41 protein-coding genes and 1 tRNA gene (1 of these 42 running past the window's edge) are annotated in these 57,671 nt (G+C 37.5%); 13 read left to right on the top strand and 29 right to left on the bottom strand.

Annotated features, from left to right (window positions below; translation table 11 throughout):
• Both I6F65_RS13160 and I6F65_RS13155 read right to left on the bottom strand, forming a co-directional pair.
• On the bottom strand, positions 1-1,773 hold the 5' portion of the coding sequence (locus I6F65_RS13160; RefSeq protein ID WP_197113261.1) for an ABC transporter permease. It extends 729 nt beyond the left edge of the window; the window shows 1,773 of its 2,502 coding nt (coding positions 1-1,773); its start codon is at positions 1,771-1,773; its stop codon lies off the left edge, out of view.
• Positions 1,763-2,476: an ABC transporter ATP-binding protein gene (locus I6F65_RS13155; protein ID WP_197113265.1), complete on the bottom strand. Its 714-nt coding sequence runs from the start codon at positions 2,474-2,476 to the stop codon at positions 1,763-1,765. The genes I6F65_RS13160 and I6F65_RS13155 overlap by 11 nt, the downstream gene beginning before the upstream one ends.
• Between I6F65_RS13155 and I6F65_RS13150 the strand changes: the two genes are divergently transcribed.
• The 5 genes from I6F65_RS13150 to I6F65_RS13130 all read left to right on the top strand — a co-directional run bounded on the left by I6F65_RS13150 (position 2,477) and on the right by I6F65_RS13130 (position 8,263).
• A complete protein-coding gene (locus I6F65_RS13150; protein WP_024612921.1) occupies positions 2,477-3,100 on the top strand; it encodes an arylesterase in 624 nt (207 codons plus the stop codon).
• A gap of 111 nt (positions 3,101-3,211) precedes the next feature.
• A tRNA-Pro gene (locus tag I6F65_RS13145) sits at positions 3,212-3,288 on the top strand.
• A gap of 432 nt (positions 3,289-3,720) precedes the next feature.
• Entirely contained in the window at positions 3,721-5,379 is a 1,659-nt protein-coding gene (locus I6F65_RS13140) for an Hsp70 family protein (RefSeq protein ID WP_197113259.1), read from the top strand.
• Between the two features lie 60 nt (positions 5,380-5,439).
• Positions 5,440-7,536: a J domain-containing protein gene (locus tag I6F65_RS13135; RefSeq protein ID WP_197113257.1), complete on the top strand. Its 2,097-nt coding sequence runs from the start codon at positions 5,440-5,442 to the stop codon at positions 7,534-7,536.
• Entirely contained in the window at positions 7,526-8,263 is a 738-nt protein-coding gene (locus I6F65_RS13130; protein WP_197113255.1) for a DUF1266 domain-containing protein, read from the top strand. Before I6F65_RS13135 ends, I6F65_RS13130 begins: the two co-directional genes overlap by 11 nt.
• A gap of 86 nt (positions 8,264-8,349) precedes the next feature.
• On the opposite strand, the gene I6F65_RS13125 is transcribed toward I6F65_RS13130, so the two are convergent.
• The 5 genes from I6F65_RS13125 to manD all read right to left on the bottom strand — a co-directional run bounded on the left by I6F65_RS13125 (position 8,350) and on the right by manD (position 14,129).
• Entirely contained in the window at positions 8,350-8,598 is a 249-nt protein-coding gene (locus I6F65_RS13125) for a hypothetical protein (protein ID WP_024612933.1), read from the bottom strand.
• Positions 8,599-8,914: 316 nt separating this feature from the next.
• Positions 8,915-9,766 carry a hypothetical protein gene (locus I6F65_RS13120; RefSeq protein ID WP_231613179.1) on the bottom strand — a complete coding sequence of 284 codons (852 nt, stop codon included), beginning with the start codon at positions 9,764-9,766 and terminating at the stop codon, positions 8,915-8,917.
• 162 nt (positions 9,767-9,928) lie between these two features.
• Entirely contained in the window at positions 9,929-11,689 is a 1,761-nt protein-coding gene (locus tag I6F65_RS13115) for a transporter (protein WP_024611046.1), read from the bottom strand.
• A gap of 15 nt (positions 11,690-11,704) precedes the next feature.
• Positions 11,705-12,856 (bottom strand): Gfo/Idh/MocA family protein, encoded by a 1,152-nt coding sequence (locus I6F65_RS13110; protein ID WP_197113250.1) that lies wholly within the window; start codon positions 12,854-12,856, stop codon positions 11,705-11,707.
• Positions 12,857-12,911: 55 nt separating this feature from the next.
• A complete protein-coding gene (gene manD, locus I6F65_RS13105; RefSeq protein WP_024611048.1) occupies positions 12,912-14,129 on the bottom strand; it encodes a D-mannonate dehydratase ManD in 1,218 nt (405 codons plus the stop codon).
• Positions 14,130-14,579: 450 nt separating this feature from the next.
• Between manD and I6F65_RS13100 the strand changes: the two genes are divergently transcribed.
• A complete protein-coding gene (locus tag I6F65_RS13100) occupies positions 14,580-17,504 on the top strand; it encodes a TonB-dependent receptor (RefSeq protein ID WP_231613178.1) in 2,925 nt (974 codons plus the stop codon).
• 135 nt (positions 17,505-17,639) lie between these two features.
• Here I6F65_RS13100 and I6F65_RS13095 read toward each other — a convergent pair whose 3' ends face one another.
• From I6F65_RS13095 to I6F65_RS13080, 4 genes are all read right to left on the bottom strand, one after another.
• Entirely contained in the window at positions 17,640-18,971 is a 1,332-nt protein-coding gene (locus I6F65_RS13095) for an MATE family efflux transporter (protein WP_197113247.1), read from the bottom strand.
• A gap of 397 nt (positions 18,972-19,368) precedes the next feature.
• Positions 19,369-20,133: a 2,5-didehydro-3-deoxy-L-galactonate 5-reductase gene (locus I6F65_RS13090; protein WP_197113244.1), complete on the bottom strand. Its 765-nt coding sequence runs from the start codon at positions 20,131-20,133 to the stop codon at positions 19,369-19,371.
• Positions 20,134-20,208: 75 nt separating this feature from the next.
• Positions 20,209-22,275 (bottom strand): DUF4962 domain-containing protein, encoded by a 2,067-nt coding sequence (locus I6F65_RS13085; protein WP_197113241.1) that lies wholly within the window; start codon positions 22,273-22,275, stop codon positions 20,209-20,211.
• 57 nt (positions 22,276-22,332) lie between these two features.
• Positions 22,333-24,123, bottom strand: a complete 1,791-nt coding sequence (locus tag I6F65_RS13080) for a hypothetical protein (protein WP_197113238.1) — start codon at positions 24,121-24,123, stop codon at positions 22,333-22,335.
• 139 nt (positions 24,124-24,262) lie between these two features.
• Here I6F65_RS13080 and I6F65_RS13075 point away from each other — a divergent pair, with 139 nt between their 5' ends.
• Positions 24,263-25,279 (top strand): LacI family DNA-binding transcriptional regulator, encoded by a 1,017-nt coding sequence (locus tag I6F65_RS13075; protein WP_197113235.1) that lies wholly within the window; start codon positions 24,263-24,265, stop codon positions 25,277-25,279.
• A gap of 344 nt (positions 25,280-25,623) precedes the next feature.
• On the opposite strand, the gene I6F65_RS13070 is transcribed toward I6F65_RS13075, so the two are convergent.
• Positions 25,624-27,372 (bottom strand): cyanophycinase, encoded by a 1,749-nt coding sequence (locus I6F65_RS13070; protein WP_197113232.1) that lies wholly within the window; start codon positions 27,370-27,372, stop codon positions 25,624-25,626.
• A gap of 184 nt (positions 27,373-27,556) precedes the next feature.
• Here I6F65_RS13070 and I6F65_RS13065 point away from each other — a divergent pair, with 184 nt between their 5' ends.
• Both I6F65_RS13065 and I6F65_RS13060 read left to right on the top strand, forming a co-directional pair.
• Positions 27,557-28,282 (top strand): ABC transporter substrate-binding protein, encoded by a 726-nt coding sequence (locus I6F65_RS13065; protein WP_197113228.1) that lies wholly within the window; start codon positions 27,557-27,559, stop codon positions 28,280-28,282.
• Positions 28,283-28,483: 201 nt separating this feature from the next.
• Positions 28,484-29,071 (top strand): hypothetical protein, encoded by a 588-nt coding sequence (locus I6F65_RS13060; RefSeq protein ID WP_024609824.1) that lies wholly within the window; start codon positions 28,484-28,486, stop codon positions 29,069-29,071.
• A 15-nt stretch (positions 29,072-29,086) separates the two neighbouring features.
• Here I6F65_RS13060 and I6F65_RS13055 read toward each other — a convergent pair whose 3' ends face one another.
• Together I6F65_RS13055 and I6F65_RS13050 are read right to left on the bottom strand one after the other, a co-directional pair.
• Positions 29,087-31,351 (bottom strand): GGDEF domain-containing phosphodiesterase, encoded by a 2,265-nt coding sequence (locus I6F65_RS13055; RefSeq protein WP_197113263.1) that lies wholly within the window; start codon positions 31,349-31,351, stop codon positions 29,087-29,089.
• A 125-nt stretch (positions 31,352-31,476) separates the two neighbouring features.
• Entirely contained in the window at positions 31,477-34,341 is a 2,865-nt protein-coding gene (locus tag I6F65_RS13050; RefSeq protein WP_197113225.1) for a UvrD-helicase domain-containing protein, read from the bottom strand.
• 211 nt (positions 34,342-34,552) lie between these two features.
• On the opposite strand from I6F65_RS13050, the gene I6F65_RS13045 reads away from it, so the two are divergent.
• The 3 genes from I6F65_RS13045 (at position 34,553) to I6F65_RS13035 (ending at position 36,898) form a co-directional block, all read left to right on the top strand.
• The gene (locus I6F65_RS13045) at positions 34,553-35,290 is read left to right on the top strand and encodes a hypothetical protein (RefSeq protein WP_197113223.1); all 738 of its coding nucleotides are present in this window, start codon (positions 34,553-34,555) and stop codon (positions 35,288-35,290) included.
• Between the two features lie 115 nt (positions 35,291-35,405).
• Positions 35,406-36,323: a M14 family metallocarboxypeptidase gene (locus I6F65_RS13040; protein WP_197113219.1), complete on the top strand. Its 918-nt coding sequence runs from the start codon at positions 35,406-35,408 to the stop codon at positions 36,321-36,323.
• A gap of 161 nt (positions 36,324-36,484) precedes the next feature.
• Positions 36,485-36,898, top strand: coding sequence for a hypothetical protein (locus I6F65_RS13035; RefSeq protein WP_197113216.1), 414 nt, complete (start codon positions 36,485-36,487; stop codon positions 36,896-36,898).
• 31 nt (positions 36,899-36,929) lie between these two features.
• Here the strand turns inward: I6F65_RS13035 and ccoG are convergent, their stop codons facing one another.
• From ccoG to I6F65_RS12985, 10 genes are all read right to left on the bottom strand, one after another.
• The gene (gene ccoG / locus I6F65_RS13030) at positions 36,930-38,312 is read right to left on the bottom strand and encodes a cytochrome c oxidase accessory protein CcoG (protein ID WP_166112328.1); all 1,383 of its coding nucleotides are present in this window, start codon (positions 38,310-38,312) and stop codon (positions 36,930-36,932) included.
• Positions 38,313-38,457: 145 nt separating this feature from the next.
• Positions 38,458-39,876, bottom strand: a complete 1,419-nt coding sequence (locus I6F65_RS13025) for a sigma-54-dependent Fis family transcriptional regulator (RefSeq protein WP_166112325.1) — start codon at positions 39,874-39,876, stop codon at positions 38,458-38,460.
• 93 nt (positions 39,877-39,969) lie between these two features.
• Positions 39,970-41,274 carry an AarF/ABC1/UbiB kinase family protein gene (locus I6F65_RS13020; RefSeq protein WP_197113213.1) on the bottom strand — a complete coding sequence of 435 codons (1,305 nt, stop codon included), beginning with the start codon at positions 41,272-41,274 and terminating at the stop codon, positions 39,970-39,972.
• A 68-nt stretch (positions 41,275-41,342) separates the two neighbouring features.
• On the bottom strand, positions 41,343-41,897 hold the full coding sequence (locus tag I6F65_RS13015; RefSeq protein ID WP_002960677.1) for a DUF1439 domain-containing protein: 555 nt from the start codon (positions 41,895-41,897) through the stop codon (positions 41,343-41,345).
• Positions 41,898-41,997: 100 nt separating this feature from the next.
• Positions 41,998-44,679 carry a DUF349 domain-containing protein gene (locus tag I6F65_RS13010; RefSeq protein WP_197113210.1) on the bottom strand — a complete coding sequence of 894 codons (2,682 nt, stop codon included), beginning with the start codon at positions 44,677-44,679 and terminating at the stop codon, positions 41,998-42,000.
• On the bottom strand, positions 44,669-44,950 hold the full coding sequence (locus I6F65_RS13005) for a YeaC family protein (protein WP_024609814.1): 282 nt from the start codon (positions 44,948-44,950) through the stop codon (positions 44,669-44,671). The genes I6F65_RS13010 and I6F65_RS13005 overlap by 11 nt, the downstream gene beginning before the upstream one ends.
• 1 nt (position 44,951) lies before the next feature.
• Positions 44,952-45,278 carry a hypothetical protein gene (locus I6F65_RS13000; protein ID WP_166112316.1) on the bottom strand — a complete coding sequence of 109 codons (327 nt, stop codon included), beginning with the start codon at positions 45,276-45,278 and terminating at the stop codon, positions 44,952-44,954.
• Positions 45,279-45,336: 58 nt separating this feature from the next.
• Positions 45,337-46,965 carry a sodium:alanine symporter family protein gene (locus I6F65_RS12995; RefSeq protein ID WP_139015420.1) on the bottom strand — a complete coding sequence of 543 codons (1,629 nt, stop codon included), beginning with the start codon at positions 46,963-46,965 and terminating at the stop codon, positions 45,337-45,339.
• A gap of 214 nt (positions 46,966-47,179) precedes the next feature.
• A complete protein-coding gene (locus I6F65_RS12990) occupies positions 47,180-48,307 on the bottom strand; it encodes a M14-type cytosolic carboxypeptidase (protein WP_197113207.1) in 1,128 nt (375 codons plus the stop codon).
• Positions 48,308-48,522: 215 nt separating this feature from the next.
• Positions 48,523-49,965 (bottom strand): glyceraldehyde-3-phosphate dehydrogenase, encoded by a 1,443-nt coding sequence (locus tag I6F65_RS12985; RefSeq protein WP_024609810.1) that lies wholly within the window; start codon positions 49,963-49,965, stop codon positions 48,523-48,525.
• A gap of 142 nt (positions 49,966-50,107) precedes the next feature.
• Between I6F65_RS12985 and I6F65_RS12980 the strand changes: the two genes are divergently transcribed.
• Positions 50,108-50,908: a DUF2989 domain-containing protein gene (locus I6F65_RS12980; RefSeq protein WP_024609809.1), complete on the top strand. Its 801-nt coding sequence runs from the start codon at positions 50,108-50,110 to the stop codon at positions 50,906-50,908.
• An 86-nt stretch (positions 50,909-50,994) separates the two neighbouring features.
• Here the strand turns inward: I6F65_RS12980 and ihfA are convergent, their stop codons facing one another.
• The 5 genes from ihfA to I6F65_RS12955 form a co-directional block, all read right to left on the bottom strand.
• Entirely contained in the window at positions 50,995-51,294 is a 300-nt protein-coding gene (gene ihfA / locus I6F65_RS12975; RefSeq protein ID WP_002960690.1) for an integration host factor subunit alpha, read from the bottom strand.
• 2 nt (positions 51,295-51,296) lie between these two features.
• Positions 51,297-53,684, bottom strand: coding sequence for a phenylalanine--tRNA ligase subunit beta (pheT, locus tag I6F65_RS12970; RefSeq protein WP_024609808.1), 2,388 nt, complete (start codon positions 53,682-53,684; stop codon positions 51,297-51,299).
• Between the two features lie 15 nt (positions 53,685-53,699).
• A complete protein-coding gene (gene pheS / locus I6F65_RS12965; RefSeq protein WP_033024224.1) occupies positions 53,700-54,680 on the bottom strand; it encodes a phenylalanine--tRNA ligase subunit alpha in 981 nt (326 codons plus the stop codon).
• A 346-nt stretch (positions 54,681-55,026) separates the two neighbouring features.
• Positions 55,027-55,737, bottom strand: coding sequence for a DnaA regulatory inactivator Hda (gene hda, locus I6F65_RS12960; RefSeq protein ID WP_024609806.1), 711 nt, complete (start codon positions 55,735-55,737; stop codon positions 55,027-55,029).
• On the bottom strand, positions 55,737-56,792 hold the full coding sequence (locus I6F65_RS12955) for a DUF2066 domain-containing protein (protein ID WP_166112304.1): 1,056 nt from the start codon (positions 56,790-56,792) through the stop codon (positions 55,737-55,739). Before I6F65_RS12955 ends, hda begins: the two co-directional genes overlap by 1 nt.
• Between the last annotated feature and the right edge of the window lie 879 nt (positions 56,793-57,671).

Here is a 57,671-nt window from a genome sequence, read left to right as displayed (position 1 = left end):
CCATTCGCCTTCTATTACTTCGTTTTGAGCGGGTTCGTCTTTTAGCCATGTTAAATTAAGTTCACGGCCTATACCTGAGCGCGCGTCTTCATCTTTTTCTTCATTATCTTGCAGTGATACTTCGCGTGCTACTAGCTCACCATTTACTGCATTTACTCGCCCACGAATGGTTGGGTAAAATTCAGATACTTGAATATTCTTTTGCTCTAAGTAATCATTTATTGGCGCTAAGTCGTTTTGCGTAATATTAACCAAAAATGCATTAGGCGCGTCATCAGGTAATTGCGACTGCCAATCCGATATCATGTCATTTTTAAGCACCACTAAAAACAACAGTAATTTAATAGCCAATGAAAAACTAATTAACTGCACTGCATTTACGTTAGCGCGCTTTTGAATCGACGCAATAGCTAGCGACCAACTATTACCTGGTTTTAAACCCAGTTTACGCCCGCCACCAAATATAAGTTTAGATACAACAAACAACACGCCAATCAGTGCAAGAGTTGATGTAAATAAAATAAGTGTAATTTTTATGTTATTGCTAAATAACCACATTAATAAAAATACGGTTAATGCACTCATAGTTAAATGCACACGGCTTACCGCAAGTTTATCGCCTAAGTTACGACGCAATACGCGAAGTGGTGGAATATCAAATAAATCAAACAAAGGTTTAATAGAAAACATAACAGCACAAATTACACCGGTGCTAATAGCCACTAACCATGGCTTAAAACCACCCATAGGAAGCTCTGTCCCCATACTTTTTGATAAATAACTCGTTGCAACTTCTTGCAAGCCATAGCCAATTAATAGCCCAACACCAACCGCCATTGAGCACACTAAAAGTAAATGTAGCATGTATATTTTGCGGATCATTGAGCGGCTGCCGCCCAGCGTTTTCATCATTGCAACTGGGTCGTATTGGCGTTCACAATAACGCTTTGCCGATACAGCAATTGCCACTGCTGCTAAAATAATACCCAGTAAACCAGCAAGTAATAAAAAGCTTTCTGCACGGTTTAAGCTATTTGATATGGGTGACTGGCGATCTTTTACGCCATACCATTGTTGGTTATCTTGCATTTGTGGTTTTAACCACTCATAAAAGCGAGCTATGTCTGCTTCATCGCCTGCATATAATTGGCGGTAATAAACACGGCTACCAGGTTGCACAACTTCAGTTTTAGGCACATCAGCAATATTAATTAAAACACGACGACTGCTCGAAAATACATTAAATGGAGCATCAGGCTCTTCTACTATAACTTTTTCTACATTAAATAAAGCTGCGCCAAGTTCTACCTGTGAGCCTATATCTATGTTTAAGCTGTAAAATACTGATTCACTTAACCACACGTTACCTAGCGACGGTCCATTGCTAGCAATTTTAGTTTCGCCAACTAAAGTGTCTTTAACCTTAAGTTGCCCTTTTAGCGGGTAAGCGTTAGACGCAGCCTTTACAGAGCTAAACTGCATTTCATCATTGGCAAACAACATAGTGTCAAAGTACACCATTTGTGCCGTTTTTAGATTTTCAGTTTCTGCTTTAGCAATAAACGAAGTATCGAGCACATGGTCGCTTGCAAGTACACGGTCAGCTGCAATAAACGCACTGCTTTTTTGAGCAATACTTTGACCAATTCGCTCAGTCACCATAGACAACGTAAGCACTGTAAGCACAGCGAGTGCAATTGCTGCACTTATAACCGTGAGTTCACCACGTCGAAATTCTCGCGCAAATAATTTTAGCGCTAACTTAGCCCACATCAGCGGTGTCCTCCGTTACACTTTTAACTAATAATCCAGCTTCAATTTGAATGATATGCTCACATTTTTGCGCTAAACCTTCATCGTGAGTAACCAAAATAAGGGTTGTTCCATGCTGGCTATTTAAATCAAATAACAACGTTTCAATCATTTTGCCATTTTTGCTATCTAAATTAGCCGAAGGTTCATCGGCAAATAATATTTTAGGCGTACCAATAAATGCACGCGCTATAGCAACACGTTGTTGCTCACCTCCAGATAGTTGCGACGGGTAGTGATCAACTCGATGGCTCAAGCCCACCTTTTCAAGCAACGCAAGCGCTTGCTCTTTCGCATCACTTTCACCAGCAAGCTCTGCCGGTAGCATAACGTTTTCTAGTGCAGTTAAACTTTGCACCAACATAAACGACTGAAAAACAAATCCAATTTTTGCCGCTCTAAGGGCCGCACGTTCTTCTTCATCTAAATTATGAAGTGGCTCACCATCTAAAAATATTTCACCACCGCTAGCAGTATCAAGCCCTGCTAATAAACTAAGTAACGTAGATTTACCTGAACCAGACGTACCCACTATTGCAACAGATTCACCATGCTTGACATTAAAGCTGATGTCGCTGAGGATGGGCAACTCTCCTTCAAAGGTAGAGACAACTTTAGACAAACCATTTACTTGAATTATATTTAATTGAGAAAGCGCTGACATATGACTCATTCAATCCTACGTTTAGTATTCATTTTATTTTTAGTTATCAAACCACTAACAGCAGCAGCCGACAACACGATTTTAATACTCGGTGACAGTTTAAGTGCAGCCTACGGTCTTCAACAAGAAGAAGGCTGGGTAAAATTGTTACAAGATAAATACGACGCAGAACAAAGCGATATTGTACTTATCAACGCCAGTATTAGTGGCGAAACATCTGGTGGCGCCCTACGTCGTTTAGATGCATTGCTTGAGCAATACGAACCCACTCATGTACTTATTGAGCTAGGTGCCAACGACGGTTTACGTGGTTTTCCAGTTAAAAAAATGCAAACTAACTTAACCGCTCTCGTTAAAAAAAGCCAAGCAGCTAATGCGATGACCGCCTTAATGGAGATTTACATTCCACCTAATTACGGTCCGCGTTACAGTAAGATGTTTACAAGCAGTTTTACACAAATTAGTGAAGATACAAATGCTCACTTAATGAACTTTTTTATGCTCGATATTGCTGGTAAATCTGACTTAATGCAGAACGACAGTTTACACCCTAACAAAAAAGCTCAGCCATTAATACGAGATGAGATGTATGACTCGATCAAAAAGTGGTTAAATAACGACTAGTGAATTAATACAGCGCAAGAGCGCTCTTTTAGGGCTCTTGCGTAATAAATACTCAAACAAACAATCGTTTATTGATTTTTAAAAAAATACACGTAATATTGCAATCAAAGTCGGTATGTGGCGCAGCTTGGTAGCGCACTGTCATGGGGTGGCAGGGGTCGAGAGTTCGAATCTCTCCATACCGACCAATTTATAACACCCTCTCAAGTCTCTAATTATCTATGTTCATCTAAATCTATTTATTAAATCTCTTCTTGTATTATTTATACTTTGCTTCTCAATCATTCCAACATTATTTACGCTCTTAGCTTAAAGTTTTACACATTTAAGGAACCATTTTTATTAAAATGTTTCTTAGCTTAGCTGTAATATAAATTGATGAGCTAATTATCGTTTCTGTGAATTAGTGAATAAAATCATATGCAATTGATATAACGTGATTTATATCAACCACTAAGTTTAAAAACAGATAATTAAGCGTATGATTTTTGCTCAGATATTAATAATAGGTTTGTGTTACCAGTGTACGATACAACTCCACAAAACTAAGTTGAATTTAAGACTACGCATTAAGTAACTTAGAATAACGATGATTTCAGTCATTCTGTAAAGGAAATAAAATGAAAATAGGGATAGATCTCGGCACAACTCATAGTGTGGTCGGCATTTGGCAAAATAACGCCGTTAAATTAATTCCAGATATGGAGGGGAACATTCTTGTCCCTTCAATTGTTGGCTTGTCAGAAGATAACCATATTCTTGTAGGACAAGCCGCTCGGGATCGATTAGCAACCCACCCAAATCATACTATTTGTGAATTTAAACGTTTTATGGGCACTGACAAAACCTTCTCATTAGGCGAGCAAGATTATAGCGCAACTGAACTCTCTGCCATTTTATTAAAAAGTCTCAAAGAACAAGCTGAACATTATTTACAAGAACCTATTACTGAAGCCGTTATTTCGGTACCTGCTTATTTTAATAATAAACAGCGCCAAGCAACGCAACAAGCGGCTTTACTTGCAGGCCTTAAAGTTGAGCGATTACTTAATGAACCCACAGCCGCTGCACTCGCTTATGGGCTTGATAATAAAGACTGTGAACAAACTTACTTAGTACTAGACCTTGGTGGCGGTACATTTGACGTGTCGGTTATTGAGGTGTTTAACGACATATTTGAAATTCACGCCTCAGCAGGTGATAACTATTTAGGCGGTAACGACTTTACTAACGTAATTGAAGAGGACCTTTACAAGAAGAACGATTTATACAAAGGTTTTTTCTCAGATAGTGAAAACCGTAATATTTGGTCTTTGTGTGAGCGCTTAAAGTGCCAATTAACTAACGAGCCAGTAGCGAGTTTTAATTTTGAATATAAAGAAAAAACATACCCATATACTCTTACGCTGGAAGATTATCGTACATTATGCAGCGAGTTAATTGAACGTATTAAGTTTCCTATTAACCGTGCAATGTCGGATGCTGATTTAAAACTTGATGAGATTGATGGGCTAATTTTTGTTGGTGGCGCTACACGTATGCCTATTTTTCAGCAGCAAATTAGTCGTGTATTTTCGCGTATTCCGCAAACCCAATATAACCCTGATCATGCCATTGCGACTGGCGCTGCAATTCAAGCAGGAATGAGCGCACGTGATAAAGAATTGAAAGATGTAATAATGACCGATGTGTGCCCTTATACACTTGGTGTAGAAGTAAATAATAAACATAATCAATCAGAATTTTTACCTATTATAGAACGGAACGCCACTATTCCTGTTAGCGAAACCCGCTCTGTTTACTCCAATCATCCACAGCAAGAAAAAGTACTTATTAAAATTTACCAAGGTGAAAACTACCTTCCCAAAGATAATGTTTTTTTAGGTGATTTAGAAATTGAGCTTGAACCGCTAAATACAGTACAAGAGCTTTACCTAACCTATACCTACGATCTTAATGGTGTGCTAGAAGTTGAAGTGACTAATGTTAAAAGTGGCAAAAAATACCGCACTTATGTAGGAGAAAAAGAAGAAAGCGTGAGCGAAAATGAGCTGCGTGAACGTTTTGCACGTCTTAACGCACTTAAAGTTTTACCTAAAGACAAACTTGTAAACACTGCATTTAAAGCAAAATTAGAGCGTTTATTCCAAGAAAACCTAGGGGATAAAAGGCGTGAAATTGGTGAGGCTATTGGTCAATTTATGGATGTATTAGAAACTCACGATAATCATAAAATTGAACGTATGATCGAGAATATAAAGCATTATTTAAGTTTTTAATATTAACTGATAAATAATTTAATTAATAAATATCACAAGCATTAAATAAAGAGTGAAGTAATGAACCATTGGAAAATACTAGGCATTGAAGCCACTACAGATAAACGGCTAATTAAACTCGCTTATACAGAGCTTCTAAAAAAAACATCGCCAGCTGAGTTTCCCGAAGAGTTTAAAAATTTACGAAAAGCGTACGAGTTAGCAAATAAAGAAGCTAAACGACCTGCTCAAAATGAAAACAAAGCACCCAATCAAGTATTTGAAGATGAGCATGAAAAAAAAGGGGTTGTTGACGAGTCATTTTTTGATGAAGAAGAGCCCTCGCCTGCACTTACACAAGTTGAAGTAGTTAAGCCACAACCTATCGAGTTAAATTCTGTTAGTTCTATTTCACAGCTACAAATAGCGCTCAATGAATTATATTGTAATGTGTCATCTCGCAGCGATGTTGAACAATGGAAGTTATTATTTTCAGCCCCATTATTTTGGGATGTCGATCAAAGTCAGCAAGTCTCATTCACTTTAATTGATTTCTTTTCAGAGCATTACTTTTTATCAGCCATGGTATTTAGGTTTTTAGATGAGAGTATGAAAATCTCTAGTGAACTCGTCACTAGTAAAAACAATCATTATCGCGAACTTGCCATTGCACTGCATCATTACATAGTCAGCTTGCCACAACGAATAGGCTCGATTGAAGATCTAAACAATACTGTTACCTTTGAAAAGTTACATCAGCACTTAAGGCTGCGTAATCATATTGAAGAGCTGTTTATGTTTAGCGCTTTAACAGCAGAGCAACTTATTACGTTAATGCAAAATGTAGATGCTGAATTTAAAAACGATTTATCGCTTTACCTTTGTGTTGGTAACTATTTATGGACCTTGAGCGCATATGAGGAAATACAGCATTTACTGGCTCCATTACAGCTAAAAGCAGATGACTCTAATTTGCGTGAGCTGCAAGCGAATGTCGCATTTAAACTGCAACAGTACGATGTTGCACTGGCGATTTATGTAGAACAAGAAGAAGTTAACAAAGACTTTGTTAGTAAAATGATGTTTAAGAATATCGGGCTTTGCTATTTTTACCTTAAATATTATGAAAAAGCGTATATGTATTTAAATGCCTATAATTCGCTGCCTGAGGAAATGGAACTTTACAGCGCCTTAATTACGGCTCGTCGATGCTACATCCAGTCATTAAAATTAAACGAAGAAGACAATGCTATAAAAATAGCAACTTTAATGTTTGAAAATGGACGCTATCAAGATGCTTTACTCATTACGCAAACCTATAGTCAACTATTTGATAAAGAATGTAATTATTTACAGGCTTTATGCCTTGGCAAGCTTAATAGCTTAGATGACGCATTCTCAGTATTTATGAAATTTGTTGAGCTTTATCAACAAGCGCAACAACGCCTTTGGCCATTGTTAGTTGATTTACTTTTATATTGCCCAAAACTCATTACTTATGAGTTTATGGTAGATACAATCTTAAAGAATATTCCTGACTCAACTGGTGATTTTGACAAAATACCCTACTACCCAGGCTCAATTCATCAAGTAGCGTATTGTGAGTATGAACTAAAACTTTTAGAAATTAAATTTAATTCCTATGAACCTCAAGCAAACACACCAAGCTCATACATTGATAATTGTGATTTTTCTTATACCCAATTTTATGCATGGGCATTAGTACATTTACTGCTAAGTCAGTTAGCTAATTTTGATGATCCAAAAGCACTTAAAGGTATATACAACAACGCGCTATTTGGAATTAAACAAGCAATGCACAAAGTAGCTTATCGACCTAAATGGGCTATAGAGTTTATAGATATTGCTTTTGATGAAAAAGATTATGAAACCTGTATTGTACTTTCTAACTATGTTATTAACGCGTTTTCTAATATTTCAAAAGCATATTATTACAAGGGTAAGTCATTAGCCGCTTTAGGACAGCACAATGAAGCAATTGATTTATTAGCTCAGGCGGCAACTAAATATGGGAACCATTTATTTGCTGTTTACTCACTTGAGTCAGCAATCCAAAGCTGTGAAAGGTTAGTCGAAGATGGTCAATCAGTGCATGCTCAATACAGCAATTTATGCCAGCAGTTGAAAGCAACAAAGGAGATTGTTGATGAACAGTAAGAATGAAATATCACCAATAACGTTAAGTACTGAGCAAAAGTTATGGTTACTTAGCCTTTCTGGGCACCTTTCAATGCAAAATGGTTACTCTTTAGATTGTTTGGTAAATAAAAATAAAAAATATACTCAAGATGCAATAATACGCGGCAATCAAATGGTACTTAAAAACGGTTATGGTATTAATTCTAAAGAAGACTTAATTAATACCTTTGATATTTTTTGTAACACAAGCAAAAGCCAAAATTTTATGGCTTGCATGGCTGAGCATGTTAGATATGACTTACTGGCTAAACGGTATCATATAGGTAGAGATCCAAATGAAAATAGAGGCACAGCGCTCGGCATTATGCTTGGTTGGGCAGAAAAACACAGAACTTACCTTGCACGTTGTGGCATTAGGGCATTTGATATAGGCCGGTATGCCTTTTTATGCCGCTGTGGAGTTACCGTTGGTTTGCTCACTGAAGATGAAGCTTGGTATTACCTTGCTCGTATAGGTAAAATTGCTCAACCCTTATTTACAAATTGGCAAGAATTTGCAACGAGTTATATTGTAGGTAGGTGTGTATGGTTAGAAATAGAAACGAAAGATTATGACTTTGATCGAGATTTAAATTTTAGATATGACGTAGCTGAAAAAGTAAAAGACGCGTCACAAGATTTAAAAATGATTTTATCGGACGATAGTCACCCATGGTGCCAATTAGATTGGAAGATGCACTTTTAATTTCAATCAAAATTATAGTATTTTGATTTTATGGATACTTACTGAATAACGCCTTTTTGCAGTGGCGTTATTCAGTAAAATTAATATTAGTGCTTGCGCCCTACACCATTTCGTACCATGTCTTGCCCTGTTTGGAATACGTCTTCTGTAATCATGCGTGCTAAAAGTAGCTGTTGATTATCGTCAAACACAGCAACAAAACGGCTGCCATCTTTGTTATTAGTAGCCATGCCAACACCGGCAACACCTTTAAGTCCAAAACCACCGTTTTCGACATCTATTAAAAAGCTTTCTAGTTCAGCCAAAGTATCAATTACGTCACTTTCATTATTCATTTTAAACTCTTTTATTAATGCCCCACACTGACTGAAGCTTTTAAATCATTATGGTAACTATTTTATAGAGTGCGGCTAAAAATTTAAACCCTTTGTTTAGTACAGGTTTTAATATTTTGGGTGTAAATAGTGGGATTGCTATAATTTATGCAGTTTTATTTATATTGAGTAAAGTAAAATCGCTTTAGTAATTATTCTAATCAAAATAGTTAATCCCATTTCCTAATACAAACCTCAGCGTTAAAAAGGCAATAAGCGCTGTTACACTTATTGCCTTTAATTAAATTTAACTATTTTTTTGTTCTATATTCATTCTTTAATTCAGCGTTGAGTTTAAGAATGAACAGTCGTTATCTCCGATTTTTTGTAAAACGTCCTTTATTGTCGCTTTAACTTTTTCATACTTTGATGACTCAACAAAACCAATCGAAAATGTTTGTGGCGTACTAAGGTATTTATTTTTATTACTCCGCCCAAAACCAAATACGGTCATGTCTGGCCTGCTTACATAATTATCTGGATGGTTATCATCTTCATGGTGTAAAAGGTAAAGCATACGTGGGCTTTGTTCATCACCAAAGGCTATCCATTCTGGTGATGGTAAATCACTTAAAAATGGCTCATTAATTAAGTTTTTATTGTTATTGAGTGCTGAATACCAAAAGTCGGTATCGTCCATTTTACCAAAGGGCACACCTTCATATTGAACCCAATATTTATAACCTGCACTTACTTTACTCATAGTAAAGTCTAAGCGCTCTGGGTAAAAGTCCCATTGCCCTTCCCACTTTTTATTTGCTGAGGTGAAAGTAATACGAACATGTTGCGCAGTATTAATATCAATTACTGACGTTGATAAATCTGTACCTGCATTTAGAGCATGAAAATAATTTCCATCCTGTTTATGAATTGCATTTGGAAATCCACGATACTCCCCTTTATGCCCAGACCCTTTTGCATTATGAAAACCAATCCAATCAATTCCATCACTATCTAACAAACTTGATAAACCACCGCCTTGTTTTTCTAGGTAATAAGTCGCGTTAGCTGTTTTAATAATATAGCTGGGTACATCACCGGCTGAGCTATCAATACCATGAGTAAGTAAAACCGTTTGTTTTTGTAAAACCTGTTGATTTTCAGTAGTGCAGCCATAAACAAAAAACATTAAACCTGATAATAAAACCAACCATTTTATTTTTATTAATATTGCTAATCTCATATACATCCCTTCAAAACTTATATTGCCAGTGTTTTCAGTGTTATTATTTTTATAAAAGCGCCACATTAGTAATGAATATATGTAGCGCCAATAAAGTTAATAATTACATTAAAGTTGTGCTGTAATTTGTGTTGGCTTTGCGCTTTTTTTCAATAAAAACCCCGTGCTTAAAATAATTAATGCACAACAAACAAAAATTAAGCGCCCCCATAACGGATTAGGTATTAAAGCCATAAAAATAATACCGCACCCCATGTATATCACCATAGATCCCAGTTTATTACGTTGTTGGCGGTCATAATCATCTTGCTCGTTATCAGCAATTACTGGCGTTTCTAAATCTTTAAAGAAGTCATCTGTTTGCTCTTTGTATTTATCGTTTTCTTCTTTATAAAACAATGAAGTTAAACAGAAGAAACCGGCTGTTATTACTAAGTGAGCGCCTATGGTCAATATTAAATTCATGTCTGTTGCTTCTCTTGATGTAAATTCGTCTATACCAATAAAGCGCGAAAAAACATCAGGTGTTAAAACGCTCATTACCAACCAAGATACAAACAAGCCAATTAATACAGTTACCCACGGAGCCCAAGACGGTGTTTTCTTAATGAATAAACCAAATATTAATGGGATAAGAATAGGCACTTGAATCATTACTGAAAAAGACATCATTAAATCAAACAAACTAAGCTCTTTTAATGACTTGAAAAACAATGCCATTACAATAACTAGTAAGCCGCTGATAAAACTTAATATTTTACCCATTTTAAGTAAATGTGCGTCATCAACTATTCTATTGCGTTTGGCTAAAAATGGTTGATAAATACTACGGATAAAAATACCTGAATTTTTATTAAGTGCTGAATCCATTGACGACATAGAGGCCGCAAATAAAGCAGCAAGTAATAAGCCAACGGTACCAATAGGCATCGCGTTTCTTGCAAAAACCAAGTACACAGCATCCGATGCTTTATTACCAAGTTCTGCATAAGCTAATGCCGCATCGGGGTATAAAATGGCTGACGCCCAAGGAGGAATAAACCAAATAATGCTACCAACACCCATTAATACCATGGCAAGTAGTGATGCTTTTCGTGCATTATCAGAATCTTTAGCGTTTAAAAAACGAAATGAATCATTTAAATTCATAATGGTTATGAGTTGCTTAGCAAGAAAAAATACAAAGGTGCCGACTAATAGCAAACCATAGTTCATATCTGGTCCCATAATAAAATCAGACGGGAACTTAGTAACCAACTCAACAGGTCCACCTACCATTACAAGCGCGACAATTGCACACGCAATAGATACCACTGCAACCACTAATGTTTGTACAAAGTCGGAAGCAACGACCCCCCAAGCACCCGACAATACTGAAATAAACAATACAGCTAGGCCAGTAACAATAATCGTAACGTTAATATCTGCTTCAAACACGGCGCTTGTAAATACACCTAAAGCATTTAACCAAATACCCGCGTTTAAAAAGCTAAATACAATTAAGGCGCATGAAAAAAACAATTCATTTTGACTGCCAAAACGGCGCTTAATTCCCTCTGTTGGTGTATCTACACGCATTTGACGAAAGCGGTAAGAAAAATATGCCCAACCGCAAAAGTAGGCAAAGGTATTTGCAAAAAACACAAGGCTTACAGCAAAGCCATCGGTAAAGGCTTTACCTGCTGCACCTGTAAAAGTCCATGCAGAAAATTGTGACATGAAGGCAGTTGAACCCACCATCCACCACAACATTCTACCGCCACCACGAAAGTAGTCACTCGTTGATTTAGCTGCCATTTTTTTGAAGGTAAAACCAATACCTACAACTAAAAGGAAATAACCAACTATTACCGCGTAATCATAGATCATGTTATTACCCTTTGATTAAAGTTTACTTACATCTACCCAGTAATCATTTTTACGAATTAAATCGATGAGTTGCTGATATTGGCTGCCTTCTTTGAAAGTTTGATAAGGCGCTACGTCTTCACCTTTAATATCATTAACTAGCTCGCGAATAAGGTAACGCCAGTTACGCTCTGTATCGCCTTCAACATCAGGTACATCTGCAGCAATATCGGCAGGTAATGCTTGCTCTAGCCATTCTTTATGGTCACCACCATTGTTTTCACCATATAAATAAAGCGGACCCGCACCGTAATGACCTTTAATATAAATAGCGCCTTTACTACCATAAAAAACGATATGATCTTCGTTAAAACGAGGGTGTAAACCACCATGTTTAAACATCACAGAAACCGGTTTTTTAGCAAATTCGCTTTCTAATTGAGCTAGCACGTTATATGACCATTCAACGTTAGATTCGCCCCATTTTAATGATGGATCATTAATATCTTGCGGAATAAAGTCGCGGCGAGTTTTAAAGTTATGAACGCCTTCAACAATCGGTGCTTTGCCTAGGTCGTCACGTACTTCCCCCATAATTGATAATATTTTTTCACCGACAACAGAGGTAACAATCGACATCATATGAGTAAAGTTATTATTTAAACGCCCCCCACCATCTTCTCGACGATGCGACCAACCAAATGGAATATCGCGCTCTAAATTAAAGTGGGATATACATTCAACTTCTAATGGCTCACCAATTGCGCCAGCGGCAACTAAACGTTTAGCATGAAGTATTTCTGGCATGTATCTAAAGCTTGAAGCGAAGGCTGTTTTCACCCCTTTTTCTACCGCTAATGTGTATAATTCTTTTGACGTACTGCCATCTGCAGTCAGTGGTTTATCTGAAAAAACATGACATCCAAAAGCAATCGCTTGTTTTATCGGATCAACATGCGCGCCACCTGGTGTAGCAATAGATACAACATCAGGTTTGCAGTCCTCCAGTGCCTTTTGCCAATCAGTTCCTGAGTAAGAAATTGCCATATCTTTGGCAACTTGTTGCACAACACTTTGTGTTCTTCCTACTATTCCTACTATTTCTGCACCAGCATATCTAAAAGCTTCAGCGTGACCTTGACCTGCGAATCCTGTTCCATGTATTAATACTTTTACTTTGTTACTCATGTCTTAATCCTAATTCTTTTAAATTATTTATTGTTACAACCATTATTTTTATGCGCTACCAGTTCCAAAGAGTACCGTCTTCTAAACGGCTAATAGGCAAATACGAACGTTTGTATGGGTACTGTGCTGCGGCTTCTTCATCAAATTCAACACCTAAGCCGGGTGCTTCGCTCATCATGCCCATGCCATTTTCAATAGTGAAGTTGTGCTTAAATATGCGATTTAACGCTTCGTTACCAAAGCCAACAAATTCTTGAATACCAAAATTAGGCGCCCAAATATTTAAATGCATGTGCGCGGCAAAACACACAGGTGACAAATCAGGCGCGCCATGTGGTGCAGTTTTAACATTGTAAACACTGGCAAAATCGGTGATTCTTTTAAGTGCAGTGATGCCACCAGCATGAGTTGCAGCGACACGAATATAGTCAATTAACTGATTTTGAATAAGATCTTTGCAATCCCAAATAGTATTGTAGGTTTCACCAATAGCTAAAGGAGTGGTAGTGTGATGGCGAATAATTTTGTAGCTGTCTTGGTTTTCTGCAATAGCTGCATCTTCAAGAAATAATAAGTTGTATGGCTCTAATAATTTACCTAGCTTTGCAGCTTCAATGGGAGTTAAACGACTATGAACATCATGCGTAAAATGTACTTCGTAACCAAAGCGTTCACGCGCTTTTTTGAATAGCTCAACAATTGAGTTAAAGTATTTAGCGGTTGACCACTCTTCTTCTGGGGGTAACGGACGGCTACCTTGTAATTCAAAGTAATCTTTTTTATCACCTAGTACACCATAAGTTACTTTTAAGCCTGGGATGGCTGACTGTAAACGAATCGCTTTAAAACCACTTTCAATATGCTCTTGTGCTTTATCTAATGTATCGTCAATATTTTCACCGTTAGCGTGTGCGTAAAACGTAACTCCTTTGCGGCTTTTACCACCTAATAATTGATACACAGGTAAATTAGCAACTTTGCCTTTAATGTCCCAAAGCGCCATGTCTATTGCAGCAATAGCTGCCATTGTAATTGGGCCTTTTCGCCAATAAACACCTTTATAAAAGTATTGCCAAATATCTTCAATTTCTTGCGGATCACGACCAATCAAACAAGGAGCAACGTGTTCTTCTAAATAAGCAACTACGGCCATTTCTCGACCATTTACTGTTGCATCACCCAAACCATAAGTACCTTCGTCGGTGATTACCTTAACCGTTACGAAGTTTCTTCCGGGGCTACACACAAATACTTTTATTTCTTTAATTTTCATTGGTTTTCCTTGTATAGGTTACCAATCTTAAGGGTAACTAAATCGGTTTACTAAGCAATTATCTTACTGTTGTAAAATGACTTGGTCAACTAAATTTCTACAACCGAGCAAACCACAAACTAGATCTGTAACAACTCTCCCCGATAAAAATATAAATACTGATTGGCATAAAAACATAACAAAATAATTTCAAAACCTTGTAGCGTTTCGGATCTTCTTTAAGGCTTTTATATGACAAAGGTCTAATCGTTAGAATGTTGACATTTGGTTAATACATGTTAAATTCCCTCAAGTAAATCGGTTTAGTAAAACGATTTGTTTGTGGTTTTACGCTTATAAACGATTTATTTAAATAAACACTAAATACAACATCACGTAGTAAAAGAGGAATTTATGAAAAATAAATTAAATAAAATAAGCTCTGTACTGCAAAACCGCAGATCACACACAATGCTTTATAGTGCGGCTTTGGCCACATTATTAGCGACCCCATCTGCTTCAGCACAAGAAGCTCAATCAACACAAAATGCCCCTGAATTAGAAGTAATAGAAGTTAGTGGGATCCGGGGGTCACTCTCCAGCGCCCTTTTAGAAAAACGCGATTCTAATAATCTTGTTGAAGTAATTAAAGCCGTTGATATTGGTAAGTTACCAGATCAAAACTTAGCTGAAGTGCTTGAAAATGTAACAGGAATACAAATCACCCGAACAGCAGGAGTAGGAACCGGTGTACAAATTCGCGGCACCAACGCTAATAGAACAGAAATAAATGGCGTTTCGACTGTAGGCTCAGGTACTGGTCGAAGTGGTATAAACTTTGAAGATGTTTCTGCAGGTATCATTGCCGAAGTTGAAGTGACTAAAGCTTCCGAGGCAAAAACGATTGAAGGCTCTGTAGGTGGAACAATTAATTTAAAAACTATCCGCCCTCTTCAATTAAGTGACACATTAGCAACTTTAAGAGTACAAGGTGAAAATAGTAGCCTGTCAGATGATAGTGGTTTAAAACCTAGAATATCAGGTACTTTTGGAGATAATTGGTACACTGACTTAGGTACTTTTGGTGTTGTTATCAGTGCCAACTATGCAGAGCAAGAAGCAACAGCATTTCGCCCCAGATCTGATCGAGACAACTCAGTAGCATCAAATAGCGGTGCTAATAGCGCTCAAGAATTCGATTTTTTGCCTATACAATTTTTTGTTCAAGATTATGATAATTACGAATCTGAAACTATCAATATAGCCTCTTCTATAGAGTGGGCACCAAATGACAATACCAAATTATATTTTGATGCTGTTATTAACGATCAAGAACGCAGAGAAGAAAGCTCAAGAGTACAAGCCTCTGGTGTGAGCGATCTGATTAGCGAGTCAATTCCTACTGAATTTGAAAATGTTAATTTTGGCGTAATAGACGGCCAAAATCTAGGTTCTATTCAAGCTGCTGTTAAAGGGGTAATTCCGGTTGAAGATGGCGGTGCCGATCCAAATCTTCGTTTTTCTGGTGATACAAACTCACGTTTAACCAGAAGCGAAATATTTAGAATTGGTGGCGAGTGGCAAGGCGATAACCTTAAAATAAATATAGAAGCCTCGTCGTCAAAATCAGATACAACTACGCCTAGCTTTAACTCGACTCTTAATTTTATTAATCCAAATGTTGCATCTAATGCATCGAATGAGAATGGCACACCTTTTCAATATGATCTGACAGGCGGTTCGCTCGCATTTGGCATAGCATCAGGTGAAGCAAATGCACCAACAAGCGCTCAATTACTTGACCCAAGCAATACTGTATTACGTGATGTGGAAATAGGTAAAAGCACGGCTAAAAATCGTGAAGATGCATTTCGTACAGATTTTAGCTATTACTTCGACTCAATTATAACCTCAGTCGATTTTGGTTACCGTTATAGTAAAACATCAAGCGTGCAAGATACTGTTATTAGCAGTATTGGTTTAAGAAACATGTCTGACAGCCCATCTGGGGATCTATTTTCGGAGCTTTTAATTGCGGGTCCCACTAACTTTAACGACGCTGATGGAAGAGAATTATTTGTCCGCGATTACCTACAACTTAATCCAGAAATTGTTGCTAATGATCAAGATAATGCTTTAGCTATATTACAAAGCGCTATCGATACCATTGGTGGCTCTATTGCGCTCAATGCACCAACATCAAGCTCTGACGGATTTTTTGATATTGAAGAAAAAACAAATGCGCTTTATGTGCAAGCTAATTTTGAATACCATATGTTTCGAGGCAATTTTGGTGCACGTTACCTCAAAACTGACGTTAAATCTGTCGGTAATTCAACCACTACAGATGCCAATGGCAATAACTTAGTTTCACAAATAACCACAACTGGTGACTATGACTTCCTATTACCAAGAGTAAACCTAAGCGTAGATTTAACTGACGATATAGTTATACGTTCGGGCTGGGGTAAAGATATTCGACGTCCTGATTTTGACGATCTATCGACCTCATTCACATTTGATACCAGCCCAAACCCAGCTGTGGCTATCGGTAATCCAAATTTAGTACCTGAGGAAGTTACTTCATTTGATCTTTCTGCAGAATGGTATTTTGCCCAAGCGAGTGTATTAAGTGTCGGTATATTCCATAAAAAGCGTAGTAACCTTCATGTTAGCCAACAAGAAGACCCTAGTGAAGACTCTACTACTGGGTATCGTGATTTAACAGATCCATGTGAAGCGGGTGGTATTTTTAACCCTATTGCAGATATAAATGTATTTGGACCTGATATTGGCGTAGGTGTATGTGTTCCCTTTGCGACCACTATAAACGATACAGGTGAAACCACGCAAAAAGGTATAGAAATAGCCGTTCAATATGACCTTGCAGGGTTTGAGGACGATTTAGGCTGGGCTTCTGGGTTTGGTATTATTGCTAACTATACTAAGCAAGAGTTCTCAGGTGGTGAAGCATTTGATACAGCAACTAGTCGTGCAAATGATATTTTTGCTTTAACCACAGGTATTGAAGGTATAAACGTTACCCGTGTGCAAGGGCTTACTGATTTATCTGAAAATGCTTACAACTTCACTCTTTACTACGAAAAATATGGTCTTTCAGCGAGAGCTCGCTACACATGGCGCGAAGCATATCGGTCAGAAGACTTTGGTAGCACAACAAGCTTCCCGTGGGGGTTTCCTGTTGTACAAGAGGACCGAGGACAACTTAATGCCAGCATTAGTTACGATATTAACGAGCAATTTAATGTGGGTATTGAAGCTGTAAATCTTACTGAATCAGATATAACACAATCATGCGTTAATGAAGGCGGATTACTTTGTTATCAAGGTTTAACAGAGCGTCGTATTACTTTAGGAGCCAGTTACCGGTTTTAATACAACACTGTAAAACTTTAAGCTCTGTGGTATTAGCAATACATACCACAGAGTTTTATAACGATAAAATCCGTACCTCACTAAACGTAAATCCCCTTTAAAACACCTCCAACATTACTATTATCAACTCTCTGTTTATGTTGTTTGTAAGCGGCTCATATAGGCTTTTTTGTAGCGGTAAAACGGAATTATTTTGAGGAGTTCTTCGATGGGGATCATTGCAAAAGCCCAAAAAATAGAGACTTTAAAGTACAAAACTAATAATGCGCAAATTGGCAGCGATATGCTCCATTGCGTTATAAAATGAATTTTAAGAACTAAATTACTATTGCCCAATGCTCGAAGGATATTACCCGCAACGGTATTATACGCTCGAATAACAGGCAAAATAATATACAGAGGCATAATGACCATTAATGCTATTTTCGTTTCAGGGTCAATATCTGGATAAACGAATTCAATGCACTGACTAAGCACAAAAAACAACCCTGCAATAATCACCGACAACGCCATTCCTACTTGTGTACAACGAGTAATAAATAACGTCAGATTATCGGTTTTGTTTTGTCCCAAAGCCTGGCTTATACTAATTGCCGATGCTTGAGCCCAAGCATTAGGAAATTGCGTGCCAGCACGCACCCAAGGAAAAATCAGAGTAATAGCAACAAATGAGAAAAGATCGAGCTGAGCAAACAACAACTGATAAACCGTTGCCCCAACTGAGAGAACAAAAAAATTGGCTGCAATAGGATATATTTCACGGTATTGCCCTTTAATTTCTGTCCAAAAATATTTGTGCTTAGGGTATGTTAAATCAATTTTTTCATCCGTTTTTAAAGCAAAATAAAAAAATATCGCTCTTAATAAAACCGCAATCAAACTACCCCAAGCAGCACCCTCAACACCAAGCCCTTCATGTGCTGCAAACCCATTTATTAAAAAATAGCTGAGGACTGCATTAACCGGTAACTCAATCATAAAACCTTTTAGCGGCACCTTTGAATCGCCTTTACCATTACAAAAAGCGGTACAAACTTGAGTATATGCAGTTACCACTACAATATATTTGGTAATTGATATGTACTTATCTGCCAGCTGCGCTAAATCACTGTCGTCAGTGATTGCAGCCACCAGCTCAGTGCTCCAAAAGGTTAAAATAAAGAAAAAGATTAATGAAGTAGAAACATTGATTAATAAACCAGACCAATAAGCAATTGCTAAATCGACCTTATTTTTAGATCCAAAAGCCCTGCCTACGAGTAATTGAATACCATTACCAATGGCAATCTCAAGCCCCAGTACAAATGCCACTATAGTCGTTGCAATACCCATAGCTGCAACGGGCAGCTCTCCTAGTGGCGCAACTAGCAATGTGTCAATCATCAACATCGACTGAACTAACAATGCATTAAAAGCGAGTGGCCACGCTAATGCAAAGTTACGCCAAATATACGCACTGGGATTCATTGAGAAATTACCTTTATCAAAATAACTTCCAAAAAAGCTAAATAATTATGAGAAAGAGGATAAGTTGTTAGTAGATTTACTGATTAATACATTGCCTATAATCTATATTACCCCCTTGTTACTCCGTTATTATACTCGCCGTGAACGACTAACAAAGGGGTTTAAAGCCGACCAGCCAGATCAACTAAAATAATAACGATTATTTTTACTGAATTGCTTTTATGATAACCGATAGAAATACATGTACCTGCCCTATTCAAAAAGGCAGGCATAAAACAAATACTTGTTAACCTGAACTCTGGTTAAGAGATTTACCAACGTATTGAATTATAATTGATATTTAAATTTATTATCCAGAGTTCAGGTTTGTTAGACTTAATCGATAGTTTGTAATTTGCTATCGACCCATCCATCCGCCATCAACCAATAAAGTAGTGCCATTTACATAACTTGCAGCCTCTGACGCTAAAAATACAGCGGGTCCTTTAAAGTCTTCAGGGTTACCCCAACGACCTTGTGGAATACGTGCCAAAATAGATGCTGAGCGTTCAGGGTCTTCTCGAAGTGCCTGAGTATTGTCAGTATTAATATACCCAGGTGCAATAGCATTTACATTCACACCTTGCCCCGCCCACTCATTAGATAAAGCCATAACTAACTGCCCTATCGCACCTTTACTCGCAGCATACCCAGGGACAGTAACGCCCCCTTGAAAAGTTAATAATGATGCAGTGAAAATAATTTTACCTGCGCCACGTTCAACCATTTCCTTACCAATTTCGCGACTAAGGATAAACTGAGAATTTAAATTAACATCAATTACTTTATCCCATATTTCATCGCTGTGCTCTGTTGCTGGTGCGCGTAAAATAGTGCCTGCATTGTTTATTAAAATATCAATTTTAGGAAAGTCAGCTTTAACCTCTTTAATAAACGAGTAAAGTGCATCGCGTTCAGAAAAATCGCATTGATAGCCTTTGAAATTGCGCCCTAGTGCGGTTACTTCTTTTTCAACGTCGGAATCTTGTAACTCCAAGCTGGCCGAAACCCCAATAATATCGGCTCCGGCCTCTGCAAGCCCCAATGCAATTGCTTTACCAATCCCGCGCTTGCAACCTGTAACGAGAGCCGTTTTGCCTACTAGACTAAATTTTTCTAACATTATTACTTTCTCCTAATCGTTATTTATAGCGATTAACTATCCATAAATCTAAAGTACTGCCTTTGCTATAAATATTTAACAAACACCATCGTAATATGTTGTTTTAACAACATTACCTGCCTTGTCTTTTAATATAGACACCCATTTAGATTTTGATTGAATATCCTTGTAAGCTATTTTATTTTCATTAGAGAAAATAAACGTTTCAATATGATCGTTCGAAGTCACTTCAACACCAATAAAACTATCGCCTTTAATAGGCTTAGCTAAAATCTCGCTGCTCGAATCGCTTTGAATTGCATCTTTAGGCTGAAGCACATTGAGGAAATAACTATTTTTATTTTTTTCAGGATTCTCAATTAATAATGTTTTTAAACTAATTCGACGAATATCATCTGGTCGTTGCGGCGTCATTATTTCTTCAACTAGGGTTTCGTCAACGTTAGTTAAGCGGATTTGTGGAAATACAGTAAATACGTTAAGTGCACCAGCCCCATTTATAATTTCAAACTGGTCTTGGCTTACTTGATTTGCATACCTTTCTGAGTGCATTCGCCATGTATATATGTGTTCTAGCTCACTTTCTAGCTCATCTAAAAAGATAAAATAACCACATTCACTATTAATAATATGTCGGGCATTACGTGTTAGTTTCATCTCTGGGTAATACATTTTACTCGATTCGCCAACAACATAGGTATAGCCATTATCATTAGAAAACGCTTCTATTTTTGCTATCGCCTCCTCAGGTACGTCTCTCCATACGTTATGAATACCTTTGCAATTTAAATCAAATAACTGTGGGTCACTTAAATCACCTTCCTCCCATATTTTTTCTCCAACGCAACCTGTCCCGTCAACCGTAATTAAATTATGTACCTCAGCTTTAGATGTTCGATTGTAGCCCTCATCAATAGCTAAAGACGCTCCATTATGAATTAATATAAAATGATTAAAATCAACATGATAATGAGTTAAGCTGCGTGTTTTCCAATCATTTTCTTTATCTAATTTCCAGCTTAGCTCCCATTGTTTATGTCCCCCTGCTGGGCTTGATTTAAAAGAAAGATGCGTTGCATCAGTATCCCAACTAGAGCGCATAACAACGAGACCAAGATCAGGAAAGTACTTAGTTAAAGGCAGGCTTTGAGGTGACTTTTGCTCTATTTTTGGATTAAACCAAATTAGCTCCAAAAAGGCTTCAGGTAAAATACCAGGGAAAATTTTGCTCTGATAAGCTTCTCTGAACAAGAACTTGGTTCGTACCATTTCACCTAGCCATTGCGCCTGCTCATTATTATATTCTGATGCTATTTTGTAATAGGCTGAAATAGAGTGAGAGCTTCTTCTATCATGCACATCTGCAAAGTTAATGTTTTCTTCCCAATTAGGTGCTGATTGATAAATACGATAATCAAATGAGTTTTTTAAAAAGCCTGCTTCAAAGTAATTTGGTCCACCATCTTCACGAATATAATCAGCAGCAGAAAGGAAAAAGTTAATTGCGTACCTCCAATAGCCGGTGCCTTCGTAGTTAGATCCATCCTCTGGCAGGTATTCAAATACTTTTTCGAAGTTATCTTTTATTTCATCAATCCATACCTGCGCCCCAGAGTGTTCAGAGCGGATTGCATAAGCTGTGGTTAATAAACCTGAATAATTAATCCAGTTATGATTTTGCCAATAATTAGTAGACCAACAATGACCTAGATTGTCTTGACCGTAGTCAAAAATTTTATTGCCCTGCAAAATCAATTTATTAAGAAATTTACTACGCTCTTCATCTGTTAAGTGATCTTTTAACCAATCATAAGACAGCCCCAAACCGTACAGCAACCACGATGCACTTAAATCTACATCAACTAAAAAACCATAGCCCCATACATCGTAATCAACCGCTGTAAAAATCCAACGCTTAGCTTCTTGCAAATAATGGTCTTGTTCTGTTAATAAATAAGCCAAACTTAAGTTTGCAGCAGCCATTCCTATATAAGTAATACTCGTATGGGGATGCTCTGTTGATAAAACTTCATCTTCATACGAACGACATTGCTCTAACAGTCGAGTTAAATGTTCTTTACGACACGTTTTTAGATCTGCTTTTAATACGTCAAGCTGGTCGTTAATAAGTAAGTAATTCATTGTTAAATCCTGTGATCAAAAGTGATAATAAGTAACTTTTTGAGGAAATAATCCTCATCATTTTATTTGTGATGCCACACCTTTGGTTGTAACAACGGGCTCTTTACCCGCTCTAAGCATTAATATACTGATTACTCCAATTATCACTGCCAGTACCAGAATAACTATTCTGCCCTCTAGTGGGTTTGGAATAATTAACATCAACGCTATAAAACCGGCTACCGCAATACCAAAGCGCCCAATTGCTGTTAGCTGGCTCAAATCATTGCCTTCACCAATTTCTTTTTCAAAATCGATAGGCGTTTTCATTTTAGTAAAAAACGTATCAACCATTTGACGATGAGCAGAATTTTGACTTGGTGCAAAAAGTGTCGATATTAAAAACCCAAATGTTCCAGAGCCTAAAACGCCGAAAAACTGCTGTTGAAAATTCCATTCAAAACCATCGCTGTATGCCTGTGAAAAACCAAGGTAACTAAGTGGTACTTCAAAAAACGCTAGGCTAGAAAAAATTAACGCGCACCCTATAGAAAACAAGGCTGCCCACCACGGCGTTTGTCGAATAAACATACCTAAAAGCAAAGGAATTGTAATTGGCATAGAAAGTAAGGTGCCTACTTGCAACATGATTTCAAATATTCCTGAACCATCTTGTTGAGCAAAATAAAGTGCTAATAAAACAATTAAAAAACCCATTACCCACGTTAAAGTACGTCCATAATTTAATAGCTCAGACTCTCCTTTAGCTTTCCAACGTAATCGGCGTGAGATTTTGGGATAAATATCTTTGATTAATATGGCAACATTAGTGTTGAGTCCTGTATCCATAGAGCTCATTGTTGCAGCTAGAATCGCAACAACAATTAACCCCACAAGCCCTACAGGTAATAAGCTAATACTTGCAACCGCATAACTCGCCTCTGCAGGTTTAGCGATGTCGAAAGCCATAACCAAATCAGGATATAAAAGCCGAGCGGTAATGGGTGGTAAAAACCAGATAAAACTCCCCAGCAGCATTAACACGGAGCACAGCAAAGCTGCTTTTTTGGCTTCTCGCCCGTCTTTTACAGAAAAATAACGCGGTGCCGCATTCATAGAATTAAATACGATAAATTGTTTTGCCATCATCGCGCTGGCCCAGCCCCATGTATAAGCTCCACCAAAGAGTGTGGCTGAGTTGATCATGCTGTATTCTTCGGTTAAACCTTTTTCTTCAATTTTAACAAATAAGTTATCTACCCCTCCAAGCGCATCTAAACAAAGGTAGGCAACAATTAAAGTAAGTGGCACCAATATCAAACCTTGTAAGAAATCAGTAGCCATAACAGCCCAACGTCCGCCAGTTGCAGAGTAAAGAAGCACAACAACACCACATACAACAATGACGTAATTAATATCGTAGCCAAAAACGGCTGAACAAAATATTCCTAAACCGTAAAGTGCCATAGCCGAATATAAAATACGGATGGGTACTTCATAATATGCGTAAAAATCACGAGTTTTCTCCCCAAAACGACCCGCAATTGCTTCTGGAAAGGTGGTTACTCTCATTTGGCGCAACCAAGGTCCCATAAATAAATAGTTAACGAAAAAACCAAGCACATTACCAAAAAAGATAAACATAGCCGAAAATCCAGACTCGTACGCAATGCCAGCAGCACCGGTGAAAGTCCACGCACTAAAAGCACTCATAAAAGCGCTACTACCAACTAGCCACCATGTCCCTTTACTGCCCCCTTTAAAATAGTCATCCGTATTGCTCGAAAACTTTTTAAAAACAAGACCGACTATAATAATCAGTAAAAGGTATCCAACGATCACTAGATATTCAACATTCGAAATTTCCACTTTTTCTGCCTTATAGTTATGTTTAATTTAATTGACAATGGAAAGTAAACCCATTTACTAAATCGGTTTAGTTGATTAAATTATCATAATATTGCAGAATGTCAACATTCAAGTATTTAGACTTTCGTAGAAAATATACATGCAAAAAACAGTAAGATTGATCGATGTTGCAGACCTTGCCGGCGTTTCAAAAAGTACAGTATCTCAATACCTTAATGGTCGTTTTGATTACATGTCAGAAAAAACAAAAGAACGCATAAAGTTGGCTATAGAAGAACTTGATTATGTACCAAACCCTATTGCCCGCAGTTTAAAAATGAATAAAACGAAAACAATAGGCGTAATTGTAAGGGACATTACGGGCTTTTATACAAGCCGCACAATTAGAGGGATTGACGACTATTGTAAAAAAAATGACTACAACGTATTAATATACAATACGGATGTCGATCCGCAGATTGAAGCTAAGTCTTTAGATACATTGTACCAATTACGTGTAGACGGAATTATCATTGCTTCATCAGGTCAAAATACAAAATTAATTGATAAATACATTAATAACGGCTTACCTATTATTCATTTTCAGCTAGAACATGATGGCAACGAAAAAAATATAATTGTTTCCGATTATAGAAAAGCAGCATTTGAAGCAACTGAATATTTAATTGAATTAGGGCATAAACGTATTTGTTTTCTTACTCAAGATTTTCAAAGTATGAAATCAAGACAAGATCGTTATTTAGGCTATGTAGATGCTTTAGAAAAATACAAAATTCCTGTTGATGAACAATTAGTTCAATATTGGGATCGTAAGTTAGGTTTTCAGCAAACGCCTAAAAGCATGCTTGAAGCGACTAACCCACCAACCGTATTTTTTACACAGCATTTGCCTATTACTACGGAGCTATTAACTGCTTTTAATAACGAGAATATCTCAATACCTGACGATGTTTCATTATTAGCTTTTGACGAATTGCCTATGGCAGAGTATTTAAAAGTACCTATTACAGTAATAACTCAAAACCCTTATGAAGTAGGTAGAGAAGCAGCAAAGCTATTACTTGATAACATTAACGACAATGAAACGCCGCCTCAAAAAATTATTATTCCTTGTTCTTTTATTAAAAGAGACTCGTGTAAAAGTATAGCGAGCTGACTTGGATTGTCGTTAGGAGATTCATGCTTATCTTGGATTTAAGTTAACGAGTGGTACCCGCTTGGGGTTTATATTTAACCTGACCCCCGATTAAGAGATTTTAGTGAGAACAAGGCAAATTACGTATCAATGCAAGTAACTTCAGCACGGTTAGCGCTAAAAAAGCGCCTTGAGGTAAATTTATTATCTTGTACTCAGATTACTTATTTAAAGCTAGAGATTATTTAAATGCAGCGTAAGGTTTATAACCTAACGCTGCAAATAAAAAATCTATTTGTTAAGTACTTTAGCGTTATCAAAGCTCTAATAGGCTGAAGTACTTAAAATCCAAAGCTCAGTAAATACTAAAACGTACTTACTGCTAAATCTAAATTACTCACCGCACACCCAAACTCTCTTACATTTACACGATAATAGTCAGTGTTCTTGGTTGCAGTAAGGCTAATTATAAACTCGTCTTGCTGTGCAACTACGCTCTGCTCTTGGCTTAAACACATAGCTTGAGTGAGTGAACGAAGTTTTGAATTAGTTAAAATTGTTCCAAAGCGTTGCACTGGTAATGGTGGTATTTTAATACTCGGGAGGGCTTGGTTAATGGTTCGTTGGCTTAGCGTATACTCGTTATTTGTAATATCGATTACGCTACCTGCAGGCCAATACGAGTAACTGTATTTTTTACTACTCGTTTTAGTTTTACCTTCAGTTTTTCCCTCATTATTAGATGTTAAATGCACTACACCACTTTTACCTATTACGGTCATTAAATTACCGCCAGGGGATTTAATAACAACCAAAGCAGTATTTTCATCTATACCAAAGCCATTTTGCTTTACTGAATTATCAGCATTAGTTTTACTAAGCAAAGATGCGAGTCTAAACGTGCGATTTTGCTCACTAAACTCTGTATCAAGTACACCGTAATTAAAACTTCCTAGCCCACCTGCAAGATTGTATACAAGGCGCTCAGTATCAGTTACCTCACTATCAACGTTCGCTTTATCTATTTTTGGTTTAATCATGCCATCGCGAAGTGCTATAAGGCTTTTGCCACCGGTGATCATAGCCACTGTGTTTTTAGAATTTGAGCTTTCATTATCATCAATAATATTACCGCCGCTTTGTATAGCAGTGCCCGCGCCCATACTTACAATAACAGGACGTGATTGCAGCGCTTTAGTCCATGGATAAGGTTTATTATTTTGATCAAATAAAACGCTACGCATCAAATCAGCATCACCGTCGTTAAACATAACTCCTGTTGTGTTTTTTATAAGAGAAACAAGTGCATCGCTTCCATTTTTACAAAGAGTAAGTTCTGCTTGGGTTAAATCGGGATAAATAGCATCTCGATTATATACATTCATTAAAGTGTTTCTAAGTGCAGGCAAGTTGTCGCACGAATTGCTGGTAATTGCTTTTGCAAGCGCAGGCGTTAATGCTAACCACTGCGTATTTATGTTAGGTAATGATAGTTGTGCTTGTACTAAATCGGCTGCAGCGTAAGGGTCGCGACTCGCCGCCGTAATAACCATCATGGTTGGGGCTTTGCTATTTACTTTTAAACTGCCAGATACAAATTGCAGAATATTATTTGTCGCAGTTTCATTATTAAATTCATTGTTTGCTTGTGCTTTTATACGTTCATTATTTTTATTCAGCAAAGGGGTTTCTAACATATCAAATATAAAGTTGTATTCTTGATTTGAAAGGTTTTCGAGTTGCTGGTTATTTATATCGCGCCAAAGCCATAATAAATCAGTTTTTGATATGTTTTTTGATTGTTTAAATTGTATTGCTTTAAGTGTTGTTAGTACCTCAGCTTTTGTTTCATTATTAGTGGGCCAATGCTGCATTATGTTTTTAATTTGAGGGTCATTAACCGTATATAAATTATGTAGCTTCCCTTTTAAAATGGACCCTTCTTGGCAGTTTTCAGGATTTACACTAGCGCATGTTTTAAGTTCTGAACCTACTAAAACCAAAGTTTGGCTTTGCTCTTGAGCAACTGCACTTATTGAAAAACTAGTACTAAGCAATGCAACTAACGCACTCAATAATTTAGGTTTTTGATCACGTAAAAATCCACATATCATAATGTTAACTCTAATAAAAAATGAAACTAATAACGAATAGTTTAACAGCTAGCTACTTTAGCCTAAATATATATTTATACATGCTAAATAATTTATAGAGTTATATATGTTTGAGTAAAGTCACTGGAAAAATTCATATTAAAATCTACACTTAATTTAAAATAGATTAGAACTTTACTATTCAATGCTAAAAATTATTATTTTTGTGTTATTACTTTTACCTACTTCGACCTGGGCTGATAATAATAAAATTATTATTGCTGCAGAAGACGCTTGGGCACCTTTTGCTAACCCAAATGGCACTGGAATGGCGCATGAAATTATAACTGCGGCATTCGCTACACAGAATGTTGATGTTGAGTTTCATGTGTTTCCGTATGCGCGTGTACTTCACTACCTAGATACAGGAACTTACATTGCGGGCTTTAATGTTCCAATAGATAAAATTACAGAACAAAAATACCTACTTGGCAGCACACCACTATACGAAGCCTATTCTGCGTACTATTACAATACGGATAAACCGTTAATAGCAGTTGATAGAGAAACCTTTAGTGGTGAATCTGTAGGTGTTGTTCGTGGGTTTGGTTATGGGCAACATCATATCGATTTAGTTTCTGAGCAATATATATACGCCCAGCCAACAAGCTCCGATGAAGTTAATGTAAAACGTTTAATACTGGGAAGATTAGATAGTGCTTTAATATTTGTTAAAGTGGCTAATTTACTAAAAAGACAACATAAACTCCCTGACGAAATTGAATTAGCTTTTATCAATGAAGGCACTGATATTTATTTGGCATTTTCGAAATTGCACCCTCAAAGTCAACACTACCAGGTAATATTTGAAAAAGGCTTATTTGCTATCATAGCTAACGGCGAAAGAGAGCGTATAACGTCTAGTTATTAATTAAACCCTAATTTAATTAATAATAGCCCCCCTCCCTCTGTATTACTTTTTATCTAAACAATACCCAAGCAACACCCAAGCAACACCTAAACAACACCTAAACAACACCTAAACAACAGCAAAACATATTTAAACAATGTGTTTATTGACCATAAGCTTTGTTTGAACTACGGTTGCGTTTTATTGTAGCAAAGGTGAAATATGGATTTTTCAACCGACGAACTCGACTTTTTCTCTGAATTATTTAAACCAGAGCAAAAGGCACTTTCTGCTCATAATCATATATTGACGATGCAAAGCAATGTGCCTGCAAGTATTGCCCATCTATTGAGTAATGCCAATTTAACATTGTTGGCAGAAGTGGCGCATTACCAACTTTGGTTTCCACTTCATTTAAAAATTGACACATCTGGAGTAATTAATCCAACTTTAAGTGCACCCGAAGTTATAGATACCAAGGGTACTCAACGTAGTTGGCGTTGGAGTCAGTTAAATATTAAAAGCCAAGGATTTTGTATTGAATCAATATCAAGCACTGGGATATTTTTAAAGCCTTTAGCTAAAAATAAGCGCTTAAGTAGAGTAAAGCATATGCAATTTACTTTACCAAACGAAGAATGTATATCGATGGATATTGAGCCTATAAGGCAAAGTAGTGATGGAATAGCAGCAAAGATCACGCGTATCCATGCTGGTAAAGAACAATTAAGAACTTACCTCTTTGAAGAACATAAACGCCAATTTGCTAACTTATATAACCACGGACACTTGGTTGATAAAACAAGCTAGATCATAAATATAAGCTTACGATTCAATCGCTTCATCAATTAAAAATCTCAATCCATACCTTTTAACATGATCGCGATAAGCATCTGCTGCCATTGGTTTTGCAAAGTAAAATCCTTGAAATTCTTTACAGCCCATTTGCGTCATTATTTCTACTTGATCTTGAGTTTCTACGCCCTCGGCTACACATTTTATATCAAGCTCTTCGCACATAACATGTATTGCTTTTACTAAGCTTTGTTGACGAGCAGAATTAGTTACTTGGCTTATTAAAGAGCGATCTAACTTGAGCTTATTAATTGGGTAATCAGCAAGGCGCGCAATATTAGAGTACCCTACCCCAAAGTCATCTACCGAAATTGTAAAACCCCACGACTGTAGTGTTTGCATAAGATTTAGTGAGTGAGCTTGGTTAGCCTCAAGAGAGGTTTCGGTAAGTTCTAGTTCTATTTGATGAGGTTTCACATCAAAATCGGCTAAATGCTTTACAAGTTTTGACATGAAATCGGTTTGACTAAAATCAATCAACGATATGTTTATTGCCACCGGTACATTAGGTATACCGGCTTTGTTCCAATCGGCAATTTGAGCACATACTTTTTGAATAATTAGGTCGGTTAATCGACTAACCATCCTGTACTCTTCTGCAATAGGAATAAAAACTACCGGCGATACATTACCAAGTATTGGGCTATTCCAACGCGCCAATGCCTCAAGACCTATACATTCGCCACCTGAGTTAACTTTAGGTTGATAATATACCGACAGAGCATTTTGCTGTAGGGCTTCGTCTAATAACATTGAAATTTCGTGTTTTTCTATAAAAGCTTGTGATTGTTTCTCGTTATAACCACTAAGAGGAATATTACAATTTGCAAGTTTAAGAGCTTCGCATGCATTACTGAGTACTATTGCACTGTTTTTTCCATCATCTAGGTATTTTGCAAAGCCAAATAAAAACGATTGCTGGCACTTAATACCAAGCACATTGTATGTTTTATCTAATGTGCTTTTAATTTGCGTTAACAGTTTATTCTGCAACTCACTTTGCAAATCAGCGCTAATAATAAAGGCAAGCTTTCCTGCACCTATATACGCGCATAAAAGCGGACCTTCTGTCATTGTTTTCAAACGTTTGTAAGCATTAATAAGTAATGTTTGGGAATCGGCTTTAGTCAGCTTTAAGTCTAAGTATTCATTATTTGCGCTTTGTGTAACAACGATATAAAAATCTTTTTGATATTTAGCGCTTAACTTATCGCATTGTATTTCAAAATATTCTCGATTTGGTAATTTTGTTTGTGAATCTCTAAAACGTAAACGTTTATTTTCTTGCTCCATCATCGATAAGTTTTGTTTAATGAGTTGCTCTTGCGTGCAATCATAAAAGTCATACACTCGGTAATTTGCACTCATAACGTACTGATAATTAGCTTGTAAATAATTCCCTTTATATTTCACAATCTGATTTTGAGTGTTTGGCTTATTATAATCAAGTGAAGGAAGTAAGCTTGATAGCTTTATATTTTTATCTTTAATGTTATTTTTAATAGCAAACATCTCGATAGCTTGCTGATTCAAATCACTAATAACGAAATTTTCATCAACAATTATTTTTGCTTTATTTGACTCAGTGAAAAGAGTTCTATATAGCTCATTTTTATCTTTAAGGTGGGTATTAGCTGTCATTATTGTTTTGTTTAAACGCTTAGCGGCAACAATTGTGCGCGCAACGGCAAGCGGGATACAAATATTGAAAAATAAAAATATTAATCCCGTAATGTATAAGTTTGCATCCGGTAATTGCTGTGCTATCCCCGTAACATCAGACAAATCTATATTTTTAGTAATCATATAAAAAGGGATTATATTTAAAACAGCATAGCTAAGCGCTGTTTTATAGCCCAACAGCATCAACGAAATAATGGGGCAAGAATACATAAACATAGAGCCTACTTTAGCGAGCTCTAAATCAGTTAAAAATAAGTTCATTGCGACACTAGCGGCAACAATTGCCACTAATAATGCATGAGCACTAAACACATAAAACCGTTTGCTTGCTATGAGCAAAATTAATACACTTACAAAAAAGCTAATTGTGAGTGCGACTACATAAATTAAGTTTAATTCGATAGCGCTTGAGTAAGTGTGACATGCGATCCCAAAACACAGCAGCATTACTAAAGTAAGTGTTATACGCAGTGCACTTATTCGCCAATTAGCTATTTGCCCGTAAGGCACGAGTTGATCATTTAATAAAAAAAAGTTACTTAAATAGTGCATAACAAACAATAATGGGGACAGATTGCGCAATTAAACCCCTATAGTGCAATTAAATCAATAAAATCAATGTAACCGAACTATTAACGCGACATTAACGGGTGTGCATCATTTGAATTGTTTTTATTTTAAGCACCTGTTTCCCTTGTGTTTTTACAATTATTTTCTTTAATAGAAAAACCACTACACCTTAAAGTATCACCCTGTTTACTTTTTCGTTTACGCATTTCTCGTCCACATATTTCACAAATAGGGATCCGTGCATTACATTCTGTATTTACACACTGTGAGTATGTAGTTTTATCAATAGCAGGACCTTTACAGCTTTTACAGACCCGTAATTTAGTTTCGCAAATTTGCATGTTAGTGCAAGTATAGTAATTACCATACTGTCCTTTTTTAGGCATAACTAAGCCATCACTACATGTACTGCACTGTCTTTGTTTTAGTTGCGACTTAGTAAACAATGCTGAGGCTATTTGAATTGGATAATCGTCATTTACTAATTCTTTTATAAATGCTGAGCACGCATAGGGGTCAGCAATTAAATACGCTTTATGCCTAGCTCGCGTAATACCTACATACAGCAAACGCCTTTCCTCAGAGTGAGTAAAGCTGTCTTGCTCTGGTAATAACGACTCCACCAGCAAATTATTTTGATTCTCATTAGGAAAACCCAATTTACCTTGCTCTAAACCAATAATTATACAGTAATCGGCTTCAAGCCCTTTAGCACTGTGCAACGTCCATAAATGTAATTTATTAGTATGCTTTTTATTTTTTAAGTGTTGTTGCACGTTATTAAGCATGTACCGGTATCGACTAAGTACCGCAATACTTGCTGTTGCATCATTTTTTTGAATAGTACTAATCGTTTGCTGAACTTTTATTTCAAGTGATTTAGAGCCTTTATATAAGTCATCTAATAAAGTAACTTGAGGAGTACTTACTTGCGTGTGGGTGGTAATATGCTTTTTATATTGCTCTGGGTTTTGCATTACAAAACGCCCTGCCACATCACTTATACTGTTGTTATACCTAAATGTTTTTTGCAGCATAGTTAGGGAGTGGCTTCCAACCAATTCATTAAAGCGCGTAGTAAGAGCAAGGTTACCACCTGAAAAGCGATAAATAGCCTGCCAATCATCACCTACCGCAGTAAAGCGCACACCTTGCCCTTTATTAATAAGCGTATTTAAAAAAGCCATACGCGCACCCGATATATCCTGAAACTCATCAACTAAAATATGACTCCAAGGCACATCAAATTCACCTTTTTTTACAGCTTTAGTGGCATGAATAATCATATCGTCAAAATCAATGGCGTTTTGCGCACTTAGCTCTTGCGTGTAAGCATTATGAATAGTTGTAAGCATGCTTGCATAACGCTGATAGTTTTTAAGACCACTTTGCTTTATACGCTGCTTTATTTGCGTATTATTGAGTTGCTCAGTCCTTATGGCTTGCAAACACTTTAAGTATTTTTCAACCCCTTGCTGTAACTGCCCTGAGTTATTTAACGTGGTTAATACTTCGTCATCGCTCAAGGGAGTAAGCGCAACACTATGTTGCTTTAAAAGTTTACTTAAACGCTGTTCTAACTTGCCTTCAAGCCAATTGTAGTGAAAGGTTTCGAGCAAAGTAGTGCCATTGTTTTTATGTAAATCACGCTTGAAAGCTATTTGCTTGTTATAGCGTTTTTTATTTATATCGGCGCGTGTATTACCTTTTCTATCAATACCAAAGTGCTCTAAATAAATATTGTATTTTGATAAGTGAAAATCAGGATTATATTGCACATTTGGGGTTATGTTTTCTTCTGATAAACCCTGCTTTTTTTTATAGCTTGGCTCGTACTCGTGATCAACCGAATGTAAATATAACCAATTTGAAATAAGTAGTTCTTGATAGCTCTTAACTTTATAGCCCGCAAGGCTTTGATAGTCGTTATCTCGTATGTAACGTTCGTAAGCTGCACTGCTTTTAAAACTAAAAATATCGACAGGCTCGTGAAGTAAATCTATAAATTTTTTTAAAAATTTGGGGTCAGTTTGTATTTGTTTAGTAAGCCATGCCGTTAACCAGTTTTTTTGCTGCAAGTCATCAGTAGCAAATGTAGAAAGTTCAATAGGCTTTTTAGCGCTTTGCAATAACTTTAGTCCTAACGCGTGAAACGTTAAAATAGTCGGTGGTTTAGTATTTAAATTGACGTGCGCTGCGCGTTTAATAAAACGTTCTTTTAGCTCCTCTGCTGCCGTTTTATTATAGGCAAGCACTAATATTTGCTCTGGTTTAGCTACTTCTCGCGCTATTAAATCAAGTGATTTAGCCACCATAACTGACGTTTTACCTGTACCTGCTGCTGCTAGTACTAAATTTTTATCGTTATCGCGTATAACCGCTAAGCGTTGCTCTGTTGTTAGCGGGTTAGACTCAACACTATTATAAAAGTCATCTCTGAGGGTAAGCTGCTTTTGTTCATATTTATGGCGTAACTGCGCTACAGCGTCTGCTGTTTTTGGTGTACTACCTAAAATACTTAAAAACTTTACACTAACGGGCGTTAAATGCTGCTGCCATACTATTTGGTTATGTGCGTAATCTTTACTTAAAGAAAAAACAGCTTTATCCAATATTTCAATGGAACTATCGCGTAAAAACTCATCTAAAGAACAACGCTTTAAAAGTATTTTAGCGTTATCTATTTTTTGCTCTAGTGTATTTGCAAAATGTTGATTTAACGCTTTATTGAGCACGTCTGCTTCAGCTTTATTTAAAAAGCTAATACACGTGTTGTTACGATCACTTAAATTAATTTTTGCACTAAACAAGCGATTTTGCAGCACAGTAAAGTTACTAAAATCGCTTAATAAAAATTGCTGCTTAGTGTTATCTCTAAAGTAGATAACAAGCATTTTTTGCTCAATATTTACCTGCTTAATACGGGTAAAAAAACGACCCAACCAACTTGGTGTGGCAATATACTGCGCCATAATACTCAATACAAAAACAGACTATAAAGCGATTGTAACATACTCTTTTATAATAAATTTACTCATAACACAGGCTACTATTTCACTAAAAAAAGAATAACGCAGTTTGTTTAAATCTTTTATTTAAAATTTATTTTACACTTGTTAACAAATTTAAACATTTATAAATAATGCTCTGTGTAACAATGCGCTCACAAATGAAGGAGCTTACATGTTAAAAAAATGCTTTGCCCTAGCGACTATAGTTTTAATTTTATGCGCTTGCATATCAGAAACAGAGTCTGACTTAATAAAAACAAAAGGGATATGGGCGGGTTTTGAGCTTGTATCTGACGGAAATCGTACTCGCGTTAACGCTGAGTTAAATGCTGGCGACGCTAACGGTTCAAATATTGTATTAAGCGATAACGATGCACTGCAGGTAATAATAAGAAACACGGCTGTTGAACTTAAAAAAGATACCGATTTTTTAGACGTTGATTACCAAGCGTATATAAATATAACTGATGATAACGAGCCGTTTGATATTTTATTTAATCGTGATAATAAAATAAATGCACTCTCAAGTGTTGAACTCCCACTTAATTTTATTATTTTAACACCAAGTAACGAACAAAACTTTAGATTAAATAACACGATAACCGTACAACTAGACGGTACTGATCCTAATAGTGTGAGTAGTATTGAATTAATCAGTAAGTGTACAAATAGCAACGGCGAAACATTAATACAATCAATGCTCAGTGAGATTAAATATTCTAGTTACTCATTTGAGCTAAACAGCTTGGCTATGTTTAACAACGCGCAAATAGATAAAAGTAAAACATGCAATTTAACTATTATGGTTAAACGAGTACGCTTTGGTGCTATTTCAGATGAATTTGCAAGTCAAAGTTATATTCAAGCAAAGCAACAGCGCACAATAAACAATATGACTTTAACGTTTTAATTTGCACGCTATTTTACTCAGCGTTAAGCTATGCCTTTATTAAGTAATTTTACCAATTGCATTTAATACTTCTTCTCTATGTAGGAGCTAATTGCAATTGATATAAAGGTTTATTATGACTAACAGCACATACTCTATTGGCACACCTGGCAAAAAATGGAATGACAACGATAAAGCCCAGTGGTTAACACGCCAAAACATTAAACGCAGTTACCAAAACGAAGTCGTAACGCTAATTAATGACCTTAAGAGCACCTTAAATATAGAGCAATACGGCGAGCTTAATTACGCCGCTGGCACTTACCCATTATATATATTAAAAACGCCCAACTTTAATGCCAATAAACCAACTGTTTTAATCACCGGTGGTGTGCATGGCTACGAAACTAGTGGCGTACATGGCGCACTTAGGTTTGCTAAAACATCGGCTATGCAATACTCAGAGCAGTTTAATATTATAATTGCACCCTGCATTAGCCCTTGGGGATATGAAACTATAAACCGCTGGAACCCAGACGCCATTGATCCTAACCGCTCATTTTACGAGGGCAGCCCAGCTCAAGAATCAGCAGCTATTATGGCGTTTGTAAAATCATTAGGTACTGACTTAGTCGCTCATATTGATTTACACGAAACAACAGATAGCGATAACAGTGAATTTAGACCCGCACTCGCTGCGCGTGAAGGCACCACAAATACTAACTGGAACATACCTGACGGGTTTTATTTAGTTGCAGATAGCAAAAAGCCTGAGCCGGAGTTTCAAAAAGTCATCATAGAAAGCGTTGCAAAGGTAACTCATATTGCACCGAGCGATGAAAACAACCAGCTAATAGGCGTACCTCAAGAGCAATTTGGTGTGATTAACTATGCTGCTCGAGAGTTAGGTTTATGTATGGGCTTTACTGATGCACCCTATGTAACAACAACAGAGGTATACCCAGATAGCCCAACTGCTACAGATGAAGAATGTATATTGGCACAAGTCGCCGTTATAACGAGCGCGCTAAATTACATTAAAACCTCTATATAAGATTAATCCCCCCTTCAAATACGGGTATTCATTAAATTCGATACCCGTTAAAACAACTATGCACAAGTAACAACTTAACAACAAAAAACAACCCAAAAGAACTGGTTTTATTGAACTTAAAAGTATAAGGTTAACTTTCCCTCAAATTTAAGGAGTATACATTGGGGTTTAAGAATCAATATGGACAAGTAAGTCTTTATACTGAAAATAACGTTGTTATAGCTCACTTTACGGGGTACATCACCTCGGCGCTTCTTCATGCGTTTAAAATTGAACTATGCGAAAAAATAAAATCCCTCAAAAATCGACCTTGGGCTTATATTAGTGATTCTTTCGATGTTTTAGCTGCAACACCTGAGGCAGAAAAAGAAATGATAAATATTAGCCGTTTAATGGCAGCAAATAATTGCCTAATTAGCGCGTTTGTACTCACATCCGCTATAGCCATAAATCAAATGAAGCGTATTTTAAAATGCGCCAAAAGGAATGTTAATTTTAGTGAATGCCTGTTTACAGATCTAGATAGCGCAAAGCAGTTCATTTCTCACAACTTAAAAAGTAAGCAGGTCAACTGATATAAAAATTGCTGACCTTACTTTATCAATCTCAGTTTTTATAAAACTGACTGTCTTTGGTTATCGTAATGCTGGCGTCTTCTTGCGCTGTTACAATAAATTGTAACTTACTCACTTTACGCTCAATATCGTAACCATCGGCTGTTACAGTAACGGGGACTCTTTTCATCGTCCCAGGCTGTACAAGCGTAGCTCTCGGACTTGAGAGCGTTGCCCCTGGCAAACCCTCTATGGCAATACTGTAATGCAGTGCTTGCTGTGTTTTATTAATAATAGTAAGTGTGTAAGGATTTTCTACTAAGCCCTCGTAGTTCACTCTGTAGAGCGCATTCCTATCTCGTAGTACTGAGGCTTCTATTGGTGTACGTTGCAGCATCCATGCAAACATAGAAATGATTAACAAAGCTGTTAATGCGCCGTACCCTACTAGCTTTAATCTAAATGGATTGGTTTTGCCTCCCTCCATTTGTTTTTCACTGGCGTATTTAATTAAGCCTTTTTCGTAACCAAACTTATCCATAGTATCGTCGCAGGCATCAATACATAAGCCACAGTTTATACATTCATATTGCAAGCCATTTCGAATGTCTATTCCCGCAGGGCATACCTCTACACACAAGTTACAGTCTACGCAGTCACCTAAGTTAAGCTCTTTTGGATCGGCTTTACGTTTACGTGGTCCACGGTTTTCACCTCGCTCGCTATCATATGTAACAAGTAACGTATCTTTATCAAACATAACAGCCTGAAAACGAGAATACGGGCAAGCAATTGTGCACATTTTTTCGCGTAAAAACCCTGCATTGCCATAAGTACAAAAAGCGAATAAAAACACCCAAAAGCTCGTTATACCTGACCATTCAAACGTAAACATTTCCATATACAAACTTTTTGCCGGAATAAAATACGCCATAAACGAGGTGGCGGTGAAAACTGAAATAACAATCCACGCGCTGTGCTTAGTTATTTTTTTGCGCCAAGTGCTTAGCGTCCACTGTGATTTATCTAATTTAATTCGCTGATTTCGAGTGCCTTCTATGCGTTGCTCTACCCACGAAAACATGAGCATCCATATAGTTTGCGGGCACGTATAACCACACCAAACCCGACCAAGCCAGTTAGTTACAAAAAATAATGCAAAAGCCCCCACCATAAATAGCAGGGCTAAAATCATAAAATCTTGAGGAAGGAGTGTTAGACCAAAAATAGTAAAGGTTTGCGTTGCCACATCAAGCAGCACAGCTTGTTGTCCGTTATATTGGATCCACGGTATTGCAATAAAAGTTAGCATTAACAGCCAACCTAAATTACGGCGTATGCGCTGAAAAAATCCTTTTTGCTCGCGGATATAAATTGGCCCTTCGGTGTTATAGGGCTTAATGATCATGTCTTCTTCTTTAATATCAAACTTCATAGTACTTGCTTCATAATGACGGGTATTATGCAAGTACTTGCAACTTTCAGACCAAGCTGAAACTTTGTTTAAATTATTGATACTAAACAGTTTATTTCAACGCAATAAAATAGAATTCGCGACATTAAACGCGCTTCGCGATATATCACGAATTTTTAGCAATTCCTAACTTTCGCATTTTTGAGCGTAGTGTACTCTCAGGTAAGCCCAATTTAACTGCTGCCCCTTTATCACCCGATATTTGCCAGTGCGATAACGCGAGAACAGAGGTTATATGGTGTTTTTGCGCCTCATCAAGCGTAAGTGAAGGGTTAATAACTACTTCACCACCCGCTTGCAAAGGCTGACTTAGCTGTAGTACAGCCTGATTAGATAAAATAGCTTCGCGTTCAAGTACATTTTGCAGCTCTCTAATATTGCCTGGCCAATCGTAGGCTTGCAGCTGCGTAATTGCTTTTTTACTTAGCCCTTTTAAATGTTTACCCAATCGTTTATTTAGCTGCGCAATTAAATTAGCGCATAAATAAGGAATATCCTCTTTTCGATCTTTAAGGGCGGGTACTTTTATTGGAAATACATTAAGCCGATAATACAAATCAATTCTAAACGTGCCTTTTTGTACCATTTCCCACAGGTCGCGGTTAGTCGCTGCAATCACTCTAATATTTACTTTTAGCGTATTGCTGCCACCCACACGTTCAAACTCTTGTTCTTGCAGGACTCTTAGTAGTTTACTTTGCGCCTCAAGTGGAAGCTCTGCTATTTCATCTAAAAACAAGGTGCCTTTATCAGCAAGTTCAAAACGCCCTTTACGGCGTTCATTGGCACCTGTAAACGCGCCTTTTTCATGACCAAAAAGTTCCGATTCTAGCAAACTTGGGGTAAATGCGGCGCAATTTACTTTTATAAAAGCTTGTTCGCTACGCTTGCTTAGTCGATACAAATTACGAGCTACTAATTCTTTACCCGTGCCATTTTCGCCAAGTATAAGCACTGTGCTGTCGGTTTCACTTACCAGTTTTATTTGATCTAACATGGTTTGAAATATATGACTTTGTCCAACTAGCCCTGAGTCTTGCCAATCTTCGTTAAGTTCTGCAATTAAGTAGTTGTTTTCATCTTTTAGCTGCTCACTTAAATGCTTTACTTGCTCAAGTGCCTCTTGCAGTGCATTTTGTGTTTGCTGTTGCAGTGATATGTCGCGAAATACCGCTACAGCACCAATTAACTCATCACTTTTATAAACAGGTGTTGAGGTGTATTCCACTGCAAATGAGCTACCGTCTTTACGCCAAAAAACTTCATTTTTAACTTCACGACGTTTTCCGTCAAACATGGTGCAATATATTTGGCATTCATCAGCGGGATAAGGTGTGCCATCAGCATGAGTATGGTGATGATATTGGTGTATTTTTTTACCTAATAGTTCCTCAGCGCACCAACCTGTCATGCGCTCAGCGGCAGGATTAACAAACACCGCATTACCCGAGAGGTCAAAACCGTATATGCCCTCACCTACTGCGTTTAGCAATAGTTTAGGATCGTTTAAAAATTGTTTTATCATAAATGCACCTCGCGAAATATCGCGAGCATTATGGCAATTTTATACACTAAGCGCACTCATTACTTAAAATGCACTCACGTGTAAATTAAAACGCTATAAATAGTGCTGAAATAGCATTTTTACATCGATTTTTGCACCTAGCCTTGCGGCTATTAAATAAAGTCCTGCAAGTTTTCGGTGAATAAACAGCGCATCAACGGGCGGTGTATGCCATTGCTGAGATTGCCCACTAAGAGCAAGCCCTGCATTTTTAATTTTGAGCGCGAGTTCGCTATTTTTAAAATCAAATTCCCCTTCTGCTCTCAGTGGCTCACACGCCATTAAAAATAAATCAATGACGTTGTTTTTATACTCATCAACTAAGTCATTTTTAAAATAACCAATGTTTGAAGCCGCTTTAAGCACACCTTCTCTGTTGTTTTCACTACCCGCTTTAAATAAAGCTAAATAAGCGCGGCTAAGCTCGGTTGATATTTCTCGCGTTGCACCAAAATCAAATAAAACAATTTTTTGTGTATCAAGCTGATAATGAAAATTGGCAAAGTTAGGGTCGGTTTGAATTAATTTAAATTCAAACATTTCTTTAAAAAACAAATCAATCAGTTGCTCTGCAACAAAGCTTTTTTGACTATCAGGTAGCTTTGTAATGTTCTCAATAGGTTCTGCTTTTATATACTCCATAGTTAGCACTTGTTGTGTGCTGTGCTCTGGATATACGTTGGGTACTTTAAAGTGGGGATTAGTTGCTAATGCATTTTTATAACGTATTAAGTACTGAGCCTCGCGCTTATAATCAGCCTCGGCTAATAACTGTGCCTTAGCCTCACTAATAAGTGGTTTAATATTAAGATCTTTTGGCAATAATCGAGAAATCGTTAATAAAGAAATAACGTTATCTACATCACTTACTACACTTTTTGCAATACCAGGGTATTGAATTTTAACAGCAAGCTGATCGCCATTTTCTTTATAAGCTAAATGAACTTGCCCTATAGAAGCCGCTGCAAAAGGTCTTAACTCAATATGAGAAAAACGCGCTAGCCACTCATCCCCCCATTGCTCTTTTAACACTTCAACAAGCTGCTTATGAGGCATTGGATTCGCGTCTGAGCGCAGTAAAGCAAGTAACTGAGCCAATTCAGGACTAAGTAAATCACCGGCATCCATTGAAAGTAATTGCCCGAGCTTCATTGCTGCGCCACGTAAATGAGATAGCTGTGTGGCTAGTTTTTCAATGTTTTTAGGTTGTAGTAGTAAGCTTTTATTGTCCCAACCTTTCCCCGTTAACGCGCTCTTAGCGCCATCAACTAACATGTTGGTAGCAACACCTGTTGCGAGTGAGCCTAATTTTGCAAAGCGAGAAAGCCGAGAAGTGGGAACAGTACGAGGAGCCGCCATAATATTAAAACCTAATTAGCCTGAAAGTCAGGCTAATTAATACGTATATTGTAAGTAGGTAGATCTACTTATAGACGAGGTACTAGCTTAATTGCACCTTCAACCACTTTCATATCAAGTGGAAGTTTACTAAGTAGCATCATTTTAGGGTCATCCATATTTAATGTATAAACAGGGTTAACCGCTAAAAAAGCATTAATCACATCCATTGCTTGGCTATCAAGTGCACCTAAATTACCTTTAAAACCACCGGCATCAACACTCGAATCAAGTAATTTAATATTACGTAAAAATACCGCTTTTTTCTCACTGTCGTAAAATGGGCTGCCCTCAATTTGTAGCTTTAAACGCACTGGGTATTTAAGTGCGAATGCATTAATTTCAGCGCTTGAATCGGCACCAAGCACAACAACATCGCGGTTATCAGGTCCAATATTTACACTTAGGTCGTTTACATCAAACTGAACCGGTAAACCCATTAAGCTTACTTTTTCACTTAACTTTGGTAATTGCTTACCCAGTACAGACTCAACCTCAGAGTTAGTAAATGAATATACTGATATGCCTTGCGTGGTATTACAGGCAGTTAAAAATAACGCTGCAATAATAACTAAAATTCTCATGAGAACCCTTTTGTTTATAAATTAGTGGTACATAAAAAAGCCGCTATTAAAGCGGCTTATTAAAATAGTAACCAGCATATATTACGCTGGTTTTAGTGCATTAAGCTGCAAGTGTCGCTTTAAGTCGCGTTAGTGTGTCAGGTTCAACTGAACCAGCACTGAGCGCTAATAACTGTTTTAAATAATAGTTTAAATCAGCATGTTCGCCACGATGTTTGTCATCTAACATGGCTACTTGTTCTGCCATTCTAAGTGACTTATCAGTTGAACTTACGTTCGCTAATATTTCCATACGCGTAATAAGTTGATCTGTATTTAATGCTGTTTTAAGCGGTGCTTGATACTGACTTGGTAACGCTTCATTGTTTTCAAGTGCTGTAATTAACGCATCTAGATTAGCTTGCTCTGATTTGCTTGTAAGCAATGCAAGTTTATCGTCAATAGCTGCTAGTAGCTTAGTTACTTTTGGCGCTAACGATCTAAATTGCGAGTACCCTTTCACTTTTGTTTCTAGGTCGTGCAACTGTGCTCTTTGATTTACATCGCTAAGTGCTGCTTCAAGCTCAGCAAGCTCTGCAACTGCTTGTTTATCTGACTCGTTTTGGTCAAGTTTTTGCTGCTCAAACTCGCTACTACGTTTAGTAAATGTTTCATCGTTAAATTGACGAAATTTTTGCCATAACGCATTTTCAGCTTTTAAACCTGCAAAACCAATTGTTTGCCATTGCTGCTGCATTTGCTTCAACTCTTGGCACGCAGCGGCTAAATCATCGCTTTGTGATAATTGCTGCGCTTTTTCTACTAGCTCATTTTTAAGTACAGCATTACTTTTATGAAATGCGTTTAATAAAGCCAGTACTTGTTGTTGCTCACTTTTATAACGATCGTTTAGTGTACGGTATGTTTTAGGATCAACTTTACCTACACTGCGCCACGCTTTGTTTAAACGATTGTATTGGCTTTCATATTGCTTCCAATCAAAGTCATCCTCAGCCGTAGGCTGTAAATGAAGCGCGTGCATGTCGCTAATAATACTTTCGCGTTGTGCTTTTGACGCTTCGCGTTGTACTTCTTGCTCTGCAAAGTAACTACGACAAGGTGCAAATAACAGCTCGATTTTTTCATCAAACTGTACGCCTTGTTGCTTTTCTTCATCTGTATCTAAGCGACCTAACTCATTCCAACGTTTGCGTAGCACTTTTACTTGCTCTGCACGTTGTTGTGGGTCAGTACACTCTTCACTTACTAATGCGCTTACTTCTTCTAATAAAGCTTCACGCTTTGGTGCTGCAGCGTATTTTTGCCAATCTTTAGCATCTGCAAGTTGCGCTTCAAGTTCCGCTTTTATGTTTACAAGTGGCTGTTGATATTGCTCAGTAAGTGTATTAAATAACTCTTCAAACCCTTTAAACACGCCAAAGGCAACATTAAATCGACCTTCTTCAATTAGGCGTTTAACATCACGAGCTTTGCGTTTTGCTTGGCTTTGGTTTTTTTCAAGTGGCTTAACTAGCTCATTCATTGGCGCTAAAAATTGCTTTTTATGCGCATTTAACTGTGTTTTAAACGTACTTTGCAGTGCACCATCTAAAATATTTAAATGATTACGCGCTGCTTTAAAGCCATTATTAAATTCAGTTAGAGTTGCATCGTATTGCGCTAAATCTTCTGCTGGTTTAATTTCGCATAATGATGCAAAAGCGAGCTTATATTCTTTAATCGCAGTTGTTAACTCAGGTAACTTAGCAACTTGAGTAAATAACTTTTCTAACTTGCTTACAGCAAGTTTAGATTGTGCATTATTAGCAAGTTCTGTTTCGCTAATAGCTTGCTTAGCTTGCGCTACTTTTGCATCAAGCCAATCTTGTTGAATTTGCTCTGGTGTTTCAAGACCTAGCTGTAATGCGTTTTCAATTTCTTCGCTTAAAGCTTCAACAGTTGCAAGTGCTAGCAATTGACGCTGTTGTAGCGCTAATTGTTGTTGCTCTTTGTCGTGTACAGCTTTTAACTGTTCTATGTGTGCATCTAGCTTAGTGGTAATCGAAGTGTATTTTTCATCAAGAAACTTAACACGTTCATCACTTAACCATTTAAGCTCAAGAGCTTGCCACTGGGCTATTAACTCGCCAGCTTGTGGATTTACAACACCAAAATCTGTTTTTTCACGTAAGGCATTTAACTTAGCTAAAATAACACGTGTTGCACCTTCCACTTCAAGTGGCATTTCAATTGCTAAACGCTCATTTTCAATATGCGTTTCAAGTGCTGCTTTTGCACCACCCTTTGCATGCTTTAATAATGGCTTAATTAATTGATGAGTAATAACAAGTTCAACTAATTGAGTTTGTAGCTCTTCGCTACCTTCTTTAAAGGCTTTTTCTACTAGTTTTGCATTTGCTAAACGCTTTAATAATTTAACGCGTACTTGCAGTTCTTTTTCTGCAAATGCTAACTTTTCGAGTGTTTTAACTGATGCAAAACGCTCAATATATTCATTTTTAATTTGCGGTGTTAATGAACTTTCACTATTTAAAACTGCATTAGATATTTGCAGATCTGCTATATCTTTTAATGCTTGATCTTGTTTATACGCTTTCCACCAAAGTGGTAAGTCATTTACTTTTTGCAGTGCTTTACGGCGTATTTCTGCTGAACTATCTTCTAGTGCTAATACATTTAAAATTGCTGCATCACGCTGTATATCAAGTTTTTCTATCGCATCAAGGCGTACTTGTTGCTTTGGGTGTTTCCACTTTGGTGTAAAAAGGTGCTTAAAGATCATGTTCACTAAACCTAGCTATTTCGTTGTCTGATTTAAATTCTTTTTGCAGTTGTGCTTTCGTTTTTTGAACCATTTCGCCATTTGTACCAATTGTAAATTGCTCATTTGATTGAGACACTTTTGCTTGATACAACATAACTAACTGCACTGTTTGTTGCTTTTGCTCATCTGATAAAACGGTACCATCAGGCCACTTACCTGTAGAAGCACCGTATTGCAAACGCTCAAATAGTTCTGGTGTAATATTTTGTACGAGATTATCGATATTCATGTCATTTTTTCTTTTTTAGAGTCACTAAAACAATGCGGTTAATGAGGTACCAAATACATCCCACGCCAATAGCGGCAGTGTAAGCATACCACTGAAGTGTTTTTTCTTGCGGTTGTAAAAAATACAAACAGAAAAACCCACCTAAAAATAAGATAAGCGCTAAAAAGGAGTGGTTTATAAACATCTGCTTTTTTTTAATTCGCTGCTCGCGCTGAAGTTGTTGAACTTGCTCGTCGTTTAGCTCTGCAATGTTACTTTCGCAATGCGGACATTGCTTATGTTTATCTGAAATTGATTTTGCACATTTTGGGCAACGAATAATCGCCATACTTCTCTCCATACTACGCATAAAAAAAGCGCCTTTCGGCGCCTTTATTGTACTTGTTTTATTTCTCGTTGTCTTTTTTGAATTTAACCCAGTAGTCATCTACTGACTGTTTCATCTCTTTTCGCAGTAACATAATGCCCAGTAAGTTAGGCAATGTCATAACGACGATGGCAACAGCTGCCAATTTCCATACTAAAGTGGTATCGGCAAACGATGCCCAAAAGAATGCAGCAACGTAAAATACACGGTACGGCATTACTGAGCGATGCCCTAATAAGTAAATCATTGCACGGTCACCATAATATGACCATGCTATTGCTGTTGAGAATGCAAATAGTAATAAGCCAATTGATACGATGTACTGACCGCTATCACCAAAGTAACCACGTTTGAATGCTTTAGTTGTAAGCTCCGCTGAATGCACTAAAGACTTACCCATTAAGCTAATGCTATCGTCGGTTGGCATACCATCTTTTACTTCAACAATACCCGTGTACTTGTGCTTTTCAGTTATGCCATAACGGACATCTTCTGCAATTGAACGTGAGTTGATAACAGTATAACCCGATGATGTTGCTACACCATTTACAACATCAATATTACCGTTAAATAATTCTATGCTACTGTTGTTACCGTTTAGGTAATTATAAAGCTGCGAACGTTGTTCTTCATTTGTTTCAGAGTAATCCCCTTTAACAATACTCATTGAGGAACGCTCAAAGTGAGTTTCGAATTTTTCGTTCCACACTCCCGACGACAAAATAACTAAACCCGTAAGTGTACAAATAATTATAGTATCGATGAATGGTTCTAGTATAGATACTATACCTTCAGATACTGGTTCGTCGGCTTTAGCTGAAGCATGCGCAATGGGTGCAGAACCTTGACCAGCTTCGTTCGAAAACAAACCACGGTTTACACCTTTGTTAAACGCATAAGCAAACGAAGCACCTAAAAAGCCACCCGCAGCAGCAGAGCCGGTAAAAGCATCCATGAAAATAGAAGCAAATGATGGACCGATATTTTCTGCATTATAAAAAATAACAGCAAGTGCGCCAATAATATAAATAGCAGCCATTAACGGTACTACGCGTGATGTAATAGCAGCAATACGTTTAATTCCACCTAGAATTACAAGTGCGAGTAGTACAGATAAAACAGCACCTGTTGCCATTGGCGCAAAGCCAAATGTAGCTTCCATACCTTGAGCAATATTATTTATTTGTGGCAAGCTGCCAGTACCAAATGAACTAATTACAGTCGCTACTGCGAACAAAACAGCCAACCATTTCATGTTAAGGCGCTTATCCATGTAATACATAGGACCGCCAGACATAGTACCGTCTTCTGTTTTTTCACGGTATTTGTGTGAAAGTGTTACTTCAACAAATTTAGTAGTCATACCAAAAAATGCTGTCATCCACATCCAAAATAACGCAGCAGGACCACCAATTGAAATAGCCAATGCTACCCCACCAATATTACCTGTGCCAACCGTACCAGAGAGCGCAGTAGCTAGAGCTTGGAAATGTGTGGTGTCACCTTCTGTATCTTTTTTATCAAACTTGCCCGATACAACTTTACATGCATGCTTGAAATAACGAATTTGTGGAAACTTTAAATAAATGGTAAAAAATAAACCAACCCCTAATAACACGTAAGGAAACCAAACAGCCCCCCCTAACATGCCATCGAGGCTATCTAAAAACTGTCCGAATACATCCACGCTGAATTCCTCTTATTATTTTATTTGAAACTGTTGACTAAATATTGGCTTAAATTGCTTTAAACCATATTTTATTATGCTATTGCATATTTTTATTTTTTTGTAACTTTTATATTTTGTAAATAATGTAACAAAAAAGGGCAACATTTTAATGTTGCCCTTACCTTATACCAATTTATCTTAGTTTATCAACGACATTTACGATTGCCGCCAAAGTATCTTGACCAAATTGATACGAACGACGGTCTGACCAGCCATAATCTGGATCAGGTAAGTCATTATTATCTTTAAATGGCATCTCTACGGTGTAAGTTAATGCATTAAACTCTTCAGCCGTTGCTGACGAGCCTACCGTTAGGTTAGCTTGACCAGGCTCATCTTTAGGATAGCCATGCTCATCTTGAAATTCTGGCGTAACAGTTAAAAGAGCTGCTTTAAAGCTATCTTCAAGACCTTTAAGACGCGCATCGTAACTTGGAATACCTTCACTACCTGCAACAAAGTTATACGGAATAGCTTCGTCACCGTGAATATCTAGGTGCATGTCTAAACCAACTTCGCGCATTTTATTAAGCACTAAGTAAACTTCTGGGCTGTTTTCCATGCTTGGTGTTTGCCATTCACGGTTTAAATTAACCCCTTTAGCATTGGTACGTAAGTGCCCGCGTGCACTGCCATCTGGGTTCATGTTTGGCACAACATAAAATACTGCTTTTGATAAAAGTGCCGCAGCATGAGGGTCTTCGTCATCTAGTAGTTTGTGAAGTAGCCCTTCTACATACCATTCTGCCATTGTTTCGCCTGGGTGCTGACGTGCTGTGATCCAAATGATTTTTTTATCTTCGCTTGGCTCGCCAATTTTTAGCACACTCATATCGCGACCATCGAGTGTTTCACCGAGAGTTTCTAATTTGCAAGCACCTTGGCTTTGCGCCCAAGATAGTAAATCTAAATGACGGTCGTAGCTGTATGGTGCAAAGTAAGCAAAATAGACACTGCCGCACTCTGGCTCAATTTCAAAACTTAATGTGCCATTTTCATAACTTGACGGTACGCGAAACCATGTTTGACGATCGTATGATGCAACTGCTTGATACCCTTCCCAACCATCTGGGTAAGCTGATTTTTCAAGCTCGTTAATATTTAACTTGTGCAATAGGTAAGGCGTTGTTTCAAGACGAAAGTGAAACCACTGATAAAATTCAGACTCGTAATCTTTATTAATTTCTAATTGGATATTTAAAGGGTCTGTGGCTTCAATAACTTTGATATTACCACTGTCAAAATTGCTGCTGATTTTCATGAAAAAAACCTTAAGTTAAATAAGTTTATCTGCCTTTTACTTTGCAGAACTAACACTACTGGCATTAAATACAAGTAGTAAAATACTGGAATATTTTAAAACACAATATTGCCAACATTTGAATGATTAAAGCCTATCACAAGGCATAAGCTTTAAAAATAATACAAGACCAAAAAAGCCAGCAAAATGCTGGCTTATAATTCACTACAAATGAATTAACGAGGTAAACTTGGGAATGACACTTCGGCCATATCGCGCATACAACGAACTACTTGGCAACTGTAACCAAACTCATTGTCGTACCATACGTATAAAACAATGCGGTTATCTTCCACAATAGTGGCTTGCGAATCAACAACACCAGCATATCGGCTACCTACTAAATCGGTAGATACAATTTCCGTTGATGCAGTGTAGTCAATTTGGTCACGTAACTCTGAATGAAGTGCTGTGTGACGTAAAAATGCGTTTAGCTCTTCAACAGACGTACTTTTAGCTAAATTAAGATTTAAAATAGCTAGCGATACATTAGGTGTAGGTACGCGGATTGCATTGCCTGTTAATTTGCCTTCAAGCTCTGGTAATGCTTTTGAAACTGCTTTTGCAGCACCTGTTTCAGTAATTACCATGTTAAGCGCAGCAGCACGCCCACGTCGCTCTGCTTTGTGGTAATTATCAATAAGGTTTTGATCGTTTGTATACGAATGGACAGTTTCAACATGACCGTTATTAATACCAAACTTATCGTTTAATGCTTTAAGCGTTGGTGTAATTGCATTAGTTGTACAACTTGCTGCACAAACAATCTTATCTTCAGGTAAAATATCTTTGTTATTAACACCATATACGATGTTTTTGATATTACCTTTTGCAGGCGCTGTTAATAATACTTTTGCAGCACCTTTGCATTCTAAATGCTGACCAAGACCTGCTTCGTCTTTCCAAATACCGGTGTTATCAACAATAAGTGCATTGTCGATACCATAAGCGGTGTAATCTATTTCGCTAGGAGAGTTAGCGTAAATGACTTGAATGTAACTGCCATTAGCTTTAATTGCGTTACGTTCTTTATCAATCGTAATCGAACCATTAAATGGTCCGTGAATAGAGTCACGGCGTAATAGGCTTGCACGCTTTTCAAGATCACCATCTTTACCGCCACGAACAACAATAGCGCGTAAACGTAAATCTGAATATGGACCAGATTTTTCAATTAATAGGCGTGCTAATAAACGCCCTATTCGACCAAAACCATACAACACAACATCGCGTGGCTCTTTAGCTGGTAAATCAGCTATTTCTGCAAGTTCGTCTTTAACAAACTCTTCAACTGAGCGACCTTTTGCAGCTTCAGTAAATAAATAGCTATACGCAAGTTTACCTATATCAATACGTGCAGAGTTTAAATCCATTTTACTGATTGCTTCTAAAAACGGGAAGCTTTCACGTAAACGTAATTTAGTGCCTTCAAACTGAGCAACTGTTTTATGTGATTTGATAATATCGATAGTACTGGCATTTACGAGAGGACGGCCGTACACAGCGATTTCAATACCACGATTACGGTAAAGCTTACCAATAATTGGTTGCATGCTTTCGGCGTAATCTTGGCGCTCTTGCCAACTATTTGTATATTCTAACTCGTGAGATGAGGTCATTTTATTTACCTAAGTTAAACATTTTGAACGGATAGCCCAAATGGGCACAGCCATTCTAATTTAATCTGAAGTTATTCTCTACTGTTAGGAGTTAAATGATTGCGCTAGAATAACAAGGTAAATATTCATTTGGGGTTAAGGGATGCAGCTAAAAGCAAGTATTTTACTAGGATTACTGGTGTTGACTGGGTGTGAAGATCAGTTGACACTCTCAAAAGTATGTAAAGAAACACCCGGGTTCTGCGCCGACTTAAATAAAGATAGCCACTGTAAAGAGCCTCGAGCAGAGGTAATTATGAAGCGCTACACTGAATATAAAGCCCCTACAGATGAAAATAAATATCAGTTGCTCAAAGGGTTTGAAACATATAATCAATGTATTACGCTTGCTGCAAAAATTGAGCACATAAAATTAAAGGCAAAAACAACGTCACGTATTGAAGGTCAATTTACTAGCATCAAAGAAATGGCGCGCCTCTACCAAGACACTCGAAATACCAATCACCCAGGTCTGCTTTATTATCAGTGGTCGCGTAATAACAACCAAAACGCACTTACTAAACTTCTCTCTCTTGAAAATGATGAAAGCGTAACGCAAAGTGCTGAAATGCAGTTTTTTTTAGCATCTTACTATATTAAGTTCGACGATGAAAAAACCATTGATTTACTCTATAAAACGTTAGAATTGAATAAAGAAGGGAGCACACCAAATCCAGAAGTTCTTACATCCTTAATTAGTCTGTTTTACAAACATGATAAGTTTAAACATGCTTATATTTTTTCTAAAGTAGCCCAAATGTCTGGCATAGAAAATATCGATTTGTTGCCAATTGAACATCAACTAGTAAGTATCGGTAAAAGTATTGATAGCCTAGATACACTGGCACAACAAACATACGAACAGATACAAACTGGTGAGTTTGTATCACCAAGAGAGTTTTAAAACAGTTTTCTAACGATACAACTAAATAACTCCGCTAGAGCGGAGTTATTTTAGACAATAAAAAAGGCAGCTTTCGCTGCCTTTTTTTATTTTGCTTTGCTTGTACCCACTTCTACACGGGTTTTAAGCTTTTGACCTGGTCGAAAAGTCACCACGCGGCGTGCCGAAATAGGTATATCTTCACCTGTTTTCGGGTTACGGCCTGGTCTTTCTTTTTTATCTCGAAGATCAAAGTTACCAAATCCAGAGAGCTTAACCTGCTCGCCTTTTTCTAGCGCTGAGCGGATTTCTTCAAAAAACGCTTCAACTAAATCTTTGGCATCTTTTTTATTGATCCCGAGCTTTTCAAATAGGTGTTCAGCTATGTCGGCTTTAGTAAGCGCCATATCTAGTCCCTCAACGATGCATTAAACTGTTCGGCCAATTCGGCCACCACGTTATCAACTACTAGATTGATATCTTTCTCTTCGAGTGTTCTATCAACCGCTTGCAGTGTTAGAGCAATCGCCAAACTCTTATAATTTGGCTCAATACCTTTGCCCTTATACACATCGAATAAGTTTAGGTCAACCAATTGATTTCCGCCAACTTTTTCGATCACGCTTAAAATGTCACCAGATTTAACGCTGTCCGCCACTAGAATCGCGATGTCGCGGCGATTTGAAGGGAATTTTGACACCCCTTCTGCTTGCGGTAAATTTCTTTTTTCTATTGCTGACATTTCAATTTCAAAAACAAAAGTTGCATTGTTGATATCTAACGACTTTTGAGCTTGTGGATGTAAAGCACCAAAAAAACCAACCTTTTTGCCATCAACATATATTACTGCTGATTGACCTGGGTGAAGTCCATCTGACTGCTCTGCTTTAATTTCAAAACGAGTAACGTCGTTAGTGATTGCAAGTAAGGCTTCAACATCACCTTTTAGGTCGTAAAAATCAACATTACGTTTTTCTTCAACCCAATGCTCACCATTTACAAGACCAGTAATAACACCACCAATAACCGGTACTTGGTAAACACCGTTTTCTGCACTTTCGTCGCTTATAAATTTAAGACCATGTTCGAATAAACGAATACGAGGTTGTTGACGGTTTTGGTTATACGCTACAGATGCTAATAAACCCGGCATTAAACTTACGCGCATTGCCGACATTTCAATTGAAATAGGATGCGGTAATACCATTGCTTTACACTCTGGGTGTAAAATAGCTTGTGCTTTAGGGTCTACGAAACTGTATGTAATAGCTTCTTGGTATCCACGAGTAACCAACGTATTACGAAACTTACTAAGCGCAATAGTTGCTTCGTTATGTGTCGTCATTTTAAGTTTTGCAGTTGGTGCAACATTTGGAATGCTGTTGTAACCGTAAACACGTGCTACTTCTTCAATTAAATCTTCTTCGATGCGAATATCAAAACGGTAGCTTGGTACGTCCGCACTCCAGCTTTCATTTTCTACTTTAACATCAAGACCTAAACGCGTAAGAATATCTGTTACTTTAGCGTCTTCTATATGATGACCAATAACGCGGTCTAAACGTGCACGGCGAAGACGTACTTCAGTTACTTTTGGTAGTTTATCAGCCGCTACAGCTTCAACAACTGGACCTGCTTGACCACCTACAATTTCAAGAAGTAGCGCTGTTGCACGTTCCATTGCATCATGTTGTAGAGCAAAATCAACACCGCGTTCATAACGGTGTGAAGCATCAGTGTGTAAACCGTAGCTACGTGCTTGCCCTGCGATTGCAACAGGATTAAAAAATGCGCTTTCGAGTAATATGTCAGACGTTTTATCTGTAACACCTGATTGTTCACCACCAAAAACACCCGCAATTGCAAGTGCCTTGTTATGATCGGCTATCACAAGTGTTGTGTCGTTTAATTTAGCTGTATTACCGTCTAGTAAAACAAGCTCTTCACCGGCGTCTGCACTACGTACTTTAATACCACCTTCAATCGCATTTAAATCAAATGCATGCATAGGGTGACCAAGTTCAAGTAATACATAGTTAGTAACATCAACTACTGGGTCGATCGAACGTACGCCACTACGGCGTAGCTTTTCAACCATCCAAAGAGGTGTTTCTGCGTCAAGGTTAATGCCTTTTATCACACGACCAAGATAACGAGGACATGCATCTTCATTAACTAATTCAATTGATACTTGATCGTCAATTGTTGGTGTAACAGCTGGAATATCTAATACATTTACGTCAATACTATTTAAAACGCCTACTTCACGTGCTAGACCTTTAATACCTAAACAGTCGCCACGGTTTGGCGTTAAATCAACATCAATAATATTATCATCAAGCCCTAAGTAATCACGTAAATCAGTGCCTACTGGCGCATCACTTGGCAATTCCATAATGCCGTCGCCTTCTTCGCTAATACCTAGCTCAACAAAAGCACATAGCATTCCGTTTGAAGGTTGACCGCGTAGTTTGGCTTTTTTAATTTTAAAGTCACCAGGAAGCACAGCGCCCACAGTTGCAACGGCAACTTTAATACCTAAGCGACAATTTGGTGCACCACACACGATATCAAGTAGCTCATCGCCACCGACGTTAATTTTGGTAACACGCAGTTTATCTGCATCAGGGTGTTGCCCACATTCAACAACTTCACCAACAACTACGCCATTAAATTTGGCAGCAGCAGGCTCAACGCCATCAACTTCTAGACCAGCCATTGAAAGCTGTTCCGAAAGAGCTTGCGTATCAATAGCAGGATTAACCCACTCTCTTAACCACTTTTCACTAAATTTCATTTTATTGTTTCACTCTTAACGGAACTGGTTCAGGAATTTTAAGTCATTTTCGAAAAATGCACGTAAATCGTTTACGCCATAGCGCAACATAGTTAAACGCTCTACACCCATACCAAAAGCAAAGCCGGTGTATTTTTCAGGGTCGATACCCACAGACTTAAGTACATTTGGATGTACCATGCCACAGCCTAGTACTTCTAACCACTTACCGTCTTTACCCATAACATCTACTTCAGCTGAAGGTTCTGTAAATGGGAAGAATGAAGGACGAAAACGAATTTCCATATCTTCTTCAAAAAAGTTACGTAAAAAATCATGCAAAATACCTTTTAGCTCAGTAAAGCTAACATCGGTATCAACCATTAAACCCTCTACCTGATGGAACATAGGAGTATGCGTTTGGTCGTAATCATTACGGTATACACGTCCAGGTGAAATAATACGCAGTGGTGGCTGCTCTGTTTCCATAGTACGAATTTGTACGCCACTTGTTTGTGTGCGCAGTACTAATTTAGGATTGAAATAAAAGGTATCGTGATCAGCACGTGCTGGATGATGCTCAGGAATATTTAGTGCATCAAAGTTATGAAAATCGTCTTCAATTTCTGGGCCTGATTTAACTTCAAAACCTAACTCACCAAAAAAGCTTTCTATACGTTCGATAGTGCGCGTAACTGGGTGTAAACCGCCAGCTGGCATAACGCGCCCTGGTAGAGTTACATCTATAGTTTCAGCAGCTAGCTTTTCTTCAAGTGCTTTGCTTGCTAACAACTCACGCTTTTCATTTATAGATGCTTGCACATCTTGCTTGGCTTGGTTTATAACTTGGCCTGCTTCTTTACGTTCTTCAGGTGCTATTTTACCTAACGTTTTAAGTAAGCTGGTGATTTCGCCTTTTTTACCAAGATAATTAACCCTGATTTCTTCTAACTGCGCGATTTCACTGGCACTGGCTACCGCCTCAAGTGCTTGCGCTAATATGTTTTCTAAGTTCATTCGATACCTGATCTTTCACAGAAGGTGATTGCTTAAGAGCGTGTTGACCTTTCAAAATTGCTTTGACAGCAATTTAGTTGGCTTTTTGCAAGACTGAGCACGTGTATTGTAGTTCCCTACAGAAATAGTGCGATGCGTTACATAAAAGCCAAACTAGTGCTGTCTAAACGGTTCTACTTAGGGGCGTTTTTTCTTTGTTGCTTGAGTTTTACATAAAACGACTATGCTATTGCCCTCACGACGCAATTAAAACGCTCCTAAGTTAAACAAATACCAATCAGGAAAGGTAAACACGCTCTGGTAATAGCTTATGATAACTGAAAGCAGGGTCTAGATTCTAGACCTACTACAGCTTTAACGTTGATTTTATAAAAGGAATTGTTAATTTTCGCTGTGCAGCCATCGATGCATGATCTAATTTATCAAGTACATCTAATAAAGCACGCATATCACGACTTAAACGCGTTAATAAAAAGCGCGCACATTCATCACTTAATTCAAGACCACGCATATGAGCACGCTTCACAAGTGCTTGTGCTTTATCGTCATCACTCATAGAGCGAATTTGGAATGTTGTTCCCCACGTTAAACGAGACTCTAAATCTGGCAAAGTGATATTAAGCATACTAGGGAGTAAATCAGCAGTTACAACCAACATTTTACCGGGTTCGTTGAACCGATTGAAAAAGTTGAATAATGCTTTTTCCCATGCGTCATTTCCAGCGACAAGGTGCACGTCATCAATGCATAAAACATCGAGTGCTTCTAAGCCATCTAGAACCATAGGGCCAAAATCAACAACTTCGCGCATAGAAAGTAGCATATTAGACAATCCACACTCTTGTGCTTTAATGCAAGTTGCATACAAAAGGTGAGATTTACCTGAATCGCCTAATCCACATAAATAAGTGTATTGAAACGTTTTTGCTAACTTCGAAAAACTATCTTTTAAATGGTTAACTTCTAACGAATTTTCTCCACCAAAATACGATGCAAACGTTTCGTCATCCGGTAACGTAACTGGTAATGCCATTTGCATCGGCTCAGGGGTTAACACTATTGTTTAACCCACTGGTACTCAAGACTATTTTTATCAACCACATGATAAAAAGCACGAGGGTCTTCATAATCTTTAAATGAAGAGTCAAGCCCTAAACCTTTTTTAAGATCAGCGACATTACCAGTATGATTTATTTTAAATTCAACTAGCTCCGGTGTTTTACGCACAATAGTTACTTGTGTAACCACGCTTAAACTTAGTAATCTTCTTTTTGCTAATTCAATATCAACAAAACTGTCTGTGCCTTTTAAAGTTAAGGTAGCCGCCGCTTGCTCATAATAAGCATTAGGATCGATAGCATACTCACTGGCTAAACCCTGCGCTAAAGTATCAATCATTTGACTAACAATTTGTTGCTTATCACCCGTTAATCTATTTGAATCAAACTGATCATCGTTAGTAAAACGCCAATCTAAAATCCAATTTTCACTATCTGGTTCTTTGTACATTCTAGCCGTAATACTTCGCTCAGCACTATAGCGTTTAGAGGCTTCTTCTACTGGTTCTGAAAAATTACCCCATACTTCAGGAATACCAACTAAGCGTCTATCTTGTAAATCAAGCAAAGGTACAACCACGGGTAATCCACGACGTCCTGCTTTGTCATATATTAGCTGTTCTAACTGAGGATAGCTTTCTTGAGTAACTAATTCTCTACGCCAATTGTCTTCAATACCTAACCATATTGCGACTAATGGCCGTTGTACTCCCCATAGAGGTAAATTTAACTCTTTGATTAACGCATTGATCTTTCGAGCTTCAAATTTAACAACGAGTTTCAATTGTCCATTTGCTCTCTCATCATATTCAAACTTGAGCATATAATCAGAAATATCTTTAGTGCGTTGCTGTGCTAATTTATTTTGATCCGCAGTTTCATCACCGCTTACTTTCACTAAAACATTGAGCAAAGCTTTACGACTCGCAGCTAATCGAGTGTCTCGTGTTTTGTCATCCACTTTTAAAATATCTTGATATAGATCAGTTACTTCAACTGCCGACGCAGAAAAACAAAATAAAATGGATATGGTGCTAATTAATAATCTATACACAGGCTATTAGTTCTTGGTTTTAAACTGATTTGATCCTAAATCAAAGACAGTAACAAAGCAAAATTAAATTTGTTATCTAAGGAAATGAAAGTAATTAGCTTTATAGAAAGTAAAAAAGATTAAATATGAATAAGATAGTTAAGTAAGTAGTAAGCTATTCACCTGCGTTTAACTTTATTACACTTTTCAAAACGCGAACCTTTAGGGTTTAATTTGATCATGAAGGTATTTAATGTAAGCAATTGATTATGTTATGGGTTGTACGTTTTTTTCTCGTATTTCACTTTTCTGCAGACGTAAAAAAGCCCGAATCGTTAAATTCGGGCTTTCTACAATGTAAAGCTGGTGCGCTACGCATACGCAGTAGAATGTTTTAGTACCCACAGCAGTGGAGAGTTATAGTGTAAATACAGCACTATCATTCTCTCAAGCTGCTTATTATCGCGCTATCGCTGAGACTGGTAAGATGAGTGGGCTTCTTTAAAGTAGTTCATGAGCTGTAATCGAATGAAATAAGGGATATTAGTAAACACTTGAGTGAAATGAAAGATATTGGTGTAAATGCAGGTGTGATTTGTACGTTATTCACCCACATTTCACTTTTCTACAGACGTAAAAAAGCCCGAATCGTTAGATTCGGGCTTTCTACAATTTGAAGCCTGGAATGTCGTGGTGCCCACAGCGGTAGAAAGTCACATAGCAAATGCTAGACTATCATCGGTCGGGGCTCGGCATGGGCTTTGGCTATTTAGTAAATCCTAAACAGCAAAAAACCCGTCACATTGCTGTAACGGGTTTCTACAATTTGAAGCCTGGTAATGTCCTACTTTCACATAGCAAATGCTACACTATCATCGGCGCTGTTTCGTTTCACTACTG

The sequence above is a fragment of the Pseudoalteromonas sp. SWXJZ94C genome (assembly GCF_015864385.1).
Classification (GTDB): domain Bacteria; phylum Pseudomonadota; class Gammaproteobacteria; order Enterobacterales; family Alteromonadaceae; genus Pseudoalteromonas.
The sequence above is the reverse complement of the archived record's forward strand: the minus strand, read 5'-3'. Positions and strand labels throughout refer to the sequence as shown.

Bases quoted from the DNA above. Each gene is read 5' to 3' on its own strand.
- I6F65_RS13120 (WP_231613179.1), bottom strand. From the start codon at position 9,766: ATGTTTTTTGTTTATGGCTGCACTACTGAAAATCAACAGGTTTTACAA.
- I6F65_RS13100 (WP_231613178.1), top strand. From the start codon at position 14,580: ATGCTTTATAGTGCGGCTTTGGCCACATTATTAGCGACCCCATCTGCT.
- I6F65_RS13090 (WP_197113244.1), bottom strand. From the start codon at position 20,133: ATGTTAGAAAAATTTAGTCTAGTAGGCAAAACGGCTCTCGTTACAGGT.
- pheS (WP_033024224.1), bottom strand. From the start codon at position 54,680: ATGAACTTAGAAAACATATTAGCGCAAGCACTTGAGGCGGTAGCCAGT.
- I6F65_RS13045 (WP_197113223.1), top strand. From the start codon at position 34,553: ATGTTAAAAAAATGCTTTGCCCTAGCGACTATAGTTTTAATTTTATGC.
- manD (WP_024611048.1), bottom strand. From the start codon at position 14,129: ATGAAAATTAAAGAAATAAAAGTATTTGTGTGTAGCCCCGGAAGAAAC.
- I6F65_RS12985 (WP_024609810.1), bottom strand. From the start codon at position 49,965: ATGACCTCATCTCACGAGTTAGAATATACAAATAGTTGGCAAGAGCGC.
- I6F65_RS13005 (WP_024609814.1), bottom strand. From the start codon at position 44,950: ATGAATATCGATAATCTCGTACAAAATATTACACCAGAACTATTTGAG.
- pheT (WP_024609808.1), bottom strand. From the start codon at position 53,684: ATGAAATTTAGTGAAAAGTGGTTAAGAGAGTGGGTTAATCCTGCTATT.
- I6F65_RS13130 (WP_197113255.1), top strand. From the start codon at position 7,526: ATGAACAGTAAGAATGAAATATCACCAATAACGTTAAGTACTGAGCAA.
- I6F65_RS13095 (WP_197113247.1), bottom strand. From the start codon at position 18,971: ATGAATCCCAGTGCGTATATTTGGCGTAACTTTGCATTAGCGTGGCCA.
- I6F65_RS13050 (WP_197113225.1), bottom strand. From the start codon at position 34,341: ATGGCGCAGTATATTGCCACACCAAGTTGGTTGGGTCGTTTTTTTACC.
- I6F65_RS13085 (WP_197113241.1), bottom strand. From the start codon at position 22,275: ATGAATTACTTACTTATTAACGACCAGCTTGACGTATTAAAAGCAGAT.
- ihfA (WP_002960690.1), bottom strand. From the start codon at position 51,294: ATGGCGCTTACTAAAGCCGACATAGCTGAACACCTATTTGAAAAGCTC.
- I6F65_RS12995 (WP_139015420.1), bottom strand. From the start codon at position 46,965: ATGTTAGGGGGGGCTGTTTGGTTTCCTTACGTGTTATTAGGGGTTGGT.
- I6F65_RS13020 (WP_197113213.1), bottom strand. From the start codon at position 41,274: ATGGCGGCTCCTCGTACTGTTCCCACTTCTCGGCTTTCTCGCTTTGCA.
- ccoG (WP_166112328.1), bottom strand. From the start codon at position 38,312: ATGAAGTTTGATATTAAAGAAGAAGACATGATCATTAAGCCCTATAAC.
- I6F65_RS13040 (WP_197113219.1), top strand. From the start codon at position 35,406: ATGACTAACAGCACATACTCTATTGGCACACCTGGCAAAAAATGGAAT.
- I6F65_RS13025 (WP_166112325.1), bottom strand. From the start codon at position 39,876: ATGATAAAACAATTTTTAAACGATCCTAAACTATTGCTAAACGCAGTA.
- I6F65_RS13150 (WP_024612921.1), top strand. From the start codon at position 2,477: ATGACTCATTCAATCCTACGTTTAGTATTCATTTTATTTTTAGTTATC.
- I6F65_RS13015 (WP_002960677.1), bottom strand. From the start codon at position 41,897: ATGAGAATTTTAGTTATTATTGCAGCGTTATTTTTAACTGCCTGTAAT.
- I6F65_RS13055 (WP_197113263.1), bottom strand. From the start codon at position 31,351: ATGCACTATTTAAGTAACTTTTTTTTATTAAATGATCAACTCGTGCCT.
- I6F65_RS13135 (WP_197113257.1), top strand. From the start codon at position 5,440: ATGAACCATTGGAAAATACTAGGCATTGAAGCCACTACAGATAAACGG.
- I6F65_RS13155 (WP_197113265.1), bottom strand. From the start codon at position 2,476: ATGTCAGCGCTTTCTCAATTAAATATAATTCAAGTAAATGGTTTGTCT.
- I6F65_RS12990 (WP_197113207.1), bottom strand. From the start codon at position 48,307: ATGAAAATCAGCAGCAATTTTGACAGTGGTAATATCAAAGTTATTGAA.
- I6F65_RS13010 (WP_197113210.1), bottom strand. From the start codon at position 44,679: ATGATCTTTAAGCACCTTTTTACACCAAAGTGGAAACACCCAAAGCAA.
- I6F65_RS13065 (WP_197113228.1), top strand. From the start codon at position 27,557: ATGCTAAAAATTATTATTTTTGTGTTATTACTTTTACCTACTTCGACC.
- I6F65_RS12980 (WP_024609809.1), top strand. From the start codon at position 50,108: ATGCAGCTAAAAGCAAGTATTTTACTAGGATTACTGGTGTTGACTGGG.
- I6F65_RS13140 (WP_197113259.1), top strand. From the start codon at position 3,721: ATGAAAATAGGGATAGATCTCGGCACAACTCATAGTGTGGTCGGCATT.
- I6F65_RS13115 (WP_024611046.1), bottom strand. From the start codon at position 11,689: ATGATCTATGATTACGCGGTAATAGTTGGTTATTTCCTTTTAGTTGTA.
- I6F65_RS13060 (WP_024609824.1), top strand. From the start codon at position 28,484: ATGGATTTTTCAACCGACGAACTCGACTTTTTCTCTGAATTATTTAAA.
- I6F65_RS13000 (WP_166112316.1), bottom strand. From the start codon at position 45,278: ATGGCGATTATTCGTTGCCCAAAATGTGCAAAATCAATTTCAGATAAA.
- I6F65_RS13075 (WP_197113235.1), top strand. From the start codon at position 24,263: ATGCAAAAAACAGTAAGATTGATCGATGTTGCAGACCTTGCCGGCGTT.
- I6F65_RS13110 (WP_197113250.1), bottom strand. From the start codon at position 12,856: ATGAGTAACAAAGTAAAAGTATTAATACATGGAACAGGATTCGCAGGT.
- I6F65_RS13070 (WP_197113232.1), bottom strand. From the start codon at position 27,372: ATGATATGTGGATTTTTACGTGATCAAAAACCTAAATTATTGAGTGCG.
- I6F65_RS13125 (WP_024612933.1), bottom strand. From the start codon at position 8,598: ATGAATAATGAAAGTGACGTAATTGATACTTTGGCTGAACTAGAAAGC.